We start from the raw sequence: 57671 nt of genomic DNA, 5'->3' as shown, positions 1-57671 counted from the left end.
AGTATAGATGTATGAGTAAGGAGAAATTAGAGTTTGTAGAACCAGTTGATACAAACACAGATAATGAGTACTCTAGAGAGCCTGTCCCATTAGAGGCAAGAAAGTCCTGCTTTTCTCTCACCATCGTTTGGACTGGGTTCGTTTTTCTTGTTACTAGTATGATGGCTGGTGGCGGATTAGCTGCGGGGCTGACTTTCAACGAATTACTATTAGCCATGATTCTAGGGAATATTTTCTTATGTATCATCGCAGGTCTAGTGAGTGTAATCGCCTATAAAACAGGCCTTACCTTTGCCCTTTTGACGCGATACAGCTTCGGTCAGGAAGGATCTAGAATTGCCTCTCTCTTCGTACCTATCGTCAATCTAGGGTGGTACACGATTCAAGCGGCTTTATATGGACATTTTATTGCTCAAGTATTCAATCTTTCCTATACGGGCGAAGTCATTGCTATGATGCTCAGCGCCGTTATCATGGGTATCTTTGCAGTTCTCGGCATTAAATCTCTCGCCGTATTCGGCTATATTGCGATTCCGTCCATCGTATTCCTTTCCCTAGGAACGGCGGCTCGCTCGGTTCAAACAATCGGTGGTTGGCAAGAATTATTTAACTATGTGCCATTACAACCTATCGATTTACTTTCAGGCATTACCATCGTTATCGGCACATGGATTTTATCTACTGCCACATGTATCGCTGATATTATGCGCTATGGTAAAAGCAAGAAAGACGTTATTACAGCGAGCACAATTGGTCTATTGGGTGGCAATACCTTGATGATCAGCTGCGGTGCTATCGCAGGCGTTGCTATGAATGATGGTGACTTAATCAACGTACTATTAAGCTTTGGCCTCGTATTCCCAAGCTTACTATTGTTGACTACAAATATTTTTACCACAAATGGTGCGAACCTCTATTCCACATCATTGAACCTAGCAAACTCTTTCAAACTGAACCGAAATATTATGCTAGCCGTGCTCATTGCTATCTCTGCATTAGCAACAATGACGCAGCCGTATAAAATCGACTCTCTCTTTGTATTCTTAAGTACACTAGGCATCATCGTTCCACCACTATGCGGTATTATCTTAGCGGACTTTTACCTAGTTCATCGTGGAAAATATATCGATTACAACAAAGCGACTTTCAAAAAATGGAATCTAGTTCCATGGATCACATGGGCCATCGCATTGGTCTGTGTTAAATTCATACCATTCGGACTGGCTTCGCTGAACGGGATTGTAATCGGTGCCCTACTGTACGCACTCATTACGTATATTGTTAAACCTAATGTTGTTAGTGAAAGCAAAGGGTGATTATCATGGCAATTCATAAACTATCTGCTATACTAGGCACAGTCATTATGGGCATCGGATCCTTTATTACCTGTCTAGCCACAAGTGAAAGCACCATTACCCTTGGTAACGGCATGCTCGTGGTAAGCATTATTATGATGGGATTTGGATATTCGAAATGGCAGCCGTAATTAACTAATATAAAAGTTCCTCATCCTCATATTATAAAAAGAACCTTCCTTTTATAACAGTAAAGTTAATAAAGAAAGGCTCTTTTTAAAGTAAACTCTTAGCAACTAAAAAGTAGTCATAAATCTAATTATTAATATAAAAGGACTTGTAAAATGTTAGAAAAATATTCTGAACTTACAGCCGGTATGGACTTCAACGAGACAGCACTAATAGTAGGGAATGGTGCTAGTATATCACTATCAAATAGTTTTAATTATAATAACCTATTTTTAAAAGCTGAGGAACTAGGATACCTATCACCTGAAATTGCAAGAATATTCTCCCAAATTGGTACCTCAAATTTTGAGGCTATTTTAAATCAACTGGATATAACACAAAAAATAAATAATGCACTTTCTCTACCTGATATTTTAATATCGCAACTGCCCATAATTAATAATGCTATTTCTACATCTAGTAAGCAGATAAAAACTGCCTTAATAGAAACTATTAGAAGTGTACATCCTAATTATACCGAACTATCAATAACACAGGACGAATCTAATGGTATATTAAAGCTCAATAAGTTTTTAAATCAATTCGACTACATCATTAACCTTAATTATGATTTGTTAGTATATTATATTATTCTTTCAAATAAGACAGATTTCATAGACTCTTTCCGAAATGCTAGTACAAGTAGACATAATTTAGCTTTTAATGAAGATGTTATAAATACAAGATATAGCTATAAAACCAAGTTATATTATCCCCATGGTAATATTGTACTTTGTGTAGATTCCAATGGAGAGGAGCAAAAAATTCGTTGCTCTGAAGGCAATACACTTTTACAAGAAATTTTAAATATTTGGGAAAGTACAGCGCAACTTTATCCACTATTCATTTGTGAAGGTTCGTCTAATGAAAAAGTAAAGGGTATATATAAAAATTACTATTTAACATATGTATATAAAAAAATCCTACCAAATCTCCCCAAAAATATTGTGTGTTATGGCTGGTCACTAAGTGAAAATGATGAACACATTTTAAAACAAATACTAAAAGATAGTAGTGAGCCCTTTAAGATATTTATTTCTATTCACAAAGGACACAAAGAAGATTATATAATAAATGCTGAATGTACCAAGATAATTGAGAGAATTACTAATATAAATAATAATACTGATATACACTTCTTTAATGCTGATGACGAAGGATGCTGGCTAAACTATAATTCTGACTAAAAATAATAAAATACTTAATACAAAGGTATGCGATGATATAACCTTTCGTATTGATTTTATAATTAATAGAAATAATAAGTTACTATTGTTATCAGTATTTGAATGTAAACCTAGAAATTAGATAAAATCCTTATCATTAACTCTAAATCTTTATCTAATGGTACCTTTATAATATCAGGCATTTGCACTAAACTTAATGTCGCTCCACTAATACTAGCTAACCCAACTGATAGCAATCGCAAATAAATTCCTCTATCAATCTCTATCGAGTTTAAAGGTGTAGCGTTATCCTCTTTTTTGATTTTCCCATTTTGGGCTTGTTTATAGTCTTGAGTCAAATCTAGATCTGTATTATATTCCGACACTTCAAAATTAGAGGCTAATAAGGTTTCTACATCTTGAACTAGTAAAAATTCGAGTGCATTAACAAAAATACAAAATCGTTTCCACTCTAATTTTTCTTCGATATACCATTTAAATAGTATCCCCATCCATTCAGCCTTTTTATCTTCATTGAATGAGTCAATTTTAATCATAAGCCATTTTATATGTTCTAATCGTACCTCATCATTGTTAAGATATTTTTTCTTATACAATTTTCTGAAAGATAAAACAGCCTTCTCATCATTTGAAGTAACAGCCTTAATAAATCGATCTAATTTTATTAAAAAAATCTCATTAGGTATATCTTTTATGCATTTAGCTGTTTCTTTAATAGAGCTTAAGATTGGAATCCCACCAGTAGCAGTCAAATCCAGAACACAAAGAGTTAAATCAATTATTTTCTCGGCTTTATTATCACTCAATTTATCTTCTTCCCCATACCACATATCTTCATCTAATATAAGTTATCCTCCTTCATTGGCCGCATATTATAAAGTATTGGATACATTTTCTTAATCTATATAACATTATTAGAACTAGAACTTAAAACCTGTATTGCACTTTTTAAATCATGAACTAAACAGTCTAAATTGAATTTCATAATCGCTCCATATTTTTCTTTTTCTATCTTACTTTTAACTATTACCAGTATTTCTTCTAAATAGGGTTTATCAGCCCCTAAAAATTGGCCGATATTAAGTATCTGCAAATACACTGTTCGAATTATACCTCGAAAAGAATGTATGTCATATTCACTTGCACTCATAAAATATCCTTTTAACTCATCTATTGTGCCTAGATATTTGGCGAATTCTTTGGCATTATAATACTCATTTATATTAGAATGTATATATTTTAATAGCTCCATATTTGACATATGATTGCTAGATAAATACTTAAATAAATTTAATTTTTCCAACCGTTGTCTATAATTCTCATCAGCAATTTTAACTAAAGGACTAATAAGCTCTTCATATGTTTTATAAACACTATCATCTTTATTTTGTTGTAACAATATATCTCTGGTTATTTCATTGTCACTATAAAATGCTATTTTAATGTCCTCAACAAAGCTTTCAAAATCATATTGTAACGTTGTATAGTGCTTTATCGATGCAACACGCCATAAAATTTGTCTAAGCATTGAGGTTTTATATTTATAATTTTTTACTTCATCCTTTAATTGATTTAACCATTCGCAAACTTGCTCATCACAATATTGAGTCCAGTCTGCTAAATGATTAAATGCCAAAAAAGCATCTTCATATAGCTTCAATTCATTTTCATAAGCATTTCTTAACAACTGATTATCTAAATATGAACTATTAATATAAATATCTATAAATTTAAACCCCCATATTATATTCTCAGGTGTATCCTGATCATCTAATCTAGAAATAAATCCAAAATCATCGTTTCTCCAATCAATCTCTACTTTAGGATTAATTTTATATTGTATAGCTCTTAAGACAATGTATTTTAAGAATTTATTATACAGTTCACTATATTCTAGAAAAGACTTAGCTTCCAAGTTATAAATTTCTCTCAATAAATTAACTAAAACTACTAACACAAATTGTAGAGTCCTAATATTATTAGGCTGTCGTCTAAAAATTTCCTCTAATATAATTTTTTTATTACTTGATATATATTCCCTGATATCTTTTTCTTCATATTCATTTACTAACTCATCAAAAATATTAGCTATTTCATAAGAAAATGCAAGGGTACAATAAACAGCCTTCTCTTTCTCTATTTTATAATTGTCATTTTCTAAATCTTTCTCCAAAATTTTACTCTCATTTGCAACAGTAATTACAGGAATCCCCCTATTCTCTGTCAACTTATTTATAAAGCCCCATAACTCAGTAGCAGATAATTCACAACGTTCAATATCATCAAATACAAAAATACAATTCTCTAATTGTACAAGATCACTCTTATGTATTAATTCGGCTAAATTTATCTTTACTGGTATTCCAATAGCACTCGTATCAATTGTACTAGAAACAGAATTAAATAGTCGTTCACAAATATTTTTTGTTTTTCGTGCCTTATTAGACTCTCCTAAATATTGATTAATAAAAATTTCGTCGTAGAATGAAGTTTTAAAGTCAACTAAATTATTAATCCCATATAAGGAAAATACTATATAGTTTTTATTATCTAAAATTCCATTTTTACGTAAATATTCTTTTACACTATTTTTTACAAAATAACTTTTGCCACATCCCCATTCGCCAGTAATCATCAAGGCTTGGTTAATGCTACGATTCTGAATATAATCCTTAATTACTGATAATATTTGTTGATCATTCATAGGTCTCTCCAAAAATCATAATGCTATAAATAAAAGCTCTACATAAGTATAAACTTTTATTGTAGAGCTTTTTATAATAATTAATTTTTCCAAAATATCTTATTGAGCTAGAGATTCTCTATATTCTTCTGCAGCCGCATCATAAGTCCATTGTACAGTTGCATTATGATGTTCTGTCACAACTTTTTCAATTTTATCAAGTGGAATAGAGAAAAATTCTTTTCTATGATTTACTTTATTTACCTCATATTCTCTAAAGGTGTTATGTAAAATTGATTCTAAGGTAGGTGCATCATCTGAAAAGATTAATGCATGAACATCAAATTCAAATGGGACAGATGCACTACTTAATTCCTTAATTCTATCCATAGGTTCAAGACGTCTAGTCATACCAATTTTAAAAATATTTTCCCCAAATGAGCCAATATTAGAGATAATATAAACAAAACCAGCACGTGTATTCTTTTCTCGATTTAATACATCAGATTTAACAGTTTCAAGCTCAGAAAGTTTTTCTTCACATTCTTTAATCTTATCAATGTATAAGGTCTTTTCTACTTCATTATCAGTCTTTTGTAAATATTTCATTAGCTTAGAAATTTCATTTTTAAATTGAGTTTCATCTTTCTCAATTTTTGCTTTTTCACGTTCAATTTCACGACGGACTTTTTCTTCTTCTTTTAATTGTTCTTGTATAATTCTCTTTTGTTCTCGCTCATCCTCTAACTTTTCTTGATATGCGTGAGCTGTAATTAATTGTTGTAACTTATTTTCAAGAAAATCTTTTGTAATTTGTACTCCATCAGATTTATAAATTTTATTTAGAGTTTCATAGGATCTTAGGATTTTACTCCTCATAGTATCAATATTTTTAAGTGTAACATTCGATATAGCTAAATCACATTCAGCATTAAATGAACGTAAAATCTGACGTATTTGATTATTTACAAACTTTTTATCATCGTTAATAAGCGCATCTACAGCTGTATTATTTTTTACTAATTCAGCTTCTTCTAACTTATATTTAGATAATATATTTTTTAGTTCCTGAGATGTAGCAAGTTCAAGTCCTTCCGTATCTATATTAACTACTGTTACTAAAGGCTCTAGATTTTCAACCTCTAGCTTTTTATTTTTTAGTTCCTTTTTAACTTTTGATATTTCAGAGGACAACTGATTAAGCTCAGTACTCTTTTCACTAATACGTGCTTCAATATCATGCTCTATTTTGGCCTTTTCTCTTTCAATAGTCTCTTCCAATGTAGCCAATTTTGATTGATTGGCTTCTATATTCTGAATAAGAGTTTGATTCAAAATATGCTCTTTGTAAATTTCATTTTCAACCATCGCCCATCGATGATATCTAGCAAGTAACAATATTGCAACCCCAATAAGCATAATCGGCCAAACTACACTAATGGCAGCCATTAAGAAAACAGCAATATCTCCTACAATAAATCTTTTTTCTCCATTATTATCCATAATATTTCCCCCAAAATACCAATAAATAATACAAAATTGTAGATAAGAAGTAATCCCTGCATCAATATAATTTTATGTATATTATATCACAAATTATGCAAATAATGAAAAACATATGAAAATAGAGCCACCTTATATAAGGTAGCTCTATTGAGGTGCCATATGTAACTTATTTTCAATAATTCATCTGCTCCCGCAGTTCTATTTATTTTCTTATACGCCTATCCTCCTTTTCCAGATTTCTCTCCACCCTCCTATTTCTACTTTCACCGTCCAACGAGTTATCTCGTTAGGTCTCTCCAGGCGATAAATAGTTCGGCCACGACTTGAGGGTTTTGGCTGAGTTTGATGCGGGCTAGCATTTTTCGCACGTAGTTGCAGTGTTCTAGCATCGCTTCATTCAGTTTGTGTTTGACATGACGCGGGGATTGGTACACCAAGATGGGTGCAAAGTCCGCCACATGAATATAGCTCGTATCGGGTTCCGGACCTTCTGTAACGATATATTCATAGGGTATAGCCACGTTAAAAAGGCCATACACCACGTCCTTGCCGATAGGGCGGCGACATTTAATATGAGCAAAGGTTAGATGCGGACCATAGGTCTTAGGCGCGGTATAGCTGCTGCGTCGACCGTCGCTGGTCATGATGTAATTGGGTCTCAGCCCTTCCTGCATCGCCAGCTCTCGCGTGATTGTGCGCATCGGCAGATGGACCATTTCTTCGCGACCATCCACAAAATAACACTTCGTACTGTCCCCACCACTAGGTTGATAGGTAGGAATAAAACAAACAATGTGATTCTTTGGATTCGTATAGATCAAATCCAAATCTTCTCCCTTAGATAGCCGAGCGGCCATCAAATCTGTTAGTTTATCATCTATTGCCATGGAATCCTCTCCAATCTAATCAGGAACATTCCTTTCAACAATACAATGAACACGTGTTCTGTGAAAGCAGATTAGCATGCTTTAATCTGCTGCTGACTTAATTGTATATCAGCCTGTATAATTTGTAAATATATATACAAAACTATAGAAATTTACGTATATTTAAAGACTTTATGATCTTGTAAAAGTTATATATACCTTGATGTGTCATTATTTTCTCATTTAAATTGAGAATTGCATATTCTATGTATATTTGTTAATCGAGATTAAAAGAAATATGCAATATATAGGATATAAATAAGAAATTAAATTATAATAACTAATGCACACACAAGTGTTCAAAGTCCGTACTCAAATACCTGCGCAGCTTCCGAATGGCTCGTTCGTGGCGCCGTTGGATGGCTTGGCGGCTACAGTTCAATTCTTCACTAACCGATACCAAGCTTTGGCACTCACCGTAGACACGGCGCAGTAGGTCTCGTTGATCAGGAGACAATCTACCTAAGGCCCACACGAGACGCGCACGAAGCCTATGCTCTTCATCGGCACTCATCACCATATCCGCTACATTCTCGCCAGATGCGAAGATATCCATGCCAAAGGCGACTTCTCCATCATCAGTGGTGCGATCTGGGATGTGTATTTCACGGCGATAACGCAATCGTTCACGCTTCCAGTACCGCATGTAACCGTACATGACGCCAGCTTTCACAAAGCCTGGGAACGGTACGGCCCCGTTCAAATCAAAGCTATAAATCGATTCTATGAGGATGGCCCAGAGATAGCTCTCTACGTCCTCGCGGAACTCGCGGTTTCCCATGCGATTCGTATAGTGCAAGATGAGCGGTCGATACCTGCGACAAAGCTCGATTTGTGCCGCATCATGACGAAGTTCATCAACGGACCACGGCTGATACCCTACCGTCTGAATCCGCATATTCGGCTTTTGACAGATGGACACGAGGCTCTTGTCCGACAAGGACGATAAAACTTGATGACCACAGACGAGGGTCTGTAATTTCAATTCCTCTGGAATACTTTCCCTAGACTCATTAGCTTTCGATAGTAAAGAATGAGATGGTAATGCCTGTGTTTCTAACGTTTCTGACTGATAGTTGTCATGTTGTAAGTTTGCAGTTTTAATACATGATTTTTGTACTAAAGGTTCTTCGTTTGTGTATAACATAAATCCCCTTTCCTGCCATGGCATAGCGCTTATGTACACAATACTGCGGAAAGAGTTTTTTGACAAATCAGCAATTCCTAAGAATTTCCCTATATTCTGTTATATTTGAACCTTAATTTCTATCCAAAGTACAACATAAGTATGTAATCCAAAGGATAATTACTGAAAATATATAATTACTAAAAATGACACCACATATGTAATGTGGTGTCATTATAAGAGGAAATATACTATCATTGGGTAATAGTATTCAATCTTTAGATAGTAGTATTCAATCTGAAATTGTCTGATTAAATCGCAATACACGCGGCTTGGACAAAGTCCTTTAGCTGCGGTTTTACATGATTATAATATACATCAGCGCCATAGCCGCGCACAATGTCTCCCCAGTATTTATACACATAGCGGTACCAGAAATGGAACATACTGTTCGTGAAATGGTAATCCGCGTACTTTGCTGTTCCACGGCTACTTGCTTGAATGCGGCCTACGAGTCCCATCGACATGAGATCGTTCAAACGGGATGTAAAGGTGCCGCTTTTAATTTGGCTTTCTTGTAAAAGCTCCACGTAGTACGGTCTTTCCAAGCTAGCAAGGCCCGTTAGAATAGCATTGGCACCGGTTATATTCTTCATATCTCGATGCAAGATATATTGTGTTTCTTCAAAGAGAGCTCCTGTTACTGAGAAGAACAAGTTAATAATATTCGTATCGATGCTTTCACCATTATCAAAGTATTGCACATAGGCAGGTAACCCACCGGTTACGGCAAAGACGGTGCGCAAATCATCCTTTGCATAGTGAAGTCCCAAGGATTTCATATCAACTAAGGAAAATGGTTTCACCTCAAGATATTCGGACACGAAAGGACCGATAAGGCTGCGATCGCCAATGATGCGGCCATCGAGCTGTTCCAGACCATTAGCCATCAATATGATGTTCAAACGACTCGTATCTTTATAGGTATCTAATAAATCGCGCAAGTGAATGGGAAACTGAGGAACTGCTTCCACCAAGGATGGATAATCGTCAATCACCACAGTCTGAGGTGTTTTCACACTGCTTTCAAAAAGTCTCACAAAAGCCTGCTGCAAACTCTCTACAGGCTCGAATGTATCTTGAGCATTAGCAGGAACAAAACGTGCCTCAAGAGCTCTATTTATATCAGCCACATGGACTGATTCATTGGCCATGCGCCCCGCCAAATATATCGCCTTATGACGGCGTACAAGTTGCGAAGCCACATAGGATTTACCACTGCGATGAGGACCATATACAACACATAAACTCATTTGGCCCATTGCAATTCGGGACTGGATACGCTCTATAATTTCAGCACGTCCCACAAAATTCATATACTCACCTCCAACTATTTACGGAAATTATTATATCATAATTTTAAATCATTATTAAACTTTTTTTCATATAGTTAACATAGCTTTTTATTATGTTAATTTTTTTACGCATCAAATCAGAGCTTTTATGCGATACATGTTGCCTTATCATCATAAAAGGCCTTATGATTACTTTATTTTCATATACATTTGATATCAACATATCCTATAAGGCGTGGTTATATAAGTTATACATTATAAGCTATACATATTAAACTATAGATTTTAATCTATATAGTTTAATATGTATAATTTAATCTATATATTTTAAAAATGACGTGCTACCTGAGAGGTATAGCACGTCATTTGCATATAAAGTATATTAAATTGTTACCGAATTTTCTTATACTAAGTTTCTTAATAGTAAATATCTAACTTGTAAATATCTAATTCGTAAATTCCTAATTACAAAATCTAATATTCCTAAATATCTTATGGATCCATTTGCGTTTGCATTTTCATCAATAAGATGCGCTTAACCGATTCGTTAAGGCGCTCGGTCGTAATCGTTCCATCCGCCACCGCTTGCGCTAGCGCACGATGGACTTCATCGATATGAATCGTATCCGCATCAACAAGAATGAGGTCACTGCCCGCCAAAATGGAAGCCACAGCATAATCGCCTATCTTTTGGTTGGATTGCAACGCACCCACATCGATACGGTCCGTCATAACGATACCCTTATAACCGAGCTCCTTGCGAAGCCAACCGTCTATAATCGGCTTAGAGGAACTCGCCAAGTGTTCGTTATCGATAGCAGGAATCTGGATGTGACTCATCACAAGCATATAGCTATTCGCCGTCGTCTGCGCAATGAGACGTTTAAAGACGGCTACATCATTATTGCTGAGATACGCTTTCGCCTCATTAGCTGATCCAAAAGACGCATCCCCTAAGGTCACCGCCGGAAAGTAGTTATAAGCGGACCACATATGATTAATTTGGTAACGCTCCACCATGGCAAGGTTTATGTGACCTGCCCACGTGGGGTCAGATGTATAGGACATATTCGGTACACCAAGGTTAGCATTAGGCCCAATAACCAAGTTAAAGCCCATATCCCGCATTTCAATAGCAGATCGCGTGGCCAAGTTAATGATACGATCCATAGGCAATTGCCCCCACCGATTAGGCTTTGGCAACCGCAAGAAACTTTCATTCCCATGCAATATGCGATCACGATGCACCGCAATATAGGGTGTCACCATGCTAGAGGTTATCGCCGTTTGCATAATATCGCTGGTGAAAGTTTTCACTTGGCTCTTATTAATAAGATTTTCATTTGTTAACATAACGCCACTGACACGGTATTTTCGGATCACATCCTTTTGGGATTGTCCTATCGTACTACCATGAAGGCTGATCATCATCAGCTGCCCCACCTTATCCTCTTGAGACATGGCTGCAATCCAAGTGTCCACCTTTTCAGACACGGGTTTGTCGGACTCCAGGACGGCACGGTACGATACAGTTCGTACCGTTTCTTGTTCTGCCTGACTCTCATGTTGGCATCCAGTTGTACCAACGACAGCAACTAGTAAGGCAAGGCCACTCAGGACCCGCCGAAAAAACTGGTTCATCTCTCCTAAAAGCTCCTTAATGCTTACGCAATATTATGAATATTATGGGCTTTCTATGTTGCTCTCCCAATGCAACACCCATAAGTCCCCTCTTGATCCGTACAGTATATTTTTATATTATACACTAAATGATTCATCTTTTCCTCATAATAAAATAATTTTTTTATACTGAATTATTATAATAAAGTTATACAGTAAAAATATGTGAATTTTGAATAATTATATAAAAAAATCCTACGAATCGTTTAAAAAGTGACCGCACTGTAACAAAAGGCTACGTGAGTATCAAGTCACTCATGACCCGTAGGATTTTCTATTTTATGTTGTTATACCTTAAATAGCTAACTCTACTATATGTTTACTTGCACCATATTTAAGCAATCGGCTATCATTAGCCTTTAAATTTAGGGGATGTTGGGCATGTTTCAGGTGTTACGTCTTTACGAGTACCAAGAACCGCGCTGCGGTCTGTGTAGTGTGTGTGTAAAAGTTCGTGTGCCTTATGGCCCAATGGTTCGCCTAAGAAATCTTTGTACAAGGTTTGGATTTCTTCATTTTCATAGGACGCAACCCATTTGTAGTTTTCGTCAGCTTCGTAAAGACCGCCGATACGAGCTTCTTTAGTTTTCACGGCTTGCGGCAATTTAGTGCGCGGTTGGCCACCGCCACCAATACAGCCACCTGGGCACGCCATAACTTCGATGAAGTCGTAGTGTTTACCGCTATCTTTCAATGCATTCAAGAAGTCACGTGTATTTTTACCACCGTGAACAACAGCAACGGACAATGTTACGTCATCACCCAATTGAACAGTTGCCTCTTTTACGCCTTCCATACCGCGAACGTCTTCAAGGTGAGTCAACGCGTATGGAGGTGGCTCTTTATCAGTGATGAGCTTGTAAGCCGTACGCATCGCCGCTTCCATAACACCACCTGTGTTACCGAAGATGATGGATGCGCCAGTTTCCATGCCGATTAAGTCGTCGAATTGAGATTCTTCCACTGTGTTGAAGTCGATATGTTCCTCTTGAATCCAACGAATAAACTCACGAGTTGTGATGGAAATATCTGTATCCATGCCAAGGGATTCGTCATTGTGGTAACGAGCCGCTGCATTTTCTTCTTCCCGTTTCGTTTCTGCTTTTTTAGCCGTACAAGGGTTTACAGATACGGATACGATCTTACGAGGATCGATACCTTTTTTCTCTGCAAAGTACGTTTTAATCATAGCCGCTTCCATAGCGATACAAGAACGTGTGGAAGACAAGTTAGGAATCAATTCAGGGAAATAGATTTCCGCAAAGCGTACCCACGCTGGGCAACAGCTTGTAAACTGAGGAATTTGACCACCATTTTTAAGGCGTTCCACAAGCTCGGATGCTTCCTCCATGATGGTTAAGTCTGCACCAAAGTTAGTATCTACTACATAGTCTGCACCAAGTTTACGCAAGGCACCAACCATTTTGCCTTCCAAGAATGTACCTGGTTCATAACCAAAGCCTTCACCGATGGATACACGAACTGCTGGCGCTGTTTGGATTACGACGATTTTTTCAGGATCAGCAAGGGCTGCTTTTACCTTTTCAAGCTCGGATTTAGCATGCATGGAGTCGAATGGGCATGCTGCCGCACATTGACCGCAATGGATACATACAGGCACATCGCCGTTTGCATCAAGGTCGTAGTAATCAAGTACGCTCATTACATCCGCACAAGCGCGACGGCATAACGTACAGTTTTTACACTTGGAAATGTCGTGATAAATGGATGGATTGTCGAGTGCAATCGGCACGCGTTTATCGATAAATTCGTATTGAGACATGAGGACCTCCTCTAACAAACTATAACTACCAAACCTATTGGGGCGAAATATGCTAAACTACGGAGCACTGCGCCCAAGCCATACTTCTGCATCTTACCTATAGTATACGATATGGTGAAAGTTTATACTATGTAGAATTGTTACACTTTTGCACAAAACCTCCGAAAAAGTGTACTATAAATCACATTTTAACATAGAAAGATGAATAATTCATCTTTCTTAAGGGCATTAACTAACGTACCTTAATAAGTGACTTACTTATAGCGCTATAAAAACTAATGGCTTAATTGTTAATACTATAAGAGCTAAAACAAAATTGTATTGTACATAAAAAACGCACGCCCTCCATAGGAGAACGTGCGTGTGTGAAGCTTTCACAAAATCATTCAATCTAGACAATCCTAAACTAATCAACAGTGTACTCGTCTGTAGGATTCAATTATTTACCGCCCCAAATAAGTTGGAATACAGCGTACGCAGGCGTACCTGGCTCAACTTTACGGCTATTTTTATTAACTTGTTCCTCTTTCACAACATAACCTTGTGGGTTATAAAGAGTCACCTTAAGATCCTTAACTTCCCGTTTTTTATGATTGAACTCTTCAGTCACGATGTAGTGGTAACCTTCATAGTCCATAGCTTTAATGTCCATTACCGCTTTTTTATCATCTTTTTTAACGGAATCATTGTCGATAGACCAAGTAACACCATTACTATCAGTGCCTACTGTATACCAATTAGCCGCATCAACACTACCAATACCGCCGATTAATAATGCGCCTGCTGCCAAAACAGCTGCCAATGTTTTTTTCATATTAATACCTCTCAAAGAAAATATAAAAATATACAAACTAGTATATAAGGGAAAACTAAATGTTATATGAAAACTATCTCTATCAACCCACAACATGGTAATTCATCTTCTCTTAATTTCGAAAGAAGCGATAGAAATTCGGCATAAGTTGAGTAACTAACTCTGTCGGTTCATATAAAACAAACTTCTTCACTTTTCTTGCTTTCAATAACTTTGCATCTTTTAAAATTTGTAAGTGTCTCGATACACTTGAATCAGTCATTAATAAAATTTGTGCTAAAGACTGCGTCGTACATGGTTTCTCCAAAACATAGTTCATAATTTGTAGCCGCACTGAATCACTCAACGCTTTAAAAATAGTAACTAATTCCTCCGGCGTGGAGTTATAGTAACTTGGTTGCTCCATAATATCATAAGTAACAGCAATTCCTTGATTAAAAGGTTCAACAAACAGATGTGGCCAAATAAAATAGCTTGGTAACAACATAATAGAATCGCTATCCTTTAAATGAATCTCTTGGTCAAAAGGTTTAATAATGGATAAGACATCTTTTTCCCAATGGATTCGATCAATTTGTAAATGATTAAACATCTCTATAAAACCTTTTTCCCTCAAAAATGAAGATTGCTTTTGTATTTCAATTAAAAGCTTTTGCTCAATTGATTTTTCTTTCCAAGTATCATCAAAAATTGATTTTCTATACCAATCAATAAAAGAAAAAAGTCTCCTGTAAACACTTGTAGCATTTCGTCTCAAATCTTTAAGCAATTGATCATTTTCATTTAAAGAAAAATCTTTCCACTCTAGTCCTTTAGCTAATGTTGGAATAAAGGCATTTTCTCTATCATCTACTATTCTCTCCAAATACTCAATTAATCGAATAGTCGAATAATTAGCAAGAAATTCCTTTAAATTTTGTATTTCCTCTTCAATCGTTGTCATATGAGAGCGAAAATTACAAAGCAAAATAGGAGAGACCCCAAGTTCATAAAAAAGTTGGAAATAATGAAGATTCTCATAAAATTCTTCAGTAAGTTTATCTTGTATCTCAATCACCCAGTCAATATTAGTTCCATGATGGCGAGGATTTAGAAGAACATGTAAACTTCTAAAAAGTTCGTTTAGAGGGGAATACACAAATTGTATTCTTTGTATCAACGTTTCATTTGTTTTCAAAGCATAATCGCTAAACCGAATTCTAATAGCCATAAACATCCTCCTGAACGATTCGATATTTTTTGAATCGTTTGATTATAGACTTTAGACTTATTATATTATACTTAATAGTTTTAAAAAAAAGGAGAAATTTTTATGAATAAACAATTGCAAGATTTACTCATAACAATTGTTGCAGGTATGGGAATGTTATTATCCACTCTTGATACAGGAATTATCAATATAGCATTACCCTTTTTAAAAGAACAGTTTCAAACTTCAACTGATATTGCAGCCTTCACAATAACTGGTTATACTTTAGCTTTAGCTATCTCTATCCTACCTTTAGGCGTATTAAGCGATAAATTTGGAAAATTAAAAATTTCGTATTTAGGATTCGTGCTTTTTGGTCTAAGTTCTTTATTTTGTGGCTTAATTAACAATATCAGTTTATTGATTATTGGACGAATTTTTCAAGGCATAGGAGCCGCTGCTTTACAAGCTACTTCTGCCGCACTAATTACAACTTTAGTGTCTGAAAAACGTAAAAATAGCTCTATTGGTATCCTAGGAATTATGATTGGTCTAGGCCCCATCCTAGGGCCTTCTTTAGGCGGGATTATACTTTCTTTAAGTTTCTGGCAACTTATTTTTTTAATAAATATTCCTTTTGTAATTCTCGGAATTGCATGTAATAATTTCCTTCTCAATAAACTCTCCGAAAAAAACAACAAACGACAATTAGATATGCTTGGAATTACTATAAACACTCTCATGTTAGTTTCTCTCTTATTAGGATTATCTTTATTAAACAAATCACATCTATTTGTAATTGGTATAATCCTGATACTATCCAGCTTGTTGCTCGGAATTATATTTTACTATGTGGAACTTAATAACAAACACGCGCTTATCGATATCAAAGGATTAAAAAATAATCCTCAAGTAATCTCTTACCTCTTTCAAACAGTTACTTTCGGTTTTACCTCCGCAATGATCTTTTTACTTCCCCCCTTCATTTTTGAACAATCATATCATCTAGAAATTGGGCAAACTGGATTTCTTGTTCTAGGAGCTCCTACAGGGCTGGTACTTTTTTCAAGAATATCCAGTAAAATCAATAACGGCAATAAAAATAAGCTATTCAGCCATATTGGTCTAAGTATTATTCTCATATCCTTGATTTTTCTCTTACTAATCAATCCTAACTGGCCTTATCAACTCTTAACATTAGGATTATTCATCTACGGTATTGGTGGAGGATACTTTCAACCTGCTAATATTGCCAGTATTATGCAAGCCAGTCCTATGGAAATCCAAGGAAGTACAGGAGCTTTGCAGCGAATGCTGCAAAATGTTGCGATTTCAATCGGTTCAGCTGTTGGTGCAACTTGCTTAAATCTTTGGTCAAATGATTTATTATTAGCAACTCGAATTGGTTGGGGAATTACACTAATTCTGGTTATTATAAGCTTAAAAGAAGTAATTAAATTTTCCCATCATAATAGTTAATACAATCTAATCCAGAGGCTGTAATTAAAACTTAGTTTTAATTACAGCCTCTTTGTCATATCTATTCAATAACACACCTACCTAAAACAAAAGCACACTCACCTTGGAATATTCCCTCTGTATGGAAAAAATGAATCTAACACGATTGAATATGGATATTCGCCCTGTAAGAGTACTAATGATATAGAAAACCTCGAACTACTCTGAAAACGACTTAGCTCACTTTTTCTCCCTAGGAAGTCTAGCAAGGCCCCTAATGGAATTAAATAATCCAACGGATTTGAAAGCTGATATTCGCCCTGTAAGAGTACTAATGATATAAAAAGCCCCGAACTATTCTGGAACCGACTTAGGTCACTATGGAGGCTTTCAGGATAGTTCGGGGCTACTTATACGTTCTGAGTATCTAAATAGACAGAGCGAATATCAGCTTCTATTAAATTGTTGGATTATTTCCCCCATAGGGCCTGCATAACTTCCGCCCCCATGGTATCTGGTTCAATTTTCGTAGGTTTTTGTGCTTCTTTACTGGATAGCAATGCTATACCAGCATTGCTATATACTGTTGTATCAAGTTCTGTCCATGTTTTTTCTTTACGATCGATTCGAACTGTGTAGATATATGTAAAGCCTTCAACATTGTTAATTTTAACAAGTACTGTAGCCGCATCATCTGTTTTATATACAGAAGAGTTGTCAATAAACCATGCCGCATCGTCAGCATCAGCATCGATATAGTACCAGTCAGCAGCACTAGCTTGACCAAAGCCACCTACAAAGAAAACCCCTGCTGCAAACATAGCAGCTAACCATTTTTTCATTTTTAAACTCCTCAACACTAGAGGCGACCATCTAAGATGGTCGCCCATGGTTACTTAATAGTTATATAGTGTTTTATATTATTCTACTTCTTCTTCGATTTCAGCGCCTGGAATAACAGCAATACTAGCTACCTTATCACCTTCGTCGAGATTTTGTGTTTTCACACCAGAGATAGCTTTGCCCTTCTTCACAGCGATGTCATTCATATTGAAGCGGATGATTTTGCCTTGCTCAGAAATAAGCATAACTTCATCATCATTATGAACAACCTCTACGGCTACTACATCGCCGGTTTTGTTCGTAATCTTGAAGTTCTTAGAGCCTTTACCACCGCGTTTTTGTAATGTGTAAGCTTCCGCATCATTACGTTTACCAAAACCTTCTTCAGAGATAGTAAACACTTGTGCTTCACTTTCATCAGTATTAAGAACACCAGCACCTACAACCACGTCGCCTGCATTGAGTTTAATGCCGCGCACGCCGTGAGCTGCCCGTTTCATGAGGCGCACATCATGTTCGCTGAAGCGAATAGCGATACCCAACTTAGTGCCAATCAAGATATCTTGGTTGCCAGTCGTTACGTTAACGGAAATCAAACGATCGCCTTCGTCGAGATTAATTGCATTGAGGCCAGAACGACGGATATTACGGTATTCTTCAATAGCCGTACGTTTTACAACGCCGAACTCAGTGACCATGAATAAATTTACATCTTCATGAACCCGTTCAAGATCGATCATAGTCGTAACGGATTCGCCTACCGCGAGTGGCAATACGTTAACCATAGCGGTACCGCGAGAGTTACGAGAGCCTGCTTCCGGCACTTCGTATGCCTTGAGGCGATATGCACGGCCTGTAGATGTGAAGAATAACAATGTATTATGGGTCCGCACATGCATAATTTGCGTTACATAATCATCTTCCTTCGTCTTCATGCCGATAACGCCAGCGCCGCCTTTATGTTGGTTGCGATATACGTTCGCGTTCATCCGTTTGATATAACCTTGCTTAGTCAAGGTAATCACCATCTCTTCGTCAGCGATGAGGTCTTCTACATCAAGGTCGGATGTGTCGATGGTGATTTCAGAACGACGAGGGTCGCCGTATTTCTTCTTCATATCATCGAGTTCGTCTTTGATGATTTGACGTTGACGCGCTTCGCTAGCCAAGATAGCTTTCAAATCTTCGATCAATGCCAATAATTCCTTGTATTCCTCTTCGATTTTCTCGCGTTCCAAGCCTGTTAAACGGCGTAAACGCATATCGAGGATGGCTACCGCTTGTTTCTCTGAAAGCCCGAATTTTTGCATTAATGCATTGCGTGCAATTTCGTCAGTTTGAGAACTGCGGATTGTAGCAATTACTTCATCGATGTGGTCGAGGGCAATCAACAAGCCTTCCAAGATATGAGCACGTGCTTCGGCTTTGTTAAGCTCGAATTGAGTACGGCGTACGATAACATCTAGACGATGATCTAGGTAGTAACCCAATACTTCTTTCAAATTCAATACACGAGGATGTCCATCTACGAGAGCTAGCATAATCACGCCGAATGTTTCTTGAAGTTGAGTGTGTTTATATAATTTGTTGAGTACGATATCTGGTTGAACATCAGCGCGCAATTCGATAACGATGCGCATACCTTGACGGTCAGATTCATCGCGAAGTGCTGTGATGCCATCGATGACCTTGTCACGGCTCAAGTTCGCAATGGTTTCGATAACACGAGCCTTATTCACTTGGTACGGAATCTCAGTCACTACGATTTTATGCTTGCCCTTAGACATCTCTTCGATGGTCGCACGAGCACGCATTTTAACGCTACCACGACCTGTAGAATACGCTTTTTTGATGCCTTCTCGGCCCAAAATGAGCGCTCCAGTCGGGAAGTCTGGACCTTTAATAGCGGTCATCAATTCATCTACAGTCACATCCGGATTGTCGATGAGCATCGCTAGGCCATTACATACCTCGTTGAGGTTATGTGGTGGAATATTTGTCGCCATCCCTACGGCGATACCGCTGGAACCATTGATGAGAAGATTAGGAATCTTCGCTGGCAATACAGTTGGTTCTTGCAAGCTTTCATCATAGTTCGGCATGAAATCAACAGTTTCCTTGTCGATATCGGCAAGCATTTCCGTTGTAATCTTCGCCATACGTACTTCGGTATAACGCATCGCAGCGGCACTATCGCCGTCGATAGAGCCAAAGTTACCGTGGCCGTCCACCAACAGGTAACGGGTATTGAAATCCTGCGCCAAACGAACCGTCGCGTCGTAAACGGAGCTATCCCCATGTGGATGATACTTACCGAGTACGTCACCGACGATACGAGCGGATTTCTTGTACGGTTTATTTGGCGTCATGCCTGTTTCGTGCATCGCGTACAAAATACGACGATGTACTGGTTTCAAGCCATCGCGCACATCTGGAAGCGCACGCATAACGATTACGGACATTGCATAATCGATGTACGCATTCTTCATTTCTTTATCAATCTGAACGGGATGAATATTCCCGTGGGACCATTGTTGGTCTGCCACAATCTCACCTCATTTTACTAACACTGATACTAATTCATCATATAATTATAGCATTTTTAAGGGTTTAAAGCTATATTTTATGAAAGCATCTATACGTTCATTATTTTTTATATTGCTCTAACTTAGCTGCAGTTTTAATATCCTCAGAAAACTTAAAAATTAAATCAGAAACTAGATTATGTAATTCTACGTATTCTGAGATGCTAGAAACACCTGACAAACGCTCTATACGCTCTCCATGAGCAACTTTATTTCTATTTTCTAATAGTCGCTCATTTATAATATTTCCTTTTAACTCATATTCTGTAGAGTCCAGTGATAAACAAGCAGCAATTTCCTTAAAAATTTCTATTTTTAAGTTACTATTAGTTTTAATAACGTTTTTGTAAGGTATCTTAGATTGCTCTTCTTGCTTTAAAAATATACTCCTTACAAATTGGTTATGTAATGATGCTTTTTGACTTGCATCAAATTGTACAAATTCGTGCTTCATTGTTATTGCTAAAAAACTATCTTTTAATTCTTTATAATAAAGATGTTGATTAGCAACATAATTTAAATAATATTCAGCTAAAGACTTAATTGCACCTTCCCAATGTGCATATAACATAGCAAGGCCCATTCTAATAAAACGACTCTGCTCAGCTTCAATAAAATTTCTAGATTCCTCAACATTAAACTTTAGAGCACTTAACTCCTTTTTCCGCCAAGATAGCTCCGAGTCAATTTTATCTATTAAGGCATCTAAATCAACAATCTTCATTTCTAAAGATTCCTCTCCCCAATAAAGTTAATGCCTTAAATCTCGGTATAGCTCGTGAACCACTTTGAGTATTTGCAATATATTCATCATTAGTATATATAGATCTAATTATATCTCTAATATGATCTTGTGGCATGTCTTCTACCATGTCTAAGTTATAAAAAATCCCAGTTGCAATACACTGAAATGCAGATACTAAAAAAGCTCCTCTATGTCTATCCTCACTATACTTTCTAAACGAATCATCTTCTAGTATTTCATTTAAAATTTTGAACGTTTTATCAAATCTTATTTTAATATCTTCATATGTTTCACTAGCTATCTGATTTACCAAATTAATTGTTTCCTTATCAAGTAGCTCTTTTAGATCTAAATATCTATCTAATGTATTGAAATCAATATATTGTGCAATCAATAATCGTAAAATCAATTCAAGCTTAAACTGTTCATCTTCCTTACGATTACTTATGTTTACACAAGTATTAAAATCATTATTCTTAGATAATCCAATTAAAAATGAATAAAAATCGCGATTCGTCATTATTATCAAGCAGTTTCTAACCTCTTGATCAGATAGACTTGTGCCACCTGTATTTAAGCGTTGAAATAGCTCATATTTAGTATTAGGGTCACTCTCTTTTTTCACAATAATAACATCTATTCTTGATCGTTTAAATGCTAATTGTTGTTCCTTATTAAATGATTTTTCAGGGTTCTCCTTATTATCCCATAACATATCTTCAAAAGATGGCAAGTAATCAGTTTTAAGTAGTTTTAAAGGAGCAAGTTTCACTCCAGCATCATCTTTAAAAAAACCAACAAATTGAAAAATAGTAGATAGTCGTTGAACACCATCAATAACATCCCAAACTCCTTGCTCATTTTGACTTACAAAGATTGATGGTATCGGTATATTCAACATTATGGATTCTATCAGTCTCGTTTTCTGAGCATCACTCCACCGAAAAACTCTTTGAAATTCTGGATGTATATCCATCTCACCATCTCTATATAGATTTATAAGCTCTCCTATTGACATCTGATATGAATCTCTATATATTTTACTTGATTTTTCAATAATTTCATCTTGAAGGCTCATAATAGCACATACTCCTTAATACAAACTTATACATAACAATTAAGTTTAATTATCTAATTTCAAAAGCTCAGCTTCTAAAAAAATAGTTTCAGATTGGGTGAGTCCATATAAGTTATAAATTACTTCATCAGTAATAGATGTGTTATCTATTGTTTTTAAAATTTCAATATCAGGAACCGAAAAGTTTTTTATCATATTCTTTGCAGTAGAGTAATATCCACTACTATATGGTTTTGAAACTCTACTTATATAAAAATGAAATAATTTAGATTCCAATAGTCTACCTATTGCTAATAAAACTTTATAATTTTCATGGAAAATAGCATATCCTGCTGCAAACACTTCATCATCACTATTAGATAAATGAGTTGATAACTGCCCTGAAATATATGGTAAATATAATCTTGGTCCATATTGGTTTAAACCTTGAGAGCGTCCATATAAATACCAATACTCCATTTTACTATCTACTTTTCTTAAAGATAATTCATCTTTAAATACTTCAAGATACTCTAATGCATAAGGAAATTGCTCGCGCATTTGATCTGGTGTTATTGAACATACTGTTTGTGTAACACTATTGTACTTATATGGAAATATAATTCTTAAGTTTGGGTCCTGTTTCTTTATATTAGGCAAGACACAAGGTCTAGTTATTAATTTCTCAACTTTATACTCATAATCATCTTTCATAAAATAATAATATTTGTTATCTTGATACGTATATGAAAACATATAAATATTATTTCTTTGAGTGGCTACACCATTTTTAAAACTAAAGTCATTTAACTTAAAACTGAATTTATTCTCTAGCTTATTTACAATGATTTCATCTTGTCCCGACAATAACTGCCAAGAATCTGTAGGATCAATATATTCCCAATTAAAATCGTCTTTTATCGAATCCTCTGAATAATTTGTAAGAAATTGAATTCTATTAATTTCTCCAGATTTTATTTTTTTTCTGAAAATTGTAATAGCTGAGTAATGTAAAACCTTATCAAATACAAGACTCCCCTCAAAGTCTATTAATTTGATTTCACTCGTCTGATTAATCAAATATTTTCTCAATTTTTTACCATTTAAACTTCTAAAGAATGAGTTTGGAGTTATAAAGCAGCACACTCCTCCAGGCTTTATCATCCGTATAGCTATCTCAAAAAACACTATATAAATATCAGGATTCCCATAAACAGTATCAGAGAATCTTTTTAATAAAGCTTTGGATTCCTGGTCAATTAATTTTGATCCGATATAAGGAGGATTAGAAATTATAATATCAAACTTATCAACCCCTATCGTATCCTTTAAGTTATCAAAATCAATACTTAATGAATTCATGCAGAGAATATTAATTCTATCTGGTACAGATTGATTAATCTCAAATGCTAATAATAGTAACATTAATTTACAAACTTCAACATTCTCTTTTAACTTATCAATGCCATAAAGATATTTCTCAATAATTATCTTAATATTTAAATCTTTTTTTTTGATAAGCTCTCGTGCTAACCGAATCAATAGTATTCCACTACCAACCGCAGGATCTAAAATAAATGGCCTTCTTATATTATTTTCTAATAAAACTTGCTCAGCCATAAGCTTTGTAGTGGTTAAAGGTGTAAAATAGACTCCATTTCTTTTCTTACAGTCAGATGAGAATAAATTATTCAAAGAATACGCCATTTCTTCTACGGTATCATATTCCTTGCCAATCATTCCGTTGATATTAATATCACAATCTATCAATGAATCTATAATTTGATTCATTTTTTTTAAGAACTTATCATTTGGCGTTATATTTTTTCGCTCCAAATATTTTAATAAAATCTGTCTTAACAAATTAGAGTCCTTCCTCTATTAATAATCTTATGAAACGAATATCTTCTTCTGATATCTTATAAAGATAATTAATTTTCCTATTAATGCTCTCCAATATTTTATCTAATCGATTTCTATGATAAATGAACTTATCTCCTACAGAGCCTTTTAACAACTCAATTGATTTAATGATTTCATCAAAATTACTTGCCAATAAATTGATATCCTCATACTTCAATTTAGGGATTGGAACCTTCTCTAAAAATTGTTTATTCATTTTTAGATATCCATCAGAAGCTTCTGCAGCATAAATATATGCAAAAGAGTTAAATATCTCTGAATTTAATATAACACATAATGCTTTTAAATATTGTTCATCATCATTCTGATCCATTATAGTACTTATATTTGAATTATCTCCAAAAACGCACCCAGAAGTAAATGATGCAATAACATTACGACCGGTCATAGGTACAAAAACTTTTGGCCGAGCAAAAGAATTTAGTTTAGTTTCTCTTGTATATCGATAAAATTCATTTTTATTATCTACACGAGCGGTCTTACTATAAAGATCTATATGGTTAAGATACTTATATCCATATGGATAATTAACTTTTATTGACTCTAAAGGTATCAATTTACCAAACTTATCATAAGGAAATAATATAAAAACACTAAATTGTTCATCAATCAGAAATGGCTGGGGATGCTCATTTCTATATAATGGCTTTAAGAGACCGGTTTCTATAATCACTTCTTCATCTCTTCGATTTTTACATCTTATAAGATTATCTGAAATCTGATCAATTTTAGAGAGGAAATAAAATTTAGAATCCAAAACCTGTGGGCCTACACCAATATTTATATTGCCTATATCTTTAAGCTCTATTAGATGTTCACCTTTACACCATTTATCGAAAAAAAAGAATTCCTTATAAGACCAATTAGACTTATCTAAATTATCATTATCGACAATAACCATCTTTGATTCATCAAGTAAAATATCTTCAATATTATTTCTCTCTTTATTCACTTCTCCTGAGTGATAATAGTATTCTACTGACTCTTTTACCCTATCCATATCAGAAATTAAGCAAGCTATATACGTTAGTCGGCTTTTAAATAATTTATTAGCTTGAAATTCATGAATTTCGGTTAAACATCCATTTTCTTTTAAAAACTCTCTAATTGCAGCGCCATACTTTGTTTTGAAGAATCTTTTTTGGATAATAAATCCAGCCCTCCCATTTTGGGCTAATAAGCAATAAAATCTCTTTACAAAAAACATAGATAAATCGAGTTTATCTGACAGGTTATAATTCTCTTTAAGATATTTCCAAGTCTCGGGCCAAAGCTTTTTAAAATGCTTTGGCTCAACATAAGGTGGGTTTGTAACAAGATAGCTAAAACCACCGCTTTTCATAACATCAGGAAATAACGCTTCAATATTTGTAGGAATTTGATCTATCAATTCTTCAGTAGGTAACTGCGCCAATTCATCAACTATCGTATTTCCAAGACAAAAATTTTGAGATATATTGCTAAGAATCTGCTTAAATGGTTCAGTAATTACATATCCGCTAGTGACTAATTTTAACGCAATTGTCATCTTTAAGACTTCTAATGCAGTTAAATTAATATCAATACCATAAAGACAATTTTGTATTATAAGTTTAACATCCTCAACAGTGACCGTTTTATAGTTTGTAATCGCCTTATATTTTTCTACTAATTTATCCATAGAAGATAATATAAATGTTCCACTTCCCACACAAGGATCCAATATCTTTATATCAAATAATTCTTTTAATTTAGTTACATTATCTAAAAGAATTGTCTTATCACATATATATTTAGACAAAACCGAAGGAGTTGGTACAGTGCCCTCAGGACTTAAGGCCGAAAACAGACTAGTCACAACTCCATCATTTATACAAAGTTGTTTGCCAAGAAAAACATCATATATTTCAGCTAAGAATTCTGATTTTATAACATCAAATCTATATGGGCTATCAATAGTAATAGCCTGTATAAAATCCTCAAATAAAGCATTATCTAACTTAAATGCTGGCAAGACTTCTGAAAAAATTGCCCCATCATACTTTTCATAATAATCAGTATTTGCTTTATCTACAAATTCAACCCAGAAATTTTTACATGATAAAAAAGAGTAAAGAGTGCCCCTAACCTCAATATTTAAATCCTCTAGTATTCTAATAAATAAAATTCTATTAATTATTATCTGTACATAATAATTAAGCTTCGTATTACTTATATCTGGAGTATTTTTATATATACCTTCTCCAAGTTTGACACGAAATCGATCTAATAATATAAAAAAACTTTCATCTAAAGTACGATATAAATTACCTACTTTTTTATCACTAAATAAATATTCTAGATCAGAAAAAGAATTATAAATAAAGTTCTTGGAAAGGTATCTTGAATACCTATCATACTCATTAATTAAATCATCAATAGTAAATAATATTGTCCTATATTGTGGATCCTGATTAATATGAGGTTCAAAACTTGTATCATAAACACAAAACTCGCGGAAATTTGTTACGATCCCTATCGGTAATCCTTTAGACCAAGAGTATGACCTGATTTGAAAAGCTATTTCATAGCTATCTTTGAAATTAACATCACTACTCTTAGCTTCAATAAAAAGACGCCCTATACCATCTTTACAAAGTAAATAGTCAGGTCTACGATGTTTACTATTTATAAAATTTAATTTATCTTCTGCCAATCCCTGTAATATTAATTCTTCTACAACTTCATTAGGGTTAGAAATATTCCAACCTAAAATCTCAAGTAATTTATTTATATACCCACTTCTAATTTTTTCTTCACTAATATAAGAATTTTGACTTTCAATATAACTATCAAAATCAGCCTTTAGTTTTTCTATCTTATATATAGGATATAAGTCATTCATAAATTACCTCAACCAAATATAAAACTTAACACTAACTTCCCAATTATCTTTAGCCAACCTAAAAAATACTTACAATCTCTTACTTTATAATTTATATCTATCTACATCCTAGATAATATTTATTCAATAATATAGTCATCATAATTATACAATTAATGAGCCGCATGTTGTATCATATGATCTAAAATGCTAACAAAATCTCGTTCTACAGCCGAAGTGTCGTTACCAGTACTACCAATACCTGTTAGCATGGTTTCTTTCCAATCATTTTTTGCCATAAATCGAAAGGCGATTAAATACTTAGCTTTTGTTTTGTCCGCTTCTCCTTTTGGTAGATAATAAAAGCCTACGCTTCTATCAGAACGAGGGTGCAATAACGCTGGGTTGTCTTGCGGTTTATACAGGCTATATATAGATTTCATAAAGGTTAGAATATCTCCACCCTTTACAGATTCGTCTACAAAGATAATCTCATCATATGTGAATAGAGATATCTTATTAGTACCTGCTACACGTGTCGCTTTAGACTTAGCTAGCTCCAAGGCTTCCTCGTGCGTCGCCATCCGCATGCCATACTGCTTAGCACGTTCCACTAACGAACCATTCAAATGAACTAAATACGCTTGTGAATACGCAAAATCCGCATCATTTTTTCGCTCGCCACCAGGGGCCGGCAATGTTGGCCGCTTGACTACAGAATTTGTAGTAAAAGAAATACCATTACTTTCATCATAAAACACATACACATTTCGCTGGAATGGCTTCTCCTTCTCCACCACAGATGACTGAAGAACAAGATTCGGATGCACAACTGAGAACTCTTTCTCCACGCTAGACTTGATATCCTCTGGTGTAGCAGGATCACCATTCTCCGTCGTCCAAATGAAAGAACAACCACTCAACACAACACTACAAACACCAACGATACCTAACAACACAAACTTAACAAACAACCTCATACACAAAACCTCCCCTCTCTCTATGTAGAAACTATAGAATGAATATGCTAGGATAACTATGGATAGGACTATATTATTATTGATGGGACACCTCTATAGCTAGTGTTTTAAAAAGTGCTATTACCTATTGATGAGCGACTTAGGTCACTATGGAGCGAAGAGATAGGTAATAGCACTTTTTAATTAATTACGTATATAGTTCTCGGGCCCCATCAATAATAATTACCTATTAACTAGTTCATCTAGCATATTCATCCTGTAATTTTCTATTACGTTCATAAATTTTTTATTGTGTATCGGATTTTCACTCATTCCGAATAGATGGCTATTGCATTCACAGTCGCTACACCCAAAGTTCGGTACATTCCATTCCGCAATAGCTCGCACCGCATCAGCAAGAGCACATTCTACGTCAATTTTGGTTAAATCTACATCTGTGCTTTCACGAGCAGCCGGAGCATCGTCAGAGAGTTTACCTTTACCCCATTCCTGAGCAGAAATTGTCATAGCCTGCGGCCTCCCACTAGTACGAATCGGCAAGCCCGCTATCATTGCACAGTGACCGCGGAAGTAATCTAGATGCCAATGCATTTTCTTACGTTTTCTTTTATGACGTTCAATGCGTTTTGTTAAATTTGCCTTCGCAGAGCCTACGTACATATAGTAACCAGGTTTGAAATGCATCATCCCTTTAGAACCGATTTCGAGATCTAAATCGTGATCAAGGTGCATGACCATCACATACACGCCACTATCATGAGCCTCTGTGTCGAGGATATAACTAGGATAGGAACATTCATGTGTCACCGTAGGCATGGTGAAAGTCTCATCCCACGCCACAGCAACGGCTTTCCAATCTAATGAGGGTGCCACCTCTTTAAAGGTTTTGGCAAATTCCAAATCCGTATGATAATCTGGCAAGAACCACTGCGCTTGGTCCCATTGTACGAGGAATAGAACACCCGTGTGGTAGCCTTCATTTTGTAATTCTTTCAGATGCAATAAGTGCTTGCAGCCTCGCTCTGTAATAGCATCAGGGAACATGGCTCCCGTCTTGGAGAACAAGGTACAAGACTTAACCTCCAATAAAAACTCATCCCCCTTATCATTGGTGAGGAGCAAATCAAAGCGAGATGATGTGCCGTGTAGTTTAACCGTATACTCCCGTCTCACTACGCACCACTCCTCCCAACCAGGGATACGTTTATTTTCAATCAAATGTTGCGCCACATCGTTGCTGTAGTTTGTATCGAGCATGATAACAACGCCATCGCGCTCGATGCCTACCACGCGATATTTCGTCTTTGCATCCGGCTTGTCGTGAGGCACGATGTACATCGTTACCCCCGTAAACAAGAGCTCCCACATGCGGCCCGGATTTGGCAAATGAGCGAATACACTTTCACCATTCAAATCTAAAGTCACCACAAAACGGTTCGGGCGACCTATATATGTTGCTTTTAAAATAGTATCGTAAAGGACTTTCATCGTTTCTCCTACATCAAGAACATTCTATATGTCTATTATACGATATGTAACCTTGGGTTTCATCTGTAAACAGTATCGTATATAATGATAGTTAATAAACAATCAATAATTAATATTAAAAAAGTTCTATTTTTGTAGCTTGAGTTACATTATTGTTTGTTAAAATGGTTTATACTAAGAGCGTCGGGTCAGTATTCTAAATACCCATACTGATCATTACGCCGGGTTTTGATGAGGCATCGCCTAGTTGATCTCATCCCACTTGTCCGTATATATGTGCGAAGCTTTCACAAAACCCTAGGGCGTAAATAATTAATATATAAAGAATTTTATAGATTAACTAAGTAGTTTTAGCCACTATTCTCCGCAGAGAGGGCTCGAGAAAGGATTTAATATGGCACAAATTGCAGCAAATTTACAACGCATAAAAAACGGTCAACGCCGTTATGCAATTACACCTCGCGTTCCTGCAGGTTTCATTCAACCAGATCAATTACAAAAATATATCGACGTAGCGAATGAGTTCGGCGCTGTTCTTAAATTAACTGGCAGCCAACGCATTATGATTACGAATTTGAAAGCAGAAGACGTAGATAAAGTATGGGAAATGCTTGGCATGGAGCCAGCGTACACTGTGTCCAACCGCGTGCGCAGCGTAAAAATCTGCCCAGGTACTACCTTCTGTAAACGCGCTAAACAAGACAGCGTACACCTTGGCATGCAAATTGAACGCAAATATTTATCTCTTGAAATGCCAAGTAAAATGAAGATCGGCGTGTCCGGTTGTCCAAACTCTTGTACTGAAAGCCGCATGAAAGATGTAGGCGTTATCGGTACTGTAGATGGTTGGAATGTATACGCTGGCGGTAGCGGCGGCGCGCATCCTCGCATCGGCGACCTCATCGCAGAAGTTAAAACAGAAAAAGAAGCTCTTGCATTAGTTGATCGAATCATCGCATACTATAAAGAAAACGCACAAATCGAACGCATGGGCGAATTCATCGACCGCATTGGTTTAGAGGCTTTCAAAGTAGCTGTATTGGGCGACCTTGAAGGGGCTCCAGCTGAAAGCAAATCCGAAGAACCAGCTGTGTTCTTGCCTGGTCAAGGTAACGATCCTGAAGTAGAAGCACCACGTCTCGAAGCAGGTTCCCCTATCACTCCAGACACAATTATTCGCGACATCGTTGAAACCTACCCACATGTTGTACCTGTATTACAAGGTATTGGTATGGGCTGCTTAGGTTGCCCATCTGCAACAGCTGAGCCATTATGGCAAGCCGCAGAAATCCACGGTTTTAATGTATACGATTTAGTAGAGAAATTAGAAACAGCACGAAAAGGAGCTTAATATGTCCGCATTCTTAGGTCACATCCATTACTGGTTATATCGCAAAATTCAATTGCTCGTTGAGCGTGAAAATTTGATTTTAGAAAAAACTTCTAAAGTTGTTGATGATTTGACGGAGGAACTACACTCCATCTCCGTAGATACATACGGCGAGCCAATTAATCCAAGCATTCCCTTGGAAAATATCATCGACCATGGCAATATTCACGGCTGGTTAGCTAACCAAATCAACATTGCTTCCGTTCGTGAAGCAGCTTTCATCAAAGATATGCTCGACACAAATTCCGGCGATGAAGCAGTACACGTAGTAACCGCTATTCTAGATGCCTTTGCAGTACAAGGCCAAGCATGTGGCGTTGTGGCTCAAGATAACCTTGAAGAACACACTGCACCAGCGATTTACAATGCGTTACAAAACTTCTACGTAAATGGCATGCCTTGCGATGGTGGTGACCAAGTGGTTTCTGAAAGCCCAGATGAATTTACCTGGGTTGGCGACCACAGATTACAAGCAGGCTACTGGCGTACAGCGGGCGTTGACCCTAAATTCATGGCATTAGCCTACCAAACATGGTTCGAAGCTTTTGTAAAAGCTATCGATCCAGCCTTTGAACTTGTAACGACTGAAGAAAACGGCATACGTTTATATACAATTAAGAAAAAATAAATCCATAACAGTTCGTTTGATTAAGAAAATATAAACGGATGAAAATGGACGAAAAAACGAACGTAACATGTTACGTTCGTTTTTTATATAGTAAATATATCGTTGTATATTTAATTAATCTTTATATATCCAATCTACCAACATTTACTCCACCCTATTTTACTCAATATAGGTAAAAAAAGCATACAATGTTGAATGTAACATATTTTTTCAAAACTGTAGCTATAGGCACAGCATTGATAAGCAATATCATTTATAATATAATCATAAGGTAATTACACAATGTAAAATTAAGTGTTAGCGTAAGCTTTCAGAACATAAAAAGCTAGAATTAGGAGGTCTATTATGGCAGGCACAGTTAATCAAGAATTAGGTTTATTATTCCAAGGTCCTAACTATGTAATCGTAAAAAAAGGCGGCAAAGCTGGTGAAAAGGTGGAAAAACACAACCACCCAGAAGCTAATGTCATTTTTACAGTAGTAAAAGGTAAAGTACAAGTACTTCTTAACGAAACTGAAGAACATGTACTCGTACCAGGTCAAGTATTGGAATTCAACGGCGATAACTACATCCAAGCAACACTTGTAGAAGACAGCGAATTCGTTGTAAACCTCATTCACAAACCTGAATAAAATACCAAAGGACAGTTGATACAAGCAACTGTCCTTTTTATATGGTGAAGGAGTTATAAGTTGTAAATTCCCCCACATCAAAGCGTTTCGTATGACCTGGTGCAGGAACACAGTCTGAATGAGGGTAACCAATTGGGAAGATGGCTACAGGAATGATATTATCAGGCAAAGCATAAGCTTCCCGCACTTTAGCAGGATCAAAGTGAGCAATCCACGTTGTGCCTAAACCGATATCGGCTACGGTAAATATAATGTGAGAGCCTACAATGCTGGCATCTACAACGCCTAAGTCTTCATCGTCGTATTCCCGCTTCCAGCTCACCGTATTATCGTAACAAACAATGATTGCCAACGGTGCATTAAAGTGACCATTTGTGCAGCCTTTTAATTTGTTTAAGCTCTCTTCAGTATTTAATACAAGCAGTCTTTGCGGCTGGTAGTTATGAGCCGTAGGTGCTAATCTAGCTACTTCTAACAAAATATCAACCTTCTCTTGCTCCACTGGTCGAGTATCGAATTTTCGAACCGAATACCGCTCTGTGGCTAATGCTTTAAATTCTTTCATTAGATCTCACTCCTTTATCGGATTTATCAAAATATATTTTAAACAGTAAGTATCTTATATAATAAATAACCCCCTATCTGATTACTCAGTTAGGGGGTTTTGTGCTTATTATTTTTTAAGACGGCTAATTACTTCGTTAGTAATGTTTTCGATTTTGCTGTTTGCGTCAGCAGCACGAATTGTGTATGGATCATCCAATACTACGTCCATTTGTTTTTCAACACGGATAGCTTCAACAGTGTTATGAATTGCTTGCATCATAGGTTGAGCAATTTTATTGATTTCTTCGTTTTCTTTTTGAAGCAATGGAGCTACAGTTTTGTTGAATTCTGCTTCTGCTTGTGCAGAGTCTTTAATCTTTTCAATTTCTTGTACTTTTTTTTCAATTTGTGGACGGTATTGAGCGTCTACTTGTTGCATTTTCATATCTAATGCACCATAGCCAGGGTAGCTATTTACTACTTGGCTCATATTTACTAAGCCAATGTTAGCAGCACTTGCTACTGCAGCAGTAGCAGACATAGCACCAACGATAGCTAAGGTAGTCAATTTTTTAGATAATTTCATCTGAAATCCTCCTCGATTAAAAGTGTCACTATACAATCCAATAGTGTACTATTTTTACTATAGCAAATCTTGCTAAATTTCACAAGACTATGATAAATAGCATAATAAAACCCTATGAACTACTTATGAAAGTTATTAGAACTTAAAATAATACCCACAAGCATACTCTGAGACCCTTAAAGCAGTCGATACAGACATATTCAGAATACACATGTGGGCATTTCGGCTTTCACCAATTATTTATAATTTGTCATCAAATAATGGTTTATTATTCACCGAATTATTGTTCATCATTTAAATAGATGTATTTATCGGATTTCAATTTAGATACAAGATCAGGCACCAACCCGATAAGGCGATCAAAGCTGCTGCTGTAAGGGTTGCCCTTAATATTGAACAATTCGATGCGGTCACCTTTAATAACAAGGATTGCACTTGGTTCCATTTTGGCACCACCGCCACCGCCGCCAGATTCTTGGCTTTTATTGGCTGTGCAGTGGTTTGTACCAGTACCGAAGCCAAAGGTTACATCAACAAATGGAACGAGTGTAGTATCGCCGATTTGCACAGCTTCACCAACTACAGTTTCCACTTTAATCATATTTTTAAACTTCTCGAATAGGACTTCCAAATTCTCTTTTACATTACTGTTCTCCATCACAGTACCTCCGCTTTTTGTGAAAGTATTATTATTATAGCTATAATAATACAGCTCATATACTCAATTGACTTTATATATCCTTACGCTGTTTGGCCTTGTGCGGCTTTTAGCTTTTCTAGTTGCTTTGCTTCCTTCCGTTTAACCCAGAAGACACGAGCACTTTCACCCAATAGGGAACGCATAGGTTTAGATACCAAAAATCTAGTACCATACCACGCCAATACGGCAAGAATCATACGACCTTTGATATGACCGCTACCTTCAGCTACCCGGTTCACATAATCTATCTCAATAGACTCTGCTTGCTCAGGCCAAATGCTATACAACATAGATGCAATAAGCCCCATCCGATACGGATCGCCAATGCCAAATCGGCCCTCTATAGCCATATCACGTGGTTTAGAGTGGTTATAGCATCGTTTCGACACAAGGAATATCTGACGCCACAACTCCGTATTTCTCAAGTGTTTCATGAACCAGAATGTAGGAATTTCAGACTTGAATGATGCTACCGGATCATTGGGATCAGGCTTTCCAAAACGTTGTTTCACAGTCGTTTTAATATCATTTACCTTTGTAAATACCTTTTCCTTGATAGATCCGTCACTATTGAAAGTAACATGACTTATTACTTCATCATCATCTTGAATATGAGCCGTTGGATCTTGTTGTATCGAATCATACCGCTCAGCACGAGCTTGTGCATCCATATCCTTAGAAACCGCATCAGGTCGTTCAATACGTTCCTTTGGACTAGGTGAGCTACCCGCCCCTGGTGATTCATCGTCATCAAAGATTGTATTGGAGCCTTGGGCGCTCTTCAAGTCATCAAAGCTTGTGCCGCTGGAGCTTGCAGTTGGACCTTGTCCGCCTCCTTGCATAGCCTTTGCAAAAGCTTCTGCTTGTGATATGTCGCCGTCATCATCCATTACCTTTTGATATTCTTCATCTACACGATTTTCAAGCCATTGTTCATAGTCTTTCACAGGACCGATCTTAAGTACACCTAAAACGTATAATTCCTTAAAAAATGGTTTATTTTGAATGTACGCTAAGTGGAGTGAAAATACGCGCCACAGCCATTTGATACGCAGCTCGCCACGATATGGCGTCCGCCCATCAATTTCGATGCTATATGTGATTGGTGCCAGTAGGATAGTCAAGATGAGTGCTACAATGATGGCCACAATAACGAGGGCCACAATAGCCACTGTACTCAACCACATCACCTCCTTAGGTGTTCCTATGATTAGTTTTCAATGCCCTTTCGAGCCATTACGCCTTGTAAGTAGTAATGTTTAATCTCTTTCATCTCCGTTACGAGATCGGCCTCATCAATTAATTCTTGAGGCGCCCCACGGCCCGTAAATACGAGTTCTGTTTCTGGATGACGAGCATCGAGTAAAGCTTTAGTTTTATCCCATGTAATGAGTTCAAAGAAAAGAGCCATATTGTACTCATCAAGTACAACGAGATCGTACTCACCACTGCTGATAGCAGCGAGTGCACGTTCATAGCCTTTTTCAATGAGAGCTACATAATCCTTCGGAGGATTACCAGACTCAAAGACAACGACTTCATCGCCCCATTTAGCAAGTTCATCCTTACTCTTCATGCCTTCTTTGATGATAAAGAATGGCTTGCCCACAGTTTCTAATGTTAAATTTGTTAAGGTAGGTAAAATAGTATGCTCACTATATACTTTAGATTTCATAAATTGTAAGAAGAGGACTTTCTTGCCAGCGCCGATGGCACGAATGGCTAGGCCGATTGCGGCAGTTGTTTTGCCCTTGCCTTCGCCGGTATAAACTTGTACATAGGCCTTCATAGATATACCTCCATTCATATACTTTTATTTTACAATATATATATACAAAAGGAAAGAAAAAGAACTTGCTATGAGCGCATATGCACGCATAACAAGTTCTTTTTAGGTCTTATATAAGCTTTTATATTTCTAATTGCTAATTGGTAAGAAAATCATAGGATCTACAGGCGTATTATTAAGGCGTACCTCGTAATGAACGTGGGCACCCGTACTTTTACCAGTACTACCCATCAAGGCTATGGTTTGACCTTGTTTCACGCTCATCCCTACCGTTACCAATACGGCACTATTATGGCCATAACGGGTAACAAAGCCATTGCCATGATCGATTTCAACGAGGTTACCATAACCGCCGCTTGTATACCCTGCAAAGGTTACCACCCCTGCCGCAGTAGCCACGATTTGGGAACCATAGTCATCGGCAATATCGATACCTTCATGGAATGCACCAATAGCACCCGTAACAGGGTCAACACGGCTACCAAATGGAGATGTAATAACGCCCTTACTTGGCCAAATACTAGGTGTCGTACTATTCACAGCACCACCAGAACCAGCGGAGAAGTTGATGGATTGTAATGCCATCAAATCTTGTGCGCCACCATCGCGAAGGATATTGCGCATCGTATAGAAACTAACAAGCAATTTTTGTGCTTCCTTATCCATTTTGGATAGTCGAGCCGATAATTGTGCCGCTGTTAACGTCTGTGCTTCACTATTATCAGCGGCTTCCTGCTTTGGGTCGCTACCATCCCCGCCACCTTGAGCTGGTGTGCCAGATTCAGCGCCCTTCAGCATTTGCTTATTCTCTTCACTAATTTGATTTAAGTTTTGGATTTTCTTATCCAGAACCTCTGTTTTTTGTTGTAACAATTTTAACTGTTCCGATTGCAATTGCGTTTGTTGACGTAATTGCACAACCTCAGCCTGGCGCACGATGCCCCAAATACCGAGTACCAATGCCAAGACCAATACTACAGAACCAATAATGGCAACGAGTTTCGCTTGCTTGGTAGTTAATGTCAATATGCAGTTGTCACCATTTCTTTCAACTTTGTTTGAAATGAATGCCGGTATTTTCAACATAAAACTTCCTTATTTCGAAACGATAGCGCTCGTCAACGCTTCCTCATTAGTACGCTCACCCAACGCTTCGTTCAAACTTTCTAATTCTTCTTGTGAAAGACTTACTAAACTTTTACCTTTCACAATAGGTTTACTAAAAATACGAGATTCGCTACGACCGTAAATACTAGAGATACAGATACCATTATTGTTGCCATCTAGCAAGGTAAGCGCAAAGGACAAATCATTTCCGATATTTTCAAAGGCATTATACTTAATAAAGCCAATTTTTTGTATCGTATTACTCTGAATATTGCGGATTGCCACTTGCTCGGATAACAAGGACTCAAGGCCCTTCGCAGCATCGCGAATTTCACTGACCTCTACAGATAATTTACGCTCTAGGCTCGCACCATGCTCCCCTTGCATAAAGAAATCGTATTTCTTTTTCAAGCTACCTAAGCGGATGTGTAAGATTACACAATATACGAATAACACTATAACAAGAACGATGGTAACCATGCCTATCCACGGTTGAATCGATTCGAACATGTATTTTCCTTCCTATACAATCATCAAAACTCCAACAGTTAATTATACCATTCCAATTGTGAAAGTTAAATGACTGCATGCAATTTAATTTAATATATCTAATATAGATAAACGATATCTATATAACAATTTATATAGCAAGTATGTAATGTATATCTAAATGTATGTGTTACATACATATTACAATGCTATTTATTAGGCTATTTATCAGCCCTCTAGTTCGTCAACAAATGGGCTTATTGCTCGTTCTAGTATACCATGTAGAGCTGCTATGAGTACACCGTAATTTACAATGGGTGTACCTTGTACAACAGCGCATTCTATACGACGTAACACCTCACGGCGTGTTAACATACAAGCACCACAGTGGATGATCAAATCATACTGTGATACATCCTTAGGGAATGCTCCCCCACTAGTGAATTCTAACTGTAAATCTGTATAGCCTTGCTTTTTTAAAAGATTAGGTATTTTTACAGTCCCAATATCATCGCATTGACGACGATGTGTACAACCTTCACTGATAAGTACCTTGGAACCAGCTTTCAAATTCTTAATAGCCTTAACACCAGTTACTAAATCCTGTAATTTTCCCTTGAACCGCGCCATCAAAATAGAAAAGGATGTCAATGGAATCGAATCGGGTGTCAACTCATCAACCCGATCAAATGCTTGGGAATCACAGATTACCATTTTAGGGGGATTCTTAAGCGAGTGAATCATAGCCGGTAATTCTTCTGTTTGGCAGACTAAAGCTAAGCCTTTATGATCGAGAATTTCTCGGATAGTCTGTACCTGTGGCAAGATGAGTCGCCCCTTTGGTGCGGCACTGTCGATAGGACATACAAGAATGATTGTATCCCCCTCTTCAACTAAACCTTGTAAAAGAGTTTGCTCCCCTTCTACATCAAGTGGTGTTAGCCCACCGAGTAGATCAAGCAACTCTAATCGTTTCGCATCAGATGTGAAGTCAGCAGAGCCAATGACAGTAACCAATTCAGATAAACCCGTATGATCTGCTATATAACGCTCTCCCAGTATATCTCTGCCTATACTAGCTTTAGACTCCGTTAAATTGTTTGGCACCGCATTAATCTCATTAATGAAAAGTGCAACAGGTACATTATTTTGTTTCAAAAGACCTAACCAGTGCATATCGTCGGAGGTTGGCTCTTCATCGGTGCGAAGCACATAAACAGCCAAGTTAATCTTTTTCACGACCTCTTCGGTTTTCTCCATGCGCAATGCACCTAATTCAGTTGTATCATCTATACCAGCAGTATCAGTAATCACCACAGGGCCAAGTGGTAAGATTTCCATAGCTTTGCTTACAGGATCTGTTGTAGTCCCTGCCACATCGGATACTAACGATACAGGCTGATCAGTTAACATATTGATCAATGTAGACTTACCAGCATTACAACGGCCAAAAAAGGCAATATGTATGCGGTTTGCCTTAGGTGTTTGTTCCATAACCTATCCTTGTTACTTAACCTTCACATATATTACAAAATATATTATAAAGCTTCTGATAAATTATCTAATAACTTATCCTATTATTTATTATAATCTCTTTAGAATACAGTAAAAGCGCAGCCCGTAGACTACACTTTTACTGCAGATTGTTATTATTACTATTACGACTATTGCAATTGCTATAGCTGTTATTATTGTTATTGTTGTTACTATTATCGTTACTATTATTGTTGGTGTTACGGCTATTGCTATTGCTTTTGCTTTTGCTTTTGCTTTTGCTTTTGCTTTTGCTTTTGCTTTTGCTTTTGCTTTTGCTTTTGCTTTTGCTTTTGCTAGCCAATTATACTCTAAACTCTATTGTTTCCGCATCTTCTGTTTGATCTTGCCCATCCATATATGCAATAAGTCTTTCTAATTCAGCTTCAGAGGAGAAAGCAATTTCAATTTTTCCTTGTACTTTTTTGCCTGCACGGAATTTAATATTCACAGGGGACCCTAAGCTTAGTTTTAAACGGTCCATTAGGGCACGAACCTCTGCCGTATTTTGAGGTTTACCAGTCTTTGCTTTAGACGATTTATTTTGCATAGACTTAACAAGGGCCTCTGCTTGTCTAGCACTTAGCTCACCCTCTTTAATACGTTCAGCTGCTTCTATTTGTTGAGCTGCACTTCTTAACGCTAATAATGGACGAGCTTGACCAACCGTTAAATCACCTTCGATAAGATCCTTTTGTACAGAATCACATAATTTTAAAAGACGAACCATATTAGCAATATATGAACGGCTACGGCCAAGACGAGCAGAAATCATTTCTTGCGTTTGCTTATAAGTATCCATCAATCCTTGATAAGCCAATGCTTCTTCAATGGGATCTAATCCTTCACGTTGTAGGTTCTCTACAAGAGCAACCTCTGTCATTTCTTCGGTATTATATTTTTTAACAATAACTGGTACTGTTTTCAATCCAGCAATCATAGCAGCACGATAACGGCGCTCACCAGCTACAATTTGATATTTATTCTTTTGTTTACGAACTACAATCGGTTGGAAAATACCAAGATTCTTGATTGATTCAGCCAATGTAGCTAGACTATCTTCATCAAAACTTTTACGCGGTTGATCTACATTTGGAACTAACTCAGAAATTGGCAGTTCATGTATCTCCTTTTCAGGCAATACAGACTCTACAGAGTCAACCTTCATTAAATTCTCAAGGCCCTTCCCCAATCCAGACGCTTTGCTTTTTTTGCTTTTAATTTCTCTTGGCATACAACTAACCTCTCTCGGCCTTACAAATATTTACAAATTTAAAATATGTAAATCACGCAAACCACCAAAAACTAATATTCTTAGCATTAGATACATACATATAACAGATACTTATTACCTTTAGGTACTTACTTCGCTTTTGTGTTTATTGAGCTTTAATACTTATTTATCCCTAGTGCTTATTTAGTTTTAGATGCTTTAATTACCTCTTTAGCTAATTTCGTATATACATCAGCACCTTTGGATTTTGGATCATATACAATGATTGGCTCCCCATAACTAGGTGCCTCACTTAAACGTACATTACGAGGAATAATTGTTTTATATACTTTATTGCCAAAGAATTTTTTTACTTCATCGGCTACTTGAATCGATAAATTTGTGCGGCCATCAAACATAGTCAATAGCACGCCTTCAATTTCAAGATCCTTATTTGATGTTTGTTGTACAATTGTTATCGTTTTAACTAATTGACTAACCCCTTCCAATGCGTAAAATTCACTTTGAATCGGAATCAATACACTATCAGCAGCAGTGAAGGCATTTAATGTTAATAACCCGAGAGATGGTGGACAGTCAATAACGATAAAATCATATGTATCTCTTACTGACGCTAATGCTTTTTTCAACATTGTTTCACGTGAAACAACGGAAACTAGTTCTACTTCAGCACCAGCTAGTTGAATTGTTGCAGGCGCCACAAATAGGTTTTCAAGCATTGTAGGTTGTACAATATCAGCAATTGGTTCTCCATCAATTAGAACATCATGCACACAGAGCTCTAAATCATCCTTTTCAATACCTAACCCAGAACTAGCATTACCTTGTGGATCCAAATCAACCAGTAATACTTTTTTACCTGCATCAGCTAAACAAGCACTCAAATTTACTGATGTTGTAGTTTTACCAACACCGCCTTTTTGATTAGTAATAGCTATAACTTTGCCCACTTAATTCACCTCACATCTTCGTTCAAAATATTTCTTTTCCATTATAACATAAAACAATGCTAATTACGGTATTTATAAATCAAATTCTCATTAATTTTTTATCTACTATATTATTTTATTTATCTACTACATTTTTCCCACTTACATTTATATTACGCACATAAACTTATAGGTAAATAACTTCATTAATATAATTACAACACTTATTTTTTATTGTTTCACGTGAAACATAGCAATTTATTCCTTTACTATATAGTACAACACAAAATAAGAAAAATTACATCAAATGTTTTATAAGTTTTACGATTAAATGTTTCACGTGAAACATCTAAGGATTAAAATCTAACGCAAAAATTAAGTTATAAAATTAATAAAAAATTTTACAGTAAAAAATTATCATATTAATATAAATCTATACCAATAGACAAATATACACAAAATTATTTTATATCATTTTTTTATTTATAGAACAACACCATTAGCGAAAGGTATAAAGTAATCAACTTTTGATCGGTAACATTATATATAACAATAATATACGAAATGTAATGAACTAATATTAATATACTTATATACTCATAACAAATTATTAGATTATATTTAATAAATTGTTTCACGTGAAACATTATGGTTAACATTAAACATATAAAACCTTCATCATCAATAACTTTTATGAACAAAAATCATTTTGATATAACTTTAAACTATACCTATATACTACTAAATTATATGAGAATACAGGCCCCATATACTTTGACAGGTATTATTCATATCTATATACTATTAGTTAGATAGTAATTAGATTGATAATCTTAAGAGTCTAGAAAAATCACTTTATAAGATCTATATATACAATTGATAACAGTAAGCACACGCTCTACGGATACGCAGAGCTTTTTATTTTGAAGAGGAGGCGTTTCTATGCCCATCTATAACGGAATGCTTCCTGCCATCGACAAAGCAGAAGTAAAACGATACGCAGGACTTCGTCACGCTGAGGATTTCCCACAAAACTATATTGACGAAGCATGTAAGGAAATCCAATTATTGGCTACACCTAGGGGTGTATATCAAGAATATGATTACGATGCAGAAACAAAAACAATTTTAAGCAATCCACCACTTAAAATTGAAGGGTCTATCATCGAAAAGCATCTAGAAAAATCTACTAAAGTATACGTATTAGGCGTAACAGTTGGAGAAGATGTAGAAATTCGTAGTGAACAGTTATTTAAACAAGGTAACTATACGGTAGGCTTATTACTTGATGCAGCAGCCACAACTGCTGTAGAACAGGTAGCTGATCAGGTAAACGAAGTAATCAATACAATTGCTAAAAAACAAGGCTATAAGCCAACTTGGCGTTTTAGCCCTGGTTATGGCAACTGGCCACTAGAAATCCAACCACAATTAGCTAAAATCATCAAAACAGAGATGATTGGCTTACAAGTAACAGAGAACTATTTATTATTCCCACGTAAGTCTGTAACGGCTATCATCGGTTTAATGCCAGCAAACGAAGATATTAAAACTAAACGAGGCTGTACATCTTGTTCACAACAAAACTGTGCATCTCGAAAATTACCAGAGAAAGCAACAGTCAACACCCAAGATGGGGGAGAAGAGGAAGGTAGTAAAACTACTGCCGACATTTCTGGTATTGCCATGAAGGGGCAACCAATACAATAGTGTTTCACGTGAAACATTGTAATTTAGGATGTTAAAGGAAGATGTTTATGTATATATTTGACGGTGCTATGGGCACAATGCTTCAAGCGGCAGGCTTAGAAGAAGGCTATTGTCCAGAGCTATTTAATATTGAAAGACCAGAAGTAGTAAAGGATATTCATGCTCAATACTTACAACATGGCAGTGATGTAATCACTACCAATACATTCGGTGCTTGTGGTCTTAAATTAGAAGATTATGATTTACAGGATCGCGTAAGAGAAATCAATATTGCAGCTGTGAAGGTAGCAAAAGAAGCCATTGCAGAGACTAAACCAACTGCTCGTGTAGCAGGTTCTATGGGACCTACAGGTCGTTTTTTACAACCATTAGGCAATATGAGCTTTGACTCCATTTATGATACATATCGTGAACAAGCCGAAGCATTAATCGAAGGTGGCGTTGATTTTATTATCATTGAAACTATCATCGACGTACAGGAAATGCGTGCCGCTTTATTAGCCTCTTTAGATGCTCGTGAAGCAGCAGGGAAGACAAAAGATGATGTACAAATCATCTGTCAATTTTCTTTTAGTGAAGACGGTCGTACTATTACAGGTACACCACCAGCAGTAGCAACTACTATCGTAGAAGCTATAGGGGCTGATATCATTGGTATCAACTGTTCCCTTGGACCTGAACAAATTACACCACTTATCGAAGAGATTGCAAGCGTTACAAATTTACCAATAAGCTGTCAGCCAAATGCCGGTATGCCTCAATTAATAAATAAACAAACTATATTCCCACTTTCAGCTGAAGAGATGGGACCATTGATGCTCGATATCGTTGATGCAGGCGCTAGTTATGTTGGTGGTTGCTGTGGTACAACACCAGCTCATATTCAATCTATTTCCGATGCGGTGAAAGCTCATACGCCAAAAGAACGTACCCACATTACACCTAAAACAATTATTACAAGTCGTACTAAACTTTTAGAGTTGGGCCATCATACAAAACCGCTTATCATTGGTGAACGTATTAACCCAACAGGTCGTAAAGTACTCGCTCAAGAATTGCGCGATGGCTCTTTCATTCGTGTAAAGCGCGATGCCTTAGATCAAGTAGAGGCAGGCGCAGATATCCTCGATGTAAACATGGGCGTAGCTGGCATGGATCAAACTCCATTGATGGAACGAGCAATCTTTGAATTATCCATGCTCGTTGAAACTCCATTGTCTATCGATACATTGGACCCAGCAGCTATGGAAGTAGCTCTTAAAAACTACCCAGGCCGCGCTCTTATTAACTCCGTAAATGGGGAGGAGGAGTCCATCACTCAAGTTATGCCTTTAGCTAAACGATACGGTGCAGCATTGCTTTGCTTGCCATTATCCAGTGGTGACCTTCCTGAAAAAGCAGAGGACCGCGTTGCTTTAGCTGAAAGTATCGTAAATCGCGCGTATGGTTATGGTCTTCAACCACATGACTTATTACTCGATCCATTGGTATTAACACTTGCCAGCGGTGAAGATAGTGCACGCCAAACATTGCGTACACTACAATTATATAAAGAAAAATTTGGCTTCCCAACAGTAATGGGCTTGTCCAATATCTCCTTCGGTATGCCTCAGCGTCCATATTTGAACGGCCAATTTTTAACAATGGCTCTCGCATGTGGCTTAACAACACCGATTATGAATCCACTCAATTATCCAGCAAAAAAAGCATTTGTATCTAGTACTACCTTACTAGGCTGGGACCCAGGTTCTGCTGAATTTATTAAAGAATACGGCTATGAAGACGAAACTACCGCTCCTGGTAACACTGCTCCTAAAGGGCCAGATAAAAAATCCTTCGATAGTAATGATCCTTTAGCCAATATTCGCGCATGTGTAGAACAAGGCGAAAAAGAAGCTATCATTGATCTTGTAAAAAAAGCCTTAGCAGATGGTATCGATCCATTAGATCTTACGAAAAAAGGCTTATCTGAAGCGATGAACGTAGTGGGGGATAAGTTTGGTTCTGGTAAGTTATTCTTACCACAAGTAATGCTTGCTGCTGAAACAATGCAGGCTGCTTTCAACACCATTAAAGAAATTATTCCTGCTAGTGAAAGCTTAGATAAAGGCACCGTTGTCGTAGCTACAGTTAAAGGCGACATTCATGATTTAGGTAAAAATATCGTAGCAGCATTGCTCGAAAACAATGGTTACAAAATCGTCGACCTTGGTAAGGACGTTGACCCAGAAGTTATCGTACAAGCTATTAAAGATAACAAAGCTGCCCTCGTTGGCATCTGTTCCTTGATGACGACAACCATGCCACAAATCGACAATACTATCGCTGCTATCCATGCAGCAGGCCTTAAAACTAAGGTCATGGTTGGTGGCGCCGTAGTATCTCAAGACTACGCAGACCAAGCAGGCGCGGATATCTACGCTAAGGACGGCATCGCTGCTGTTAACCATGCTAACGATTTCTTTGAAACACTAGAAAAATAATGTATAGTAACGAGGTACATGATGACATTAAGAGAAAAACATCAACAAGGGCAGTTCACCATTACTGTTGAATTGGATCCTCCTAAAAGCAGTTCTGCAGAAAAGACCTTCGAACAAGCAGCCCGTTTGAAAGGGAAGGTGGATGCTATCAACATCGCTGATAGCCCTATGTCCAAAATGCGCATGAGCCCAATTTCTCTTTCTTATTTATTACAACATAACAAAGAAATTGAAACTATTTTCCACCTTACATGCCGCGACCGTAATATTATCGGATTGCAATCTGAATTACTCGGTGCAGCAGCTTTGGGCGTGCATAATATTTTAACACTCACTGGTGATAAACCAGATAATGGGGACCATCCATTTGCACAATCCGTATTTGAAGTCGACTGTATGGGACTACTCAACATCGCTAAGACATTAAATGCAGGCAAAGACCTTGCAGGTAATGACCTAGACGCACCTACAAACTTCTACATCGGTGCCACTGGTAATCCTGGTGCTCCAGATTTAGAGATTGAACGCCAAAAATTAGCTGCTAAAATTCAAAATGGCGCTCACTTTGTACAAACACAACCAATTTACGATTTAGAACAGGCAAAACGCTACATTGACAAGATGTCTGAATTCGATGTACCTATCATGCTAGGCTTGATTCCACTTAAAAGCTTTAAAATGGCTACATACCTCCATGAAAAAGTGCCTGGAATTAACCTTACTCAAGAAATCTTGGACCGCATGGAAAAAGGTGGTAAAGAAGCGGGTACAGAAATTGCGATTGAAACACTTGAACAAATCAAGAAAATTGCAGCAGGCGTACATATTATGCCTTTAAATGATATCGATACAACGTTACATATTATTGACCACGTATAAAGTCATTCTGAGATTAACATATAACACCTTTCCCACGACCTCCATAGTGAACTAAGTCGTTCTTAGGGAAAGGTGTTATATGTATCTTTATCTCCGCCTCATATAGTGAACAAAATATATAATTTTGTCGTAAACGATATCATTTAATAGATATAGAGTGGGGGAGGGCATACGAACTAATTCGTTACTAAGAAAAGGAAAAGAGGATGCAAATCTATGATTTGCATCCTCTTTTTCTTTATGTAGCAATATAGCATGGGGTTTAGTTATATTAATTTATATTAGTTTCTACGCCTAAATCATTAACTGCTATACTAACGGTTTGTCTTTGATTTCTTTTGGTTTTCGTGGATATTGTTTTGGTGTTTTTCCAATTTTCTTTATATACACGATTGCTCGTTTATCCTCTAAGGTTGGCAAAGTAACGGTCCTTACTTCTTCGATAGTAGCTTTTAGTGTGCTAAGGGCTTTATTAGATTCTTTCACTTCTTCTTCGTAGATAGCTCCTTTTAAAGCAACTATGTATCCACCTTCTTTTACGTATGGCACAGTCCATTCTAAAAGAATCGGCAAGCGTGCCACCGCACGGCTCGTAGCAATATCAAAGCTTTCACGGTAATCTTGATGACTCAAATCCTCCGCACGTCCGTGTAAGGTAGTACAGTTCGTCAGTTTCAGTTCATCTATAACCGATTCAAGGAAGGTGAGCCGTTTTTTCAAAGAGTCAAATAGGGTAACCTTGAGGTTACGATTATAGATAGCCAACGGGATACCAGGAAAACCTGCACCCGTACCGACATCGATGATAGACATACCAGATTTGATGATTTCAGGATCATAACATGAGAGGGAGTCAATCATATGCTTAATCACGACCTCTTTCATGTCTGTGATACCCGTTAGATTGAGATATTTATTTGTTTCAATCATATGCACATAATACAAGTAAAAGTCTTTTGCTTGCTCTTCCGTACAGGGCAAACCAAAATGACTCATTTGCTCCATCATATATGAAACAAATTCAGACAGAGGTGCTATAGGCACATCATATTTTTCTTTCATAAGTACTCCTAATGAATTGTCTAATATGTATACGACAATAAGATTTGTAGGAAATATCTTTTAAAAAGTTCATATGAAATGCATGTTATTACATGAATTCATATTATTACATGCTATTTTTATTTACTTCTGTTGTATTGCTCTAATTGGATCAATAGAACAGATACGTCTGCAGGGGAGACGCCAGAGATACGGCTTGCTTGGCCGATGGAGTGAGGACGAATCTTGTTGAGCTTTTGTTGAGCCTCAAGAGAAATGCCCTTAATTTCTGTGTAGTCCCATTCTTTTGGAAGAATTTTTTCTTCTAGTTTGCGAACTTTATCGACTTGGTCCATTTGCTTTTTAATGTACCCTTCGTAGGTAATGGAAATATCGACAGCCTCTTCTACATCAGGTGTATAGCGTTTCAAACCAAATGCATCAGCTACAATGGCGTAAGAGAGTTCATTACGTTTTACTAAATCATAAGCATGAATACCTGTTCTAATAGGTGCTGTACCTAAACCTTCAAGCAAAACTTGTGTTTCTTTAGACGGATTGACAGGTGTATTTCGTAACATATCCATTGCTTCTTCGATAGCAGCTTTCTTTGCTGTAAATTTGGCCCAACGATCGTCTTTTACAAGACCGATTTCACGGCCTTTTTCTGTAAGACGCAGGTCTGCATTATCTTGACGAAGCAATAGACGGTATTCACTGCGGCTTGTCATCATGCGGTACGGTTCATTTGTACCTTTTGTTACAAGATCATCGATAAGAACACCGATGTACGCTTCGGAGCGAGCAAGGATGAACGGTTCCTTCCCTTGAATCCACAATGCTGCGTTGATACCAGCCATGAGGCCTTGAGCAGCCGCTTCTTCATAGCCAGATGTACCGTTGGCTTGACCTGCAGAGTAGAGACCTTCAATATGTTTCACTTGAAGTGCTGGTGTCAATTGCGTTGGATTCAAGCAATCGTATTCGATAGCATAGGCAGGACGCATAATTTCAACATTCTCAAGACCTGGGATGGTACGCAAGAAAGCATATTGTACATCCATTGGAAGAGACGTACTCATACCTTGTACATACATTTCATTTGTACCCGTGCCTTCTGGTTCTACGAATAATTGATGGCGTTCTTTATCGGCAAAGCGCACTACTTTATCTTCGATGGAAGGACAGTAACGAGGGCCTACGCCTTCGATTTTGCCACTATACATAGGAGCCCGGTGAATATTGCTATGAATGATTTCGTGCGTTTCTTTATTAGTATAGGTCAACCAACATACATCTTCATTACGATTAATCCATTCATCCATGAAGGAAAATGCGTGATGATGTGCATCGCCTTCTTGAACTACCATATTTTCAAGGTTTAAAGTACGTTTATCTACACGTGCTGGTGTACCCGTCTTAAAGCGCATCAATTCAATACCATTATCGAGTAAGGATTGAGAGAAATGTTCCGCTACGCGTTGACCATTTGGACCGCCCACATAATCGATATCACCGATGAGGATTTTACCTTTCAAATAGGTACCTGTACAAAGAATAATAGCCTTAGCACCATAAAATTCACCAAGCTCTGTAACGATACCTATTACCTTATCATCCTCAACCTTAAGTTCTGTCACCATGATTTGCTTAACATTGAGATTATCTGTATTCTCCAATGTTTGTTTCATCAAATGTTGGTATTTAATCTTGTCGGATTGGCAGCGCAAAGAATGAACGGCAGGTCCTTTGCCCATATTGAGCATACGCATTTGGATAGCTGTAGCATCCGCATTGATACCCATTTGACCGCCTAATGCGTCAACTTCGTAAACAAGATGGCTTTTACCAGGACCACCCACGGCAGGGTTGCACGGCATAAGCGCAATATTATCTAAACTGATGGTCGCCAGCAACGTGCGATGACCCATGCGGGCAGTAGCGAGAGCCGCCTCACAACCAGCATGACCGCCGCCGATGACAATGACATCATAATTATCTACTGTGTACATATCAATTAAATTCCTTATATTTGTTACTTATCTTATTGTGAAAGTTTATTTTACTCAAAACTACGAAGCCGAATATCCCAGAGCACAGTTCCTCACTGTGAATTTTCTTTAGGCTACGTTGTAGCCTAGAAAATTTTACGTTCGGAACAAAGTGAAGCTTGGGTTTAGCTCAGAGTACAGGTCGCTCGCTGAGCATTTTTCTTCGAAAAATTGCACGCTCCGACCAAAGCGATGCAGTGTCCCTGTCGTCGCAAGCTCCTCCATTGACTACCGCCCTGCTTTTACTTACCTAAACAAAAACGACTGAATAGTTCGTCGATCATGGATTCTCGGATGGTATCGCCTGTGATGTCGCCTAGTAGTTCCCAGGCACTGCGCAGGTCGGTAGCTACAAAATCTATAGGCATGCCCATGTCGATGGAGGAGAGGGCTTGTTCGACTTGTGCCTTTGCTTGTTCCATAAGGCTAATGTGGCGCACGTTACTAATCATGGCGCTGTTGTCTTGTTTTACGCGACCGCCATAGACGAGTTCTTGTACCCATTTGGAAAGAACTGCAGAGCCTTCGCCTTCTTTAGCACTGATGCGTTCTATGGCTGTAAAGGTGCCGTGTTCTTTAATATTTTCATCTGTAACGACTTGTGCCACGTCGGACTTATTGAGGAGTACGATGGTGTTTAAACCGCTCACAGAGGTCAAAATTTCGATTTCTTCAGGGTTTAACGGAGTAGATCCGTCAATAACGCAGAGCACGATGTCTGCTTTGTTGATATAATCACGAGCACGCTCCACACCAAGGGCTTCTACCGTATCTTGTGTATCCCGAATACCTGCCGTATCGATGAGGCGTAGAGAAATGCCTTCTACGGTCATATATTCTTCAATGCTGTCCCGCGTCGTCCCCGGAATATCCGTTACGATAGCGCGGTTTTCGCGCAAAAGAGCGTTCATGAGGCTCGATTTACCTGCATTTGGACGACCCACAATAACCGTCGTAATACCATCTCGAATGAGGCGACCTGTATTCGCTGTGGACAAGAGATCATCCATGGCTTTCAAAATAGGCTGTAATTGATCACGAACCTCTTGGCTCGTTACGTCCTCGATATCCTCCTCAGGATAGTCGATGGTTACCTCTAAATGAGCAATCATGGCGATGAGCTGTTCTCGCACATCTTTCACAAAGGATGAAACAGTCCCATCTAGCTGTGCCACAGCGAGGGAGAGAGAGTCCTCCGTTTTTGCTTCAATAATATCAATAATCGCCTCCGCTTGCGTGAGGTCGATACGTCCGTTCATAAAGGCACGCTTCGTAAATTCACCGGCATCAGCCATGCGCACATCGTGATTTACAAGCAATTTTAGAATTTGTCGAACCGGCACAATACCGCCGTGACACTGAATTTCTACCACATCTTCCGCCGTGTAAGAATGAGGGCCTTTCATTAATAACACAAGAACCTCGTCGATGGTCTTGTTCGTCGCTGGATCCACAATGGTCCCGTATTGAATCGTTCTATTTTGGCGGTCCATCAAAGGAACGGTGCCAATGCTCTTGAACAGGCTATTTACAATAGGAAAACTATCCTTGCCGCTGACCCGAATAATACCAACCCCGCCGATGCCGGGCGGCGTCGCAATGGCCGCTATTGTATCATCTATATACATACATATCTCCATATTTCGATTATCTAGTATTTGCTTTTGTATATGTTCTTCGCCTGTGAAAGTTAAACTAAACCAATCTTACCCGCGCGAAGATTAACTTAGGTTAGCTTTCACCATAACCTAAAGAATAAAGGGAACAGCCCTCAAGTAACGGAAAATCCTAGTTACTTGAAAGCTGCACCACTATATTTTATTTTTTGTACGAAATCACAACGTGACGGAACGGTTCGTCCCCTTCACTGTTAGTAATAACATTTTTATCGCCTTGAAGGGCAGTGTGAATGATTTTACGTTCAAAAGCATTCATCGGTTCTAAGGAAACCTTTTGACGATTGCGTTTCACCTTAGAAGCCAAGCGTTTCGCGAGATTCACCAATGTTTCTTCTCGGCGAGAACGATAATTTTCCACATCTACCACGATATGGCAATGGCCAGATACATCCTTATGAGCCACGAGATTTGTTAAGTATTGAATAGCATCTAATGTTTGACCATGTTTACCAATCAAAATACCTAGCTCTTCGCCGTGTACTTGGAATGTAATCTTATCTTTCGTCATCATCTTCTCGATAACGACAGTAAGACCCATTTGTGTAAACATATCATCAAGGAATTGTTTACCCTTTTCAGCAATTTCTTGTTGATCTTCTTTTGAAAGTTCTTTTTTAGAAGGTTTTTCTTCTACAGTACCTTCAGAAGTTTCAACTGCTGTATCTTGTACTTCTGTTTCGCTTGTTGCCACCGGCTCGGAAGCAACAGCCACAGATTGTTCTTCCGCATTAGTTGCCTCTTCTGCAGTAGCAGATTTAGCTAAAGCGGTGAAGAATAAGCGAACAACTGCTGGTTTACGACCAATGCCTAAAAATCCACTAGAAGGTTGTTCTAAGACTTTAGTTTCTACCAATTCTTGGCCTTCAGCAGCTAATTGAGCTACACCTTTAGCAATGGCATCTTCAATGGTTTTAGCAGATACATCGATAAATTCCATAGTGCCTCCTATTATTTAGCTTCTAAGCCTTTGTAAATAAAATGTTGTTGTACAAATTGGAACACATTGGATACGATCCAGTAAATAACTAAGCCAGAAGGGAAGTTAAGGGAAATGTAACCAATGAATAGAGGCATAAAGATTGTCATAATCTTTTGTTGTTGTGCAGCAGCACCAGTTGCACCGCTACTAGTTTGACGAGACATAACCCATGTGGATAATGCACTCAAAACTGGCAAGATGTACATTGGATCTGGTTCGCCAAGGCTAGGAAGCCATAAGAACTGTACATAATTTTGATCGTATGGATAGCTTTGTAAAGCATAGAAGATAGCGATCAAGAATGGCATTTGTACCAACAATGGCAAGCAACCAGCCAATGGGTTAACGCCCATTTCTTTGTACAATGCACCCATTTCCGCTTGCAGTTTTGCAGGATCATTTTTGTATTTATCTTGCAATTGTTTCATACGAGGCTGCAATTCTTGCATAGCCTTCATGGATTTGATTTGCTTAACAGTAAGTGGTGCCAAAATCGCTTTGATAACGATTGTTAAAAGGATAATAGCCACACCGTAGCTTGGATAACCTATCATTTGAGTCAATTGGAACGCATAAGTTACCAATGTGCTCATTAAATCAACGATAGGTTGGAAAATACCACTTAAAAAGTCCATTGTTTCTCCTTTTTCATACAGTCCGAAATCGTCCTTTGCGCATCTATATATCGTTATGGTATGGTCTAAATTTCATCCATACAGATGCTCAGGTATTTCCAAAACTGTGCTTGATGGTGATGGTGAAAGTTACTTTCACAGAACACATCCAGCCTAATCCCACGTGGGTTAGGGAACTGGATCGTAGCCACCCTTATGGAAAGGATGACAGCGAAGAATGCGTTTTAAACCCATCCAGCTACCTTTCAAAGGACCATATTTTTCGATAGCCTGCAGAGTATATGTGGAACATGTCGGATAATAACGGCAACATCCAGGTTTTAAGGGAGATATGGCGAGCTGATAAAACCTAATTAAAAGTCGTAAAAGCATGGTTATACAGCGTTTCATGGAAACCTCCATATACACAAAAAGGACCAAAGCCTCTAACTTGTGGTCCTATTTATCATTTTGTATCAATAATTTGCTTTTTCGCAAGAGATACAAAATCTCCTTTTCCGCTTTTTCGTAGGTAGCGTTTTTCAGAGGGCCACGTCCAACAATTACGATATGATACCCTTCGCGAATGGCGTGCTGATTGAGGCGATATACCTCTTTCATCAGGCGTCTAGCTCGGTTGCGCTCCACTGCACAACCAACCTTTTTGCCGGTTACAAAACCAATGCGCGTAGGTTGCTTTGCCACGGGCATACGATACAGTACACACATACGGCCTACTTCGTATTTTCCGTGCTTATACACAAGGCGATATTCATTATTGTGCGTCAGTCGTCTTGCTTTATCAAGGCAATAATCCATATGCATTGTCCTTAAGTCCTAAGAATAGAAAAACTTGGCAGCAGCGCCAAGTTTTTTCTCCTGCCTAACAGCTATTATATTATGCAGATAAGCGTTTTCTGCCTTTTGCACGTCTTCTTTTCAAAACGAGACGGCCACCAATAGTTTTCATGCGTTCACGGAAACCATGGGTACGTTTTCTCCAAAGAGTATTTGGTTGGTAAGTACGTTTCATTAGTAAAACACCTCCTCGTCATTCTGTATTGTTTTACTTATACCATAACAGGGTAATTATAGAGGTAAAACGTAAATTTGTCAATATAATAAAGGGGTTCTGCTGTGAGTTCTTGTATTTCTGAAAATAATTCTACTACACATTTTATCCTGTAATTGATGTTACGTTTCCAGGGGGAGGAATATAGGGCTCCTTCATCGCTCCATACTCATCGTAAAGTCGCTCAAAAGGACCCTATATTCCCTCCCTAAGGCAACCCTAATGTCACCTTCAACACCACTACACGATGTAAACGTAACATCAATTTATCAACATACAAGAACTCACAATTCAAATCTTTTTATACTTTGGCAAATTTATGTTTTGATCTCCAGTTGAAGAGAGGGGAGGAATAGATGTAGTTTTTTCCCTCCATACTCATCGTAAGTCGGTCAAAAATCCACATCTATTCCTACTCCTAACACACTCTAATGACTACTCATACACCTACCACCAGTATAAAAAGTAGTATCAGTTTTTATAGGAAATCTAAAAGTCTTTCAGAATACGGATCTAAGATTTAACAAATATTACCTTTTAACCTCTTGATAGGAAAGGGGGACAATTGATACTATTAATTTCCTCTGACTTCTCTCCCCGATTTTCATTTAAGTTGTGTTGATAACGTTTTATAAACAGATCTAATGTAGATTGATAGAAGGTATATCTATTACTTTTTTGGTTATATGTATAAAAATCATAAAATTATATGGTTGGAGGAGGGGAAGTGAAACTACTTTTTGAGCGACTTGCGTCAGGATGGAGCGATAAAAGTAGTTTCACTTCCTATCCCAAAAGTAATAGATATACCAAGAGAAAATTAAAATATACATTATAAACAGTTTATAAAAGTTATCCACAGATTGAATGACAAATTACTTATTTTTTGGTACAATCATACTTGAAATTAGCAAAAATAATATATTTTTACATGTTTTTGATGGATAACTTTCGAGGTTATCCACATTTTTTCTCTTTTATCCTATAAAAACTAAAAAATCAGTATTTATCTAGATAAAATAGACTTATATTTTTACTTATTCACAGGTTATACACAAGTTATTCACAGGAATAATATGTTTTTCCACAGCTTTTACAATGGTTATGCACATTATTCTTAAAGTTATACACATTTATCGCAATAGTTATTCACAAGAGGCACGTCATGCAGTCATTTGATTTAAATAATATATGGGAACATATATTGCTTGAGGCGAAAAAGAATATGCAACATTTACCTGATGCATTGTATTTGCGCGTCACGTCATCGTTGATTCCCATGTCTCTCGAAAGTCATTCGATCCATATTGGGGTCATGCAAACATTTGTAAAAAACTTAATCGACCAGCAGCCGCAAATTAGCAAGGCTTTACAAGATGCGATTACCACGGTCATCGGTTCCCATCGAGATATGGTATTATTCGATTTTAATCAAGAGAGTATAGATACTAATTTTGTTGATGAAAGTCTCATCGATACGCCAGTTGTAGCACCGCCAATGCCTTTACCACCTATAGTAGAGGAAAAGGCTCATCAAGAGGAATTTTACACACCAGTCTATCAAGATCCTGTCTATATCGACCGCGCGCCAGCACCTGTGGATATTCCAGACGAACCAATGATAGCGACACCAAAGAAACCGACAGAAACAATGTCAACATTACAGTCTGATAATGTTCCTGTAGACTTGTCATTATCTAATCTCAATCCGGCGTACCGTTTTGATAACTACGTAACGGGCAACGCCAACCGCATTCCTTTTGGAGCTGCTCAAAATGTAGCTGAATTTCCAGGCGGCGACTACAATCCTCTCTTTATCTACGGTCCATCTGGCCTCGGAAAAACACACTTGATGCATGCCATTGGCAATGCTATCAAGGAAAATCATCCACATATGAAGGTCATGTCCATTACGAGCGAAAACTTTATGAATATTTTCGTCGAAACATTGCAGCGCAACCAAGGTAAATTATTCCGCAATACATTCCGCAATATCGATGTTCTCATGATTGACGATATTCAGTTCCTTGAAAGCCGTGAAAGTACGAAAACTGAGCTATTTAATACATTTAATGAACTATTAAATAACAATAAGCAAATCGTACTTACCTCTGATACGATGCCAAACGATATGGAGCAGTTCGAAGATCGTCTTCGCTCTCGTTTCCAAGCTGGCTACATTGCCACAATGGAAAATCCAGATTTAGAAACGCGCATCGCCATCTTCAGATCACTGCTCGAACGTGAATATAAAAAGAACCGCATTATTCGCATCGATAATGATTCAATTAACTATGTAGCTCTGCAATTTAGCGAAAATGTCCGCGTATTGCAAGGTGCTTTCACCAAACTCATCGGTACAGCGTCCATCGATCAACGTCTAGAATCTATTGACCTTGAATACACAAAACACGCCTTGGCAGGCCTTGTTCACACAGAAGAGGTAAATATGGTTAATATTGAAAGCATCCAGAATTTTGTAAGTTCTTATTTCAATATTAAAAAACAAGACCTACTCGGCAAAAAAAGGAAAGCCCAATTCGCATTCCCACGACAAATCGCCATGTATCTATGCCGCGATATGATCAATGAAAGCTATCCACAAATCGCAGCAGCTTTCTCTCGTGATCATACGACAATTCTCCATGCGTACGATAAAATAACGAAGGAAATTGAAAAAAACGAAGAAACTAAACGAATGGTTGCAGAAATTAAACAGAAATTAACAACCTGTGGATAACTCTGTGGATATATAGTGAATAACTTTGTGGATATCACAAAACTTGCACTTTGGTGTGAATATGTGGATAAGTAGGTACAAACTATTAACATAGTTATGCACAGCTCATAATTCACACAATTATTGGCGCCGATTCACTTTTACACATATAAACAGACCCCTACTATTACTACTACTAAAACTAAGAAACAATCAGAAAAACAGTAGAAACAGATCTATCGTAGAATATATATAGAGCATCTACAATAGCAAACATAGAATATTACAAATAAAATAAGTAATTATTAGTGCTTCTACAATATATATAAATCGTAATCACAAACAACATATATATTAGAAATAATATAGTAGTTAATAATAAAATCCAATTATACAAATTAATATAAAACTTTCAAAAAGGAGTAACATATGCATATTACATTCCCAAAAGCAAATCTCCAAAAAGCAATCAACGTATTGCAAAAGGTATCTCAAAATAAAACAAGTTCCAACTTACCAGGTGCTATTTACATAACTACAAAAAATGGTCAAGTAGAATTGCAAGGTAATGACTTTGAACTTGGTATCCGTTTAACAATTGACGGCGACATCAAAGAACATGGTACTTTAGTGGTAGGTTCCCGTTATTTCCAAGAATTAATTCGTAAATTACCTGGCGATACTATCGAACTTTACAAACCAGAAGACGGAAATTCTTTGACAATCACATCTGGATCTTCCGAATTTAATCTTGTTACATTACACCCAGATGATTTCTCCTTGGTGGAACAAATTCACGACCAAGATCATGTAAACATCGATAGCTTTGCTATGAAAGAACTTATCGATTTAACAAACTACGCAGCAGCTACTGATGAAGATCGTCCTGTTTTTACCGGTGCTCTTCTTGAAATCAATGAAAACGAAGTCACTATGGTTGCTACCGATACACACCGTATGGCTGTTAAAAAAATCACTATCGATGAGCCAGCAACTACTCCAATGCGCGCTATTATTCCTACAAAAACGTTAGCTGAAGTATCTCGTTTATTACCAACAGATAATCCAGCAATGATTAATATCATTTGGAATCGCACACAAATCGTATTTAATTTTGAATCTATTTATATTATTTCTCGCTTAATCGAAGGCACGTATCCTGAATATGAAAAGGTAATTCCTTCCCA

48 protein-coding genes (1 of these 48 only partly in view) are annotated in these 57671 nt (G+C 37.1%); 12 read left to right on the top strand and 36 right to left on the bottom strand.

Annotated elements, in window-relative coordinates:
- The first annotated feature begins 11 nt into the window (after positions 1 to 11).
- The 3 genes from KH286_RS03245 to KH286_RS03235 all read left to right on the top strand — a co-directional run bounded on the left by KH286_RS03245 (position 12) and on the right by KH286_RS03235 (position 2710).
- Positions 12 to 1316, top strand: a complete 1305-nt coding sequence (locus KH286_RS03245) for a cytosine permease (protein ID WP_278467409.1) — start codon at positions 12 to 14, stop codon at positions 1314 to 1316.
- Positions 1317 to 1321: 5 nt separating this feature from the next.
- Positions 1322 to 1486 (top strand): hypothetical protein, encoded by a 165-nt coding sequence (locus tag KH286_RS03240; RefSeq protein WP_278467407.1) that lies wholly within the window; start codon positions 1322 to 1324, stop codon positions 1484 to 1486.
- 153 nt (positions 1487 to 1639) lie between these two features.
- Positions 1640 to 2710, top strand: coding sequence for a DUF4917 family protein (locus KH286_RS03235; RefSeq protein ID WP_278467405.1), 1071 nt, complete (start codon positions 1640 to 1642; stop codon positions 2708 to 2710).
- Between the two features lie 110 nt (positions 2711 to 2820).
- On the opposite strand, the gene KH286_RS03230 is transcribed toward KH286_RS03235, so the two are convergent.
- From KH286_RS03230 to KH286_RS03185, 10 genes are all read right to left on the bottom strand, one after another.
- Complete coding sequence (locus KH286_RS03230; RefSeq protein ID WP_229055790.1) at positions 2821 to 3540, bottom strand: hypothetical protein; 720 nt, start codon at positions 3538 to 3540, stop codon at positions 2821 to 2823.
- A gap of 71 nt (positions 3541 to 3611) precedes the next feature.
- Positions 3612 to 5414, bottom strand: a complete 1803-nt coding sequence (locus tag KH286_RS03225) for a P-loop NTPase fold protein (protein WP_278467401.1) — start codon at positions 5412 to 5414, stop codon at positions 3612 to 3614.
- A 99-nt stretch (positions 5415 to 5513) separates the two neighbouring features.
- Positions 5514 to 6896, bottom strand: a complete 1383-nt coding sequence (locus KH286_RS03220; protein WP_278467399.1) for a DUF4041 domain-containing protein — start codon at positions 6894 to 6896, stop codon at positions 5514 to 5516.
- A gap of 281 nt (positions 6897 to 7177) precedes the next feature.
- The gene (locus KH286_RS03215; RefSeq protein WP_004694448.1) at positions 7178 to 7786 is read right to left on the bottom strand and encodes a hypothetical protein; all 609 of its coding nucleotides are present in this window, start codon (positions 7784 to 7786) and stop codon (positions 7178 to 7180) included.
- Between the two features lie 319 nt (positions 7787 to 8105).
- Positions 8106 to 8972: a sigma-70 family RNA polymerase sigma factor gene (locus tag KH286_RS03210; RefSeq protein WP_278617604.1), complete on the bottom strand. Its 867-nt coding sequence runs from the start codon at positions 8970 to 8972 to the stop codon at positions 8106 to 8108.
- Positions 8973 to 9262: 290 nt separating this feature from the next.
- On the bottom strand, positions 9263 to 10327 hold the full coding sequence (locus KH286_RS03205; protein WP_004698049.1) for an AAA family ATPase: 1065 nt from the start codon (positions 10325 to 10327) through the stop codon (positions 9263 to 9265).
- Between the two features lie 471 nt (positions 10328 to 10798).
- Positions 10799 to 11947: a glycoside hydrolase family 3 N-terminal domain-containing protein gene (locus tag KH286_RS03200; RefSeq protein WP_278617603.1), complete on the bottom strand. Its 1149-nt coding sequence runs from the start codon at positions 11945 to 11947 to the stop codon at positions 10799 to 10801.
- A gap of 391 nt (positions 11948 to 12338) precedes the next feature.
- Positions 12339 to 13769 carry a [FeFe] hydrogenase, group A gene (locus KH286_RS03195; RefSeq protein ID WP_038125620.1) on the bottom strand — a complete coding sequence of 477 codons (1431 nt, stop codon included), beginning with the start codon at positions 13767 to 13769 and terminating at the stop codon, positions 12339 to 12341.
- 439 nt (positions 13770 to 14208) lie between these two features.
- Positions 14209 to 14583 (bottom strand): hypothetical protein, encoded by a 375-nt coding sequence (locus KH286_RS03190; protein ID WP_004694437.1) that lies wholly within the window; start codon positions 14581 to 14583, stop codon positions 14209 to 14211.
- A 112-nt stretch (positions 14584 to 14695) separates the two neighbouring features.
- Positions 14696 to 15793: an ArsR/SmtB family transcription factor gene (locus tag KH286_RS03185; protein ID WP_278617602.1), complete on the bottom strand. Its 1098-nt coding sequence runs from the start codon at positions 15791 to 15793 to the stop codon at positions 14696 to 14698.
- A 102-nt stretch (positions 15794 to 15895) separates the two neighbouring features.
- Between KH286_RS03185 and KH286_RS03180 the strand changes: the two genes are divergently transcribed.
- Positions 15896 to 17251: an MFS transporter gene (locus tag KH286_RS03180; RefSeq protein ID WP_278617601.1), complete on the top strand. Its 1356-nt coding sequence runs from the start codon at positions 15896 to 15898 to the stop codon at positions 17249 to 17251.
- A 449-nt stretch (positions 17252 to 17700) separates the two neighbouring features.
- On the opposite strand, the gene KH286_RS03175 is transcribed toward KH286_RS03180, so the two are convergent.
- The 8 genes from KH286_RS03175 to sfsA form a co-directional block, all read right to left on the bottom strand.
- Positions 17701 to 18072 (bottom strand): hypothetical protein, encoded by a 372-nt coding sequence (locus KH286_RS03175; RefSeq protein WP_004694430.1) that lies wholly within the window; start codon positions 18070 to 18072, stop codon positions 17701 to 17703.
- 78 nt (positions 18073 to 18150) lie between these two features.
- Positions 18151 to 20619 carry a DNA gyrase subunit A gene (gene gyrA, locus KH286_RS03170; protein WP_039965176.1) on the bottom strand — a complete coding sequence of 823 codons (2469 nt, stop codon included), beginning with the start codon at positions 20617 to 20619 and terminating at the stop codon, positions 18151 to 18153.
- A 100-nt stretch (positions 20620 to 20719) separates the two neighbouring features.
- Positions 20720 to 21382, bottom strand: a complete 663-nt coding sequence (locus tag KH286_RS03165; RefSeq protein WP_120055185.1) for an MAE_28990/MAE_18760 family HEPN-like nuclease — start codon at positions 21380 to 21382, stop codon at positions 20720 to 20722.
- The gene (locus tag KH286_RS03160) at positions 21369 to 22481 is read right to left on the bottom strand and encodes a DUF262 domain-containing protein (RefSeq protein WP_120055187.1); all 1113 of its coding nucleotides are present in this window, start codon (positions 22479 to 22481) and stop codon (positions 21369 to 21371) included. The genes KH286_RS03165 and KH286_RS03160 overlap by 14 nt, the downstream gene beginning before the upstream one ends.
- Before the next feature lie 45 nt (positions 22482 to 22526).
- Positions 22527 to 24323 (bottom strand): HsdM family class I SAM-dependent methyltransferase, encoded by a 1797-nt coding sequence (locus KH286_RS03155; RefSeq protein WP_207798784.1) that lies wholly within the window; start codon positions 24321 to 24323, stop codon positions 22527 to 22529.
- Between the two features lies 1 nt (position 24324).
- Positions 24325 to 27246: an Eco57I restriction-modification methylase domain-containing protein gene (locus KH286_RS03150; RefSeq protein ID WP_120055189.1), complete on the bottom strand. Its 2922-nt coding sequence runs from the start codon at positions 27244 to 27246 to the stop codon at positions 24325 to 24327.
- A 152-nt stretch (positions 27247 to 27398) separates the two neighbouring features.
- The gene (locus KH286_RS03145; protein ID WP_278617600.1) at positions 27399 to 28205 is read right to left on the bottom strand and encodes a hypothetical protein; all 807 of its coding nucleotides are present in this window, start codon (positions 28203 to 28205) and stop codon (positions 27399 to 27401) included.
- Positions 28206 to 28427: 222 nt separating this feature from the next.
- Complete coding sequence (sfsA, locus tag KH286_RS03140) at positions 28428 to 29693, bottom strand: DNA/RNA nuclease SfsA (protein WP_278617599.1); 1266 nt, start codon at positions 29691 to 29693, stop codon at positions 28428 to 28430.
- A 394-nt stretch (positions 29694 to 30087) separates the two neighbouring features.
- Between sfsA and KH286_RS03135 the strand changes: the two genes are divergently transcribed.
- From KH286_RS03135 to KH286_RS03125, 3 genes are all read left to right on the top strand, one after another.
- Positions 30088 to 31044 (top strand): DUF1858 domain-containing protein, encoded by a 957-nt coding sequence (locus KH286_RS03135; protein ID WP_278617598.1) that lies wholly within the window; start codon positions 30088 to 30090, stop codon positions 31042 to 31044.
- A gap of 1 nt (position 31045) precedes the next feature.
- Entirely contained in the window at positions 31046 to 31711 is a 666-nt protein-coding gene (locus KH286_RS03130; RefSeq protein ID WP_278617597.1) for a hypothetical protein, read from the top strand.
- Positions 31712 to 32056: 345 nt separating this feature from the next.
- Positions 32057 to 32344 carry a cupin domain-containing protein gene (locus KH286_RS03125; protein ID WP_155085745.1) on the top strand — a complete coding sequence of 96 codons (288 nt, stop codon included), beginning with the start codon at positions 32057 to 32059 and terminating at the stop codon, positions 32342 to 32344.
- Between the two features lie 37 nt (positions 32345 to 32381).
- Here the strand turns inward: KH286_RS03125 and KH286_RS03120 are convergent, their stop codons facing one another.
- The 10 genes from KH286_RS03120 to KH286_RS03075 all read right to left on the bottom strand — a co-directional run bounded on the left by KH286_RS03120 (position 32382) and on the right by KH286_RS03075 (position 41278).
- On the bottom strand, positions 32382 to 32909 hold the full coding sequence (locus tag KH286_RS03120; protein ID WP_195213402.1) for a nitroreductase family protein: 528 nt from the start codon (positions 32907 to 32909) through the stop codon (positions 32382 to 32384).
- Positions 32910 to 33017: 108 nt separating this feature from the next.
- Positions 33018 to 33476 carry an OmpH family outer membrane protein gene (locus KH286_RS03115; RefSeq protein ID WP_004698051.1) on the bottom strand — a complete coding sequence of 153 codons (459 nt, stop codon included), beginning with the start codon at positions 33474 to 33476 and terminating at the stop codon, positions 33018 to 33020.
- A 280-nt stretch (positions 33477 to 33756) separates the two neighbouring features.
- On the bottom strand, positions 33757 to 34134 hold the full coding sequence (locus KH286_RS03110) for a GerW family sporulation protein (RefSeq protein ID WP_004698027.1): 378 nt from the start codon (positions 34132 to 34134) through the stop codon (positions 33757 to 33759).
- 83 nt (positions 34135 to 34217) lie between these two features.
- Positions 34218 to 35357 carry a hypothetical protein gene (locus KH286_RS03105; RefSeq protein ID WP_038125719.1) on the bottom strand — a complete coding sequence of 380 codons (1140 nt, stop codon included), beginning with the start codon at positions 35355 to 35357 and terminating at the stop codon, positions 34218 to 34220.
- 29 nt (positions 35358 to 35386) lie between these two features.
- Positions 35387 to 35965 carry a cob(I)yrinic acid a,c-diamide adenosyltransferase gene (locus tag KH286_RS03100; RefSeq protein ID WP_004694402.1) on the bottom strand — a complete coding sequence of 193 codons (579 nt, stop codon included), beginning with the start codon at positions 35963 to 35965 and terminating at the stop codon, positions 35387 to 35389.
- 129 nt (positions 35966 to 36094) lie between these two features.
- Positions 36095 to 37051 carry a M23 family metallopeptidase gene (locus KH286_RS03095; RefSeq protein WP_008714564.1) on the bottom strand — a complete coding sequence of 319 codons (957 nt, stop codon included), beginning with the start codon at positions 37049 to 37051 and terminating at the stop codon, positions 36095 to 36097.
- 9 nt (positions 37052 to 37060) lie between these two features.
- Entirely contained in the window at positions 37061 to 37582 is a 522-nt protein-coding gene (locus KH286_RS03090; RefSeq protein ID WP_004694397.1) for a DUF4446 family protein, read from the bottom strand.
- A gap of 207 nt (positions 37583 to 37789) precedes the next feature.
- Positions 37790 to 39055, bottom strand: a complete 1266-nt coding sequence (hydF, locus tag KH286_RS03085) for a [FeFe] hydrogenase H-cluster maturation GTPase HydF (RefSeq protein ID WP_195213403.1) — start codon at positions 39053 to 39055, stop codon at positions 37790 to 37792.
- 343 nt (positions 39056 to 39398) lie between these two features.
- Entirely contained in the window at positions 39399 to 40328 is a 930-nt protein-coding gene (locus KH286_RS03080; RefSeq protein ID WP_118091170.1) for a ParB/RepB/Spo0J family partition protein, read from the bottom strand.
- Positions 40329 to 40507: 179 nt separating this feature from the next.
- The gene (locus KH286_RS03075) at positions 40508 to 41278 is read right to left on the bottom strand and encodes a ParA family protein (RefSeq protein WP_004698040.1); all 771 of its coding nucleotides are present in this window, start codon (positions 41276 to 41278) and stop codon (positions 40508 to 40510) included.
- A 921-nt stretch (positions 41279 to 42199) separates the two neighbouring features.
- On the opposite strand from KH286_RS03075, the gene KH286_RS03070 reads away from it, so the two are divergent.
- Genes KH286_RS03070 through KH286_RS03060 form a run of 3 tightly spaced genes read left to right on the top strand, consistent with a single transcriptional unit; the run spans position 42200 to position 46329 of the window.
- Positions 42200 to 42967, top strand: coding sequence for a methionine synthase (locus KH286_RS03070; RefSeq protein ID WP_278617596.1), 768 nt, complete (start codon positions 42200 to 42202; stop codon positions 42965 to 42967).
- Between the two features lie 47 nt (positions 42968 to 43014).
- Positions 43015 to 45450 carry a homocysteine S-methyltransferase family protein gene (locus tag KH286_RS03065; RefSeq protein WP_278617595.1) on the top strand — a complete coding sequence of 812 codons (2436 nt, stop codon included), beginning with the start codon at positions 43015 to 43017 and terminating at the stop codon, positions 45448 to 45450.
- Between the two features lie 21 nt (positions 45451 to 45471).
- The gene (locus KH286_RS03060) at positions 45472 to 46329 is read left to right on the top strand and encodes a methylenetetrahydrofolate reductase (protein WP_123138245.1); all 858 of its coding nucleotides are present in this window, start codon (positions 45472 to 45474) and stop codon (positions 46327 to 46329) included.
- A 309-nt stretch (positions 46330 to 46638) separates the two neighbouring features.
- On the opposite strand, the gene rsmG is transcribed toward KH286_RS03060, so the two are convergent.
- The 8 genes from rsmG to rpmH form a co-directional block, all read right to left on the bottom strand.
- Entirely contained in the window at positions 46639 to 47391 is a 753-nt protein-coding gene (rsmG, locus tag KH286_RS03055) for a 16S rRNA (guanine(527)-N(7))-methyltransferase RsmG (RefSeq protein WP_278617594.1), read from the bottom strand.
- A gap of 119 nt (positions 47392 to 47510) precedes the next feature.
- Positions 47511 to 49382, bottom strand: a complete 1872-nt coding sequence (gene mnmG, locus KH286_RS03050; RefSeq protein WP_278617593.1) for a tRNA uridine-5-carboxymethylaminomethyl(34) synthesis enzyme MnmG — start codon at positions 49380 to 49382, stop codon at positions 47511 to 47513.
- Positions 49383 to 49663: 281 nt separating this feature from the next.
- On the bottom strand, positions 49664 to 51049 hold the full coding sequence (mnmE, locus tag KH286_RS03045) for a tRNA uridine-5-carboxymethylaminomethyl(34) synthesis GTPase MnmE (protein ID WP_278617592.1): 1386 nt from the start codon (positions 51047 to 51049) through the stop codon (positions 49664 to 49666).
- A gap of 190 nt (positions 51050 to 51239) precedes the next feature.
- Positions 51240 to 52037 (bottom strand): RNA-binding cell elongation regulator Jag/EloR, encoded by a 798-nt coding sequence (gene jag / locus KH286_RS03040; protein ID WP_227065082.1) that lies wholly within the window; start codon positions 52035 to 52037, stop codon positions 51240 to 51242.
- A gap of 11 nt (positions 52038 to 52048) precedes the next feature.
- Positions 52049 to 52714, bottom strand: a complete 666-nt coding sequence (locus KH286_RS03035) for a YidC/Oxa1 family membrane protein insertase (RefSeq protein WP_278617591.1) — start codon at positions 52712 to 52714, stop codon at positions 52049 to 52051.
- Positions 52715 to 52882: 168 nt separating this feature from the next.
- Entirely contained in the window at positions 52883 to 53104 is a 222-nt protein-coding gene (yidD, locus tag KH286_RS03030; protein WP_012865047.1) for a membrane protein insertion efficiency factor YidD, read from the bottom strand.
- Between the two features lie 48 nt (positions 53105 to 53152).
- Positions 53153 to 53512, bottom strand: coding sequence for a ribonuclease P protein component (gene rnpA, locus KH286_RS03025; RefSeq protein WP_004692947.1), 360 nt, complete (start codon positions 53510 to 53512; stop codon positions 53153 to 53155).
- A 79-nt stretch (positions 53513 to 53591) separates the two neighbouring features.
- Positions 53592 to 53726 carry a 50S ribosomal protein L34 gene (gene rpmH, locus KH286_RS03020; RefSeq protein WP_004692946.1) on the bottom strand — a complete coding sequence of 45 codons (135 nt, stop codon included), beginning with the start codon at positions 53724 to 53726 and terminating at the stop codon, positions 53592 to 53594.
- Between the two features lie 1204 nt (positions 53727 to 54930).
- On the opposite strand from rpmH, the gene dnaA reads away from it, so the two are divergent.
- Positions 54931 to 56505, top strand: coding sequence for a chromosomal replication initiator protein DnaA (gene dnaA, locus KH286_RS03015; protein ID WP_227065081.1), 1575 nt, complete (start codon positions 54931 to 54933; stop codon positions 56503 to 56505).
- A 408-nt stretch (positions 56506 to 56913) separates the two neighbouring features.
- Positions 56914 to 57671: the 5' portion of a DNA polymerase III subunit beta gene (gene dnaN / locus KH286_RS03010; RefSeq protein WP_278617590.1), read on the top strand. Its footprint extends 355 nt past the window's final position; only the first 758 of its 1113 coding nucleotides appear in the window; its start codon is at positions 56914 to 56916; its stop codon lies beyond the right edge, outside the window.

The organism is Veillonella parvula, assembly GCF_018378075.1.
Classification (GTDB): domain Bacteria; phylum Bacillota; class Negativicutes; order Veillonellales; family Veillonellaceae; genus Veillonella; species Veillonella parvula_K.
Note: the sequence above shows the minus strand (reverse complement) of the source record. Positions and strands in the feature narration are given on the sequence as shown.

What these genes read in the sequence shown, in the direction of transcription:
- KH286_RS03245 (WP_278467409.1), top strand. Translation starts at nt 12, where the DNA reads ATGAGTAAGGAGAAATTAGAGTTTGTAGAACCAGTTGATACAAACACA.
- KH286_RS03240 (WP_278467407.1), top strand. Translation starts at nt 1,322, where the DNA reads ATGGCAATTCATAAACTATCTGCTATACTAGGCACAGTCATTATGGGC.
- KH286_RS03235 (WP_278467405.1), top strand. Translation starts at nt 1,640, where the DNA reads ATGTTAGAAAAATATTCTGAACTTACAGCCGGTATGGACTTCAACGAG.
- KH286_RS03230 (WP_229055790.1), bottom strand. Translation starts at nt 3,540, where the DNA reads ATGTGGTATGGGGAAGAAGATAAATTGAGTGATAATAAAGCCGAGAAA.
- KH286_RS03225 (WP_278467401.1), bottom strand. Translation starts at nt 5,414, where the DNA reads ATGAATGATCAACAAATATTATCAGTAATTAAGGATTATATTCAGAAT.
- KH286_RS03220 (WP_278467399.1), bottom strand. Translation starts at nt 6,896, where the DNA reads ATGGATAATAATGGAGAAAAAAGATTTATTGTAGGAGATATTGCTGTT.
- KH286_RS03215 (WP_004694448.1), bottom strand. Translation starts at nt 7,786, where the DNA reads ATGGCAATAGATGATAAACTAACAGATTTGATGGCCGCTCGGCTATCT.
- KH286_RS03210 (WP_278617604.1), bottom strand. Translation starts at nt 8,972, where the DNA reads ATGTTATACACAAACGAAGAACCTTTAGTACAAAAATCATGTATTAAA.
- KH286_RS03205 (WP_004698049.1), bottom strand. Translation starts at nt 10,327, where the DNA reads ATGAATTTTGTGGGACGTGCTGAAATTATAGAGCGTATCCAGTCCCGA.
- KH286_RS03200 (WP_278617603.1), bottom strand. Translation starts at nt 11,947, where the DNA reads ATGAACCAGTTTTTTCGGCGGGTCCTGAGTGGCCTTGCCTTACTAGTT.
- KH286_RS03195 (WP_038125620.1), bottom strand. Translation starts at nt 13,769, where the DNA reads ATGTCTCAATACGAATTTATCGATAAACGCGTGCCGATTGCACTCGAC.
- KH286_RS03190 (WP_004694437.1), bottom strand. Translation starts at nt 14,583, where the DNA reads ATGAAAAAAACATTGGCAGCTGTTTTGGCAGCAGGCGCATTATTAATC.
- KH286_RS03185 (WP_278617602.1), bottom strand. Translation starts at nt 15,793, where the DNA reads ATGGCTATTAGAATTCGGTTTAGCGATTATGCTTTGAAAACAAATGAA.
- KH286_RS03180 (WP_278617601.1), top strand. Translation starts at nt 15,896, where the DNA reads ATGAATAAACAATTGCAAGATTTACTCATAACAATTGTTGCAGGTATG.
- KH286_RS03175 (WP_004694430.1), bottom strand. Translation starts at nt 18,072, where the DNA reads ATGAAAAAATGGTTAGCTGCTATGTTTGCAGCAGGGGTTTTCTTTGTA.
- KH286_RS03165 (WP_120055185.1), bottom strand. Translation starts at nt 21,382, where the DNA reads ATGAAGATTGTTGATTTAGATGCCTTAATAGATAAAATTGACTCGGAG.
- KH286_RS03160 (WP_120055187.1), bottom strand. Translation starts at nt 22,481, where the DNA reads ATGAGCCTTCAAGATGAAATTATTGAAAAATCAAGTAAAATATATAGA.
- KH286_RS03150 (WP_120055189.1), bottom strand. Translation starts at nt 27,246, where the DNA reads ATGAATGACTTATATCCTATATATAAGATAGAAAAACTAAAGGCTGAT.
- KH286_RS03145 (WP_278617600.1), bottom strand. Translation starts at nt 28,205, where the DNA reads ATGAGGTTGTTTGTTAAGTTTGTGTTGTTAGGTATCGTTGGTGTTTGT.
- sfsA (WP_278617599.1), bottom strand. Translation starts at nt 29,693, where the DNA reads ATGAAAGTCCTTTACGATACTATTTTAAAAGCAACATATATAGGTCGC.
- KH286_RS03135 (WP_278617598.1), top strand. Translation starts at nt 30,088, where the DNA reads ATGGCACAAATTGCAGCAAATTTACAACGCATAAAAAACGGTCAACGC.
- KH286_RS03130 (WP_278617597.1), top strand. Translation starts at nt 31,046, where the DNA reads ATGTCCGCATTCTTAGGTCACATCCATTACTGGTTATATCGCAAAATT.
- KH286_RS03125 (WP_155085745.1), top strand. Translation starts at nt 32,057, where the DNA reads ATGGCAGGCACAGTTAATCAAGAATTAGGTTTATTATTCCAAGGTCCT.
- KH286_RS03120 (WP_195213402.1), bottom strand. Translation starts at nt 32,909, where the DNA reads ATGAAAGAATTTAAAGCATTAGCCACAGAGCGGTATTCGGTTCGAAAA.
- KH286_RS03115 (WP_004698051.1), bottom strand. Translation starts at nt 33,476, where the DNA reads ATGAAATTATCTAAAAAATTGACTACCTTAGCTATCGTTGGTGCTATG.
- KH286_RS03110 (WP_004698027.1), bottom strand. Translation starts at nt 34,134, where the DNA reads ATGGAGAACAGTAATGTAAAAGAGAATTTGGAAGTCCTATTCGAGAAG.
- KH286_RS03100 (WP_004694402.1), bottom strand. Translation starts at nt 35,965, where the DNA reads ATGAAGGCCTATGTACAAGTTTATACCGGCGAAGGCAAGGGCAAAACA.
- KH286_RS03095 (WP_008714564.1), bottom strand. Translation starts at nt 37,051, where the DNA reads ATGTTGAAAATACCGGCATTCATTTCAAACAAAGTTGAAAGAAATGGT.
- KH286_RS03090 (WP_004694397.1), bottom strand. Translation starts at nt 37,582, where the DNA reads ATGTTCGAATCGATTCAACCGTGGATAGGCATGGTTACCATCGTTCTT.
- hydF (WP_195213403.1), bottom strand. Translation starts at nt 39,055, where the DNA reads ATGGAACAAACACCTAAGGCAAACCGCATACATATTGCCTTTTTTGGC.
- KH286_RS03080 (WP_118091170.1), bottom strand. Translation starts at nt 40,328, where the DNA reads ATGCCAAGAGAAATTAAAAGCAAAAAAAGCAAAGCGTCTGGATTGGGG.
- KH286_RS03070 (WP_278617596.1), top strand. Translation starts at nt 42,200, where the DNA reads ATGCCCATCTATAACGGAATGCTTCCTGCCATCGACAAAGCAGAAGTA.
- KH286_RS03065 (WP_278617595.1), top strand. Translation starts at nt 43,015, where the DNA reads ATGTATATATTTGACGGTGCTATGGGCACAATGCTTCAAGCGGCAGGC.
- KH286_RS03060 (WP_123138245.1), top strand. Translation starts at nt 45,472, where the DNA reads ATGACATTAAGAGAAAAACATCAACAAGGGCAGTTCACCATTACTGTT.
- rsmG (WP_278617594.1), bottom strand. Translation starts at nt 47,391, where the DNA reads ATGAAAGAAAAATATGATGTGCCTATAGCACCTCTGTCTGAATTTGTT.
- mnmG (WP_278617593.1), bottom strand. Translation starts at nt 49,382, where the DNA reads ATGTACACAGTAGATAATTATGATGTCATTGTCATCGGCGGCGGTCAT.
- mnmE (WP_278617592.1), bottom strand. Translation starts at nt 51,049, where the DNA reads ATGTATATAGATGATACAATAGCGGCCATTGCGACGCCGCCCGGCATC.
- jag (WP_227065082.1), bottom strand. Translation starts at nt 52,037, where the DNA reads ATGGAATTTATCGATGTATCTGCTAAAACCATTGAAGATGCCATTGCT.
- KH286_RS03035 (WP_278617591.1), bottom strand. Translation starts at nt 52,714, where the DNA reads ATGGACTTTTTAAGTGGTATTTTCCAACCTATCGTTGATTTAATGAGC.
- yidD (WP_012865047.1), bottom strand. Translation starts at nt 53,104, where the DNA reads ATGAAACGCTGTATAACCATGCTTTTACGACTTTTAATTAGGTTTTAT.
- rnpA (WP_004692947.1), bottom strand. Translation starts at nt 53,512, where the DNA reads ATGGATTATTGCCTTGATAAAGCAAGACGACTGACGCACAATAATGAA.
- rpmH (WP_004692946.1), bottom strand. Translation starts at nt 53,726, where the DNA reads ATGAAACGTACTTACCAACCAAATACTCTTTGGAGAAAACGTACCCAT.
- dnaA (WP_227065081.1), top strand. Translation starts at nt 54,931, where the DNA reads ATGCAGTCATTTGATTTAAATAATATATGGGAACATATATTGCTTGAG.